The organism is Streptosporangium subroseum (assembly GCF_900188345.1).
Taxonomy (GTDB): Bacteria; Actinomycetota; Actinomycetes; order Streptosporangiales; family Streptosporangiaceae; genus Streptosporangium; species Streptosporangium subroseum.
In genome coordinates, this window is the sequence record NZ_FZOD01000022.1 from 1 (window position 1) to 56,403 (window position 56,403).

General features: G+C 69.3%; 49 protein-coding genes. 25 read left to right on the plus strand and 24 right to left on the minus strand.

Going from position 1 to position 56,403, the window contains the following annotated elements:
• Both CHC08_RS22210 and CHC08_RS50755 read left to right on the plus strand, forming a co-directional pair.
• Positions 1–2,155: DUF7927 domain-containing protein (locus CHC08_RS22210; RefSeq protein ID WP_143653307.1), on the plus strand; the 2,155-nt coding region annotated here is incomplete at its 5' end.
• A gap of 89 nt (positions 2,156–2,244) precedes the next feature.
• Complete coding sequence (locus CHC08_RS50755; protein WP_218825419.1) at positions 2,245–3,102, plus strand: DUF11 domain-containing protein; 858 nt, start codon at positions 2,245–2,247, stop codon at positions 3,100–3,102.
• Positions 3,103–3,239: 137 nt separating this feature from the next.
• Here the strand turns inward: CHC08_RS50755 and CHC08_RS22220 are convergent, their stop codons facing one another.
• The 7 genes from CHC08_RS22220 to coaA form a co-directional block, all read right to left on the minus strand.
• On the minus strand, positions 3,240–3,704 hold the full coding sequence (locus CHC08_RS22220) for a hypothetical protein (protein ID WP_089209274.1): 465 nt from the start codon (positions 3,702–3,704) through the stop codon (positions 3,240–3,242).
• Between the two features lie 2 nt (positions 3,705–3,706).
• Positions 3,707–5,062: an AAA family ATPase gene (locus tag CHC08_RS22225; protein WP_089209275.1), complete on the minus strand. Its 1,356-nt coding sequence runs from the start codon at positions 5,060–5,062 to the stop codon at positions 3,707–3,709.
• Positions 5,063–5,117: 55 nt separating this feature from the next.
• A complete protein-coding gene (locus CHC08_RS22230) occupies positions 5,118–5,834 on the minus strand; it encodes an ABC transporter permease subunit (protein WP_089209276.1) in 717 nt (238 codons plus the stop codon).
• A 2-nt stretch (positions 5,835–5,836) separates the two neighbouring features.
• Positions 5,837–6,751 (minus strand): ABC transporter ATP-binding protein, encoded by a 915-nt coding sequence (locus CHC08_RS22235; RefSeq protein WP_089209277.1) that lies wholly within the window; start codon positions 6,749–6,751, stop codon positions 5,837–5,839.
• Complete coding sequence (locus CHC08_RS22240) at positions 6,748–7,626, minus strand: ABC transporter permease (protein ID WP_089209278.1); 879 nt, start codon at positions 7,624–7,626, stop codon at positions 6,748–6,750. Before CHC08_RS22240 ends, CHC08_RS22235 begins: the two co-directional genes overlap by 4 nt.
• Positions 7,619–8,524 carry an ABC transporter ATP-binding protein gene (locus CHC08_RS22245; protein ID WP_089209279.1) on the minus strand — a complete coding sequence of 302 codons (906 nt, stop codon included), beginning with the start codon at positions 8,522–8,524 and terminating at the stop codon, positions 7,619–7,621. Before CHC08_RS22245 ends, CHC08_RS22240 begins: the two co-directional genes overlap by 8 nt.
• Positions 8,525–8,925: 401 nt before the next feature.
• Positions 8,926–9,861 (minus strand): type I pantothenate kinase, encoded by a 936-nt coding sequence (gene coaA / locus CHC08_RS22250; RefSeq protein WP_089209280.1) that lies wholly within the window; start codon positions 9,859–9,861, stop codon positions 8,926–8,928.
• Between the two features lie 138 nt (positions 9,862–9,999).
• Between coaA and glmS the strand changes: the two genes are divergently transcribed.
• Positions 10,000–11,844 carry a glutamine--fructose-6-phosphate transaminase (isomerizing) gene (gene glmS / locus CHC08_RS22255; RefSeq protein ID WP_089209281.1) on the plus strand — a complete coding sequence of 615 codons (1,845 nt, stop codon included), beginning with the start codon at positions 10,000–10,002 and terminating at the stop codon, positions 11,842–11,844.
• Here glmS and CHC08_RS22260 read toward each other — a convergent pair.
• A complete protein-coding gene (locus CHC08_RS22260) occupies positions 11,831–12,613 on the minus strand; it encodes a hypothetical protein (RefSeq protein ID WP_089209282.1) in 783 nt (260 codons plus the stop codon). The two genes, glmS and CHC08_RS22260, sit on opposite strands and share 14 nt — an antisense overlap.
• 562 nt (positions 12,614–13,175) lie before the next feature.
• Here CHC08_RS22260 and CHC08_RS22265 point away from each other — a divergent pair.
• From CHC08_RS22265 to tsaD, 9 genes are all read left to right on the plus strand, one after another.
• Positions 13,176–14,648 carry an NAD(P)H-hydrate dehydratase gene (locus tag CHC08_RS22265; protein ID WP_089209283.1) on the plus strand — a complete coding sequence of 491 codons (1,473 nt, stop codon included), beginning with the start codon at positions 13,176–13,178 and terminating at the stop codon, positions 14,646–14,648.
• Positions 14,649–14,665: 17 nt separating this feature from the next.
• Positions 14,666–15,793: an alanine racemase gene (gene alr, locus CHC08_RS22270; protein ID WP_420823581.1), complete on the plus strand. Its 1,128-nt coding sequence runs from the start codon at positions 14,666–14,668 to the stop codon at positions 15,791–15,793.
• Positions 15,794–15,813: 20 nt separating this feature from the next.
• Positions 15,814–16,983 (plus strand): alpha/beta fold hydrolase, encoded by a 1,170-nt coding sequence (locus CHC08_RS22275; protein WP_089209285.1) that lies wholly within the window; start codon positions 15,814–15,816, stop codon positions 16,981–16,983.
• Complete coding sequence (gene tsaE / locus CHC08_RS22280) at positions 16,952–17,443, plus strand: tRNA (adenosine(37)-N6)-threonylcarbamoyltransferase complex ATPase subunit type 1 TsaE (RefSeq protein ID WP_089209286.1); 492 nt, start codon at positions 16,952–16,954, stop codon at positions 17,441–17,443. The genes CHC08_RS22275 and tsaE overlap by 32 nt, the downstream gene beginning before the upstream one ends.
• A gap of 171 nt (positions 17,444–17,614) precedes the next feature.
• On the plus strand, positions 17,615–18,265 hold the full coding sequence (locus CHC08_RS22285; protein ID WP_089209287.1) for a hypothetical protein: 651 nt from the start codon (positions 17,615–17,617) through the stop codon (positions 18,263–18,265).
• A gap of 6 nt (positions 18,266–18,271) precedes the next feature.
• A complete protein-coding gene (locus CHC08_RS22290) occupies positions 18,272–18,826 on the plus strand; it encodes a class F sortase (protein WP_089209288.1) in 555 nt (184 codons plus the stop codon).
• 342 nt (positions 18,827–19,168) lie between these two features.
• Positions 19,169–19,852 carry a tRNA (adenosine(37)-N6)-threonylcarbamoyltransferase complex dimerization subunit type 1 TsaB gene (gene tsaB / locus CHC08_RS22295; protein ID WP_089209289.1) on the plus strand — a complete coding sequence of 228 codons (684 nt, stop codon included), beginning with the start codon at positions 19,169–19,171 and terminating at the stop codon, positions 19,850–19,852.
• 17 nt (positions 19,853–19,869) lie between these two features.
• Entirely contained in the window at positions 19,870–20,301 is a 432-nt protein-coding gene (gene rimI / locus CHC08_RS22300) for a ribosomal protein S18-alanine N-acetyltransferase (RefSeq protein ID WP_089209376.1), read from the plus strand.
• Entirely contained in the window at positions 20,294–21,325 is a 1,032-nt protein-coding gene (tsaD, locus tag CHC08_RS22305) for a tRNA (adenosine(37)-N6)-threonylcarbamoyltransferase complex transferase subunit TsaD (protein ID WP_089209290.1), read from the plus strand. The genes rimI and tsaD overlap by 8 nt, the downstream gene beginning before the upstream one ends.
• A 188-nt stretch (positions 21,326–21,513) precedes the next feature.
• Here tsaD and CHC08_RS22310 read toward each other — a convergent pair whose 3' ends face one another.
• On the minus strand, positions 21,514–22,578 hold the full coding sequence (locus CHC08_RS22310) for an alkene reductase (protein WP_089209291.1): 1,065 nt from the start codon (positions 22,576–22,578) through the stop codon (positions 21,514–21,516).
• A 102-nt stretch (positions 22,579–22,680) separates the two neighbouring features.
• Between CHC08_RS22310 and CHC08_RS22315 the strand changes: the two genes are divergently transcribed.
• The gene (locus tag CHC08_RS22315; protein WP_089209292.1) at positions 22,681–23,214 is read left to right on the plus strand and encodes a MarR family winged helix-turn-helix transcriptional regulator; all 534 of its coding nucleotides are present in this window, start codon (positions 22,681–22,683) and stop codon (positions 23,212–23,214) included.
• Positions 23,215–23,463: 249 nt separating this feature from the next.
• Here CHC08_RS22315 and CHC08_RS22320 read toward each other — a convergent pair whose 3' ends face one another.
• Both CHC08_RS22320 and CHC08_RS22325 read right to left on the minus strand, forming a co-directional pair.
• Positions 23,464–24,720, minus strand: a complete 1,257-nt coding sequence (locus CHC08_RS22320) for a hypothetical protein (protein ID WP_143653308.1) — start codon at positions 24,718–24,720, stop codon at positions 23,464–23,466.
• A gap of 193 nt (positions 24,721–24,913) precedes the next feature.
• Entirely contained in the window at positions 24,914–26,080 is a 1,167-nt protein-coding gene (locus CHC08_RS22325; RefSeq protein ID WP_089209294.1) for a class I SAM-dependent methyltransferase, read from the minus strand.
• Between the two features lie 452 nt (positions 26,081–26,532).
• Between CHC08_RS22325 and groES the strand changes: the two genes are divergently transcribed.
• The 4 genes from groES to CHC08_RS22345 all read left to right on the plus strand — a co-directional run bounded on the left by groES (position 26,533) and on the right by CHC08_RS22345 (position 29,795).
• Positions 26,533–26,844, plus strand: coding sequence for a co-chaperone GroES (groES, locus tag CHC08_RS22330; RefSeq protein ID WP_089209295.1), 312 nt, complete (start codon positions 26,533–26,535; stop codon positions 26,842–26,844).
• 90 nt (positions 26,845–26,934) lie between these two features.
• Positions 26,935–28,557, plus strand: coding sequence for a chaperonin GroEL (groL, locus tag CHC08_RS22335; protein ID WP_089209296.1), 1,623 nt, complete (start codon positions 26,935–26,937; stop codon positions 28,555–28,557).
• A 274-nt stretch (positions 28,558–28,831) separates the two neighbouring features.
• Complete coding sequence (locus CHC08_RS22340; RefSeq protein ID WP_089209297.1) at positions 28,832–29,470, plus strand: sigma-70 family RNA polymerase sigma factor; 639 nt, start codon at positions 28,832–28,834, stop codon at positions 29,468–29,470.
• A gap of 142 nt (positions 29,471–29,612) precedes the next feature.
• Entirely contained in the window at positions 29,613–29,795 is a 183-nt protein-coding gene (locus tag CHC08_RS22345) for a hypothetical protein (RefSeq protein WP_089209298.1), read from the plus strand.
• Here CHC08_RS22345 and CHC08_RS22350 read toward each other — a convergent pair.
• Positions 29,756–30,133: a DUF5319 family protein gene (locus tag CHC08_RS22350; protein WP_089209299.1), complete on the minus strand. Its 378-nt coding sequence runs from the start codon at positions 30,131–30,133 to the stop codon at positions 29,756–29,758. The genes CHC08_RS22345 and CHC08_RS22350 overlap by 40 nt on opposite strands.
• A gap of 304 nt (positions 30,134–30,437) precedes the next feature.
• Complete coding sequence (locus CHC08_RS22355) at positions 30,438–31,448, minus strand: helix-turn-helix transcriptional regulator (RefSeq protein ID WP_089209300.1); 1,011 nt, start codon at positions 31,446–31,448, stop codon at positions 30,438–30,440.
• A gap of 460 nt (positions 31,449–31,908) precedes the next feature.
• On the opposite strand from CHC08_RS22355, the gene guaB reads away from it, so the two are divergent.
• The 3 genes from guaB (at position 31,909) to CHC08_RS22370 (ending at position 35,866) form a co-directional block, all read left to right on the plus strand.
• On the plus strand, positions 31,909–33,390 hold the full coding sequence (gene guaB, locus CHC08_RS22360; RefSeq protein ID WP_089209301.1) for an IMP dehydrogenase: 1,482 nt from the start codon (positions 31,909–31,911) through the stop codon (positions 33,388–33,390).
• Positions 33,391–33,505: 115 nt separating this feature from the next.
• Positions 33,506–34,624: a GuaB3 family IMP dehydrogenase-related protein gene (locus CHC08_RS22365; RefSeq protein WP_179282157.1), complete on the plus strand. Its 1,119-nt coding sequence runs from the start codon at positions 33,506–33,508 to the stop codon at positions 34,622–34,624.
• 312 nt (positions 34,625–34,936) lie between these two features.
• On the plus strand, positions 34,937–35,866 hold the full coding sequence (locus CHC08_RS22370; RefSeq protein ID WP_218825421.1) for a hypothetical protein: 930 nt from the start codon (positions 34,937–34,939) through the stop codon (positions 35,864–35,866).
• Between the two features lie 133 nt (positions 35,867–35,999).
• Here CHC08_RS22370 and nagA read toward each other — a convergent pair whose 3' ends face one another.
• From nagA to CHC08_RS22405, 7 genes are all read right to left on the minus strand, one after another.
• Positions 36,000–37,136, minus strand: a complete 1,137-nt coding sequence (nagA, locus tag CHC08_RS22375; RefSeq protein WP_089209303.1) for an N-acetylglucosamine-6-phosphate deacetylase — start codon at positions 37,134–37,136, stop codon at positions 36,000–36,002.
• 83 nt (positions 37,137–37,219) lie between these two features.
• The gene (locus tag CHC08_RS22380) at positions 37,220–38,110 is read right to left on the minus strand and encodes an SIS domain-containing protein (RefSeq protein WP_218825422.1); all 891 of its coding nucleotides are present in this window, start codon (positions 38,108–38,110) and stop codon (positions 37,220–37,222) included.
• A gap of 86 nt (positions 38,111–38,196) precedes the next feature.
• A complete protein-coding gene (locus CHC08_RS22385; RefSeq protein ID WP_089209304.1) occupies positions 38,197–39,063 on the minus strand; it encodes an ABC transporter ATP-binding protein in 867 nt (288 codons plus the stop codon).
• 1 nt (position 39,064) lies between these two features.
• On the minus strand, positions 39,065–39,886 hold the full coding sequence (locus CHC08_RS22390; protein ID WP_143653309.1) for a hypothetical protein: 822 nt from the start codon (positions 39,884–39,886) through the stop codon (positions 39,065–39,067).
• Positions 39,887–39,894: 8 nt separating this feature from the next.
• The gene (locus CHC08_RS22395) at positions 39,895–40,599 is read right to left on the minus strand and encodes a hypothetical protein (RefSeq protein WP_089209306.1); all 705 of its coding nucleotides are present in this window, start codon (positions 40,597–40,599) and stop codon (positions 39,895–39,897) included.
• Positions 40,596–41,351, minus strand: coding sequence for a hypothetical protein (locus tag CHC08_RS22400; RefSeq protein ID WP_089209307.1), 756 nt, complete (start codon positions 41,349–41,351; stop codon positions 40,596–40,598). The genes CHC08_RS22395 and CHC08_RS22400 overlap by 4 nt, the downstream gene beginning before the upstream one ends.
• Positions 41,335–41,934 (minus strand): RNA polymerase sigma factor, encoded by a 600-nt coding sequence (locus CHC08_RS22405; RefSeq protein WP_245878472.1) that lies wholly within the window; start codon positions 41,932–41,934, stop codon positions 41,335–41,337. The genes CHC08_RS22400 and CHC08_RS22405 overlap by 17 nt, the downstream gene beginning before the upstream one ends.
• Positions 41,935–42,232: 298 nt before the next feature.
• Here CHC08_RS22405 and glpD point away from each other — a divergent pair, with 298 nt between their 5' ends.
• On the plus strand, positions 42,233–43,975 hold the full coding sequence (glpD, locus tag CHC08_RS22410; protein ID WP_089209308.1) for a glycerol-3-phosphate dehydrogenase: 1,743 nt from the start codon (positions 42,233–42,235) through the stop codon (positions 43,973–43,975).
• Positions 43,976–44,162: 187 nt separating this feature from the next.
• Here the strand turns inward: glpD and CHC08_RS22415 are convergent, their stop codons facing one another.
• Together CHC08_RS22415 and CHC08_RS22420 are read right to left on the minus strand one after the other, a co-directional pair.
• Positions 44,163–47,099: a M36 family metallopeptidase gene (locus CHC08_RS22415; RefSeq protein WP_245878473.1), complete on the minus strand. Its 2,937-nt coding sequence runs from the start codon at positions 47,097–47,099 to the stop codon at positions 44,163–44,165.
• A gap of 257 nt (positions 47,100–47,356) precedes the next feature.
• On the minus strand, positions 47,357–48,562 hold the full coding sequence (locus tag CHC08_RS22420) for an MFS transporter (RefSeq protein WP_089209310.1): 1,206 nt from the start codon (positions 48,560–48,562) through the stop codon (positions 47,357–47,359).
• Between the two features lie 72 nt (positions 48,563–48,634).
• Here CHC08_RS22420 and CHC08_RS22425 point away from each other — a divergent pair, with 72 nt between their 5' ends.
• Positions 48,635–49,606, plus strand: coding sequence for a GlxA family transcriptional regulator (locus CHC08_RS22425; RefSeq protein ID WP_089209311.1), 972 nt, complete (start codon positions 48,635–48,637; stop codon positions 49,604–49,606).
• A gap of 159 nt (positions 49,607–49,765) precedes the next feature.
• Here the strand turns inward: CHC08_RS22425 and CHC08_RS22430 are convergent, their stop codons facing one another.
• On the minus strand, positions 49,766–51,961 hold the full coding sequence (locus CHC08_RS22430) for a beta-propeller domain-containing protein (RefSeq protein WP_089209312.1): 2,196 nt from the start codon (positions 51,959–51,961) through the stop codon (positions 49,766–49,768).
• 286 nt (positions 51,962–52,247) lie between these two features.
• Between CHC08_RS22430 and CHC08_RS22435 the strand changes: the two genes are divergently transcribed.
• Entirely contained in the window at positions 52,248–53,813 is a 1,566-nt protein-coding gene (locus CHC08_RS22435) for a succinic semialdehyde dehydrogenase (RefSeq protein WP_089209313.1), read from the plus strand.
• Here the strand turns inward: CHC08_RS22435 and CHC08_RS22440 are convergent.
• The gene (locus CHC08_RS22440) at positions 53,747–54,148 is read right to left on the minus strand and encodes a hypothetical protein (protein WP_143653310.1); all 402 of its coding nucleotides are present in this window, start codon (positions 54,146–54,148) and stop codon (positions 53,747–53,749) included. The genes CHC08_RS22435 and CHC08_RS22440 overlap by 67 nt on opposite strands.
• Before the next feature lie 155 nt (positions 54,149–54,303).
• On the opposite strand from CHC08_RS22440, the gene CHC08_RS22445 reads away from it, so the two are divergent.
• The gene (locus CHC08_RS22445) at positions 54,304–55,692 is read left to right on the plus strand and encodes a pyridoxal phosphate-dependent decarboxylase family protein (protein ID WP_089209315.1); all 1,389 of its coding nucleotides are present in this window, start codon (positions 54,304–54,306) and stop codon (positions 55,690–55,692) included.
• Between the two features lie 220 nt (positions 55,693–55,912).
• Positions 55,913–56,403: hypothetical protein (locus tag CHC08_RS22450; RefSeq protein WP_179282158.1), on the plus strand; the 491-nt coding region annotated here is incomplete at its 3' end.

Below are 56,403 nucleotides of genomic sequence, written 5' to 3' on the forward strand. Positions count from 1 at the left end.
CGTGTTCGCCGGTTCGGATCTGACCTGGACCGGTGACCTGGCGGTCGGTGAGATCGCCACGGTCACGTACTCGGTCACGGTTCGCGCCCCCGATCCCGGGGACAGGGCCATGACCAACAGCGTCGCCTCGTCCGTGCCGGGCAGCACCTGCCCTGTGGGCGGCGGTGGTCCCGCCTGCACCGCCACCGTTACCGTCCTGATCCCCGGACTGGCGGTCTCCACCACGGCGAACAAGGCGACCACGACCCCCGGCGACAGCGTACGGTTCACGATCACGATCGCGAACACCGGCCAGACCCTGTACACCGGGGCGGCCGTCACCGACGCGCTCGCGGGTGTGCTGGACGACGCGATCTACAACGGGGACGCGACGGCCACGACCGGCGGTGTCGTGTTCGCCGGTTCGGATCTGACCTGGACCGGTGACCTGGCGGTCGGCGCGACCGCGACCGTCACCTACACGGTGACGGTCAACGACCCCAGCACCGGGGACAAGGTCATGAGCAGTGTCGTCGCCTCGTCCGTGCCGGGCAGCACCTGCCCGGTGGGCGGCGGTGGTCCCGCCTGCACCGCCACCGTCACCGTCCTGATCCCGGCGCTGAGCATCACCCAGACAGCCGACGCGGCGACCACGACCCCCGGAGGCACGGTCGTCTACACGATCGCGCTCACCAACACCGGGCAGACGGACTACGCCGCGGCCACCGTCGTCTCCGCGCTCGACGGGCTGTTCCCGGACACGATCTACAACGGTGACGCGACCGCCACCACCGGCACCCTCGACTACACGGCGCCGAAGCTGACCTGGACCGGTGCTCTCGCCGTCGGCGCCAGCGCCACGATCACCTACTCCGTCACGGTGAAGGACCCCGACCCCGGTGACAAGGCCCTGACCAGCAACGTGACCTCGCCGACCCCGGGCAGCACCTGCCCGGTGGGCGGCACCGACCCCGCCTGCACGACGTTCGTGCGGGTCCTCGTGCCGGCACTGACGATCACTAAGGCCGCCGACACCGCCGTCGTCGTCGCCGGCAGCGCCGTGCACTACACGGTGACGATCGCCAACACCGGAGAGACTCCCTACGCCGGTGCCACGGTCACCGACGCGCTGGCCGGCGTGCTCGACGACGCCGTCTACCAGAACGACGCGACCGCCTCCGCCGGTACGGTCACCTACGCCGCGCCGGTGCTGACCTGGAACGGTGATCTCGCGGTCGGTGAGATCGCCACAGTCACCTACTCGGTGGCCGTCACCTATCCCGCCTCCGGCGACCGCGTCCTGAACAACGCCGTCGCCTCCGCCGAACCCGGTTCCACCTGTCCCGACGCAGGGACCGATCCCGGCTGCGCCGCGACCGTCACCATCCTCGTCCCGGCGCTGACCATCACCATGACGTCGGACACCAACGGTGACATCGTGGCGAGCGGCACCGTCCACTACACGATCGTGGCCGCCAACACCGGTGAGGCCCCCTACGCCGCCGCGACGCTCAGTGCCCTGCTGGCGGGAGTGCTCGACGACGCGACGTACAACGGGGACGCGGCCGCCTCCGGCGGCGTCCTCTCCTTCGCCGGCACCACCCTGGACTGGACGGGTGCGCTGCCCGTGAACGCGACCGCGGTCATCACCTTCAGCGTCACCGTCAACGCCCTGGTCACCGGTGACGGGGTCCTCGACGCCCAGGTCACCTCGGCGGTGACCGGTAGCACCTGCCCCGTGGGCGGCACCGATCCCGGGTGCTTCAGCTCGATCACCGTGACACCCACGAGCATCGCCATGACGGATCTGATCAACGAGTTCACGCTGACAGGCATGCCGAACACGACCGTGCGTGGCACGGAGGTGGTGACGATGACCGTCACCACGAACAGCGTCAACGGCTACACCGTCACCGCGCGGGCGAACTCTTCCGAGCTCGTCCCCGCGACGCCCGGCGTGACCGACCGCATCCCGGTCGCGAACCTGCGCGTCCGCGAGAGCGGCACCTCGGCCTTCTCGCCGCTCTCGGCGACGACCCCGGTCGTCGTCCACCAGCAGTCCGGTCCTTCGGCACCCGGTGGGGACGCCATCGGCAACGACTACGAGGTGGACATTCCCTTCGTCGCGGCCGATCGCTACTCCACAACGATCGACTACGTCGCGATAACCCCGTGACCTGCCGTCTCCCTCCGCACCACCACAGATCATCCACCTCTGTACATGACCGAATCATTCATTTCTATGTGAAACGCGAAGGAGAAGCCATGACAGGCACCTCTCACACCGGCGCCGCGCGGCGTGCCGCCGTCGCCTGCGGACTCGGCGTGATTCTGGCCGCCGTCCTCGCAGGCCCCTCCTCGGCGGCGCCCTCGCCGGATCCGTCGCCGGGGGGCGGTGACCAGAAGACGGCGACCAGAGAGGGGACCGGTGGGAAGGCAACCGCCGGAGAGAAGGCAGGCGGGAGGGCAGCCGCCGGAGATAAGGCGGATGCAGGAAGAGCGGCCGGTGGAAAAGAGGCCGCTGGAGAGAAAACCGGTGGAAGGGCGGCCGATGGAAAGGCGTCCGCCGCGAAGGCCGCCGCTGGGAATGCGTCCGCCGGGAACGTCCCGAGGCTGAGCATCAGCGTCGACAACGGCCGGACCGCCGCCCAGGAGGGGGACCGGCTCACCTACACCGTCACCGTCCGCAACATCGGCACGGCGGGCGCCCGAAACCTCCACCTCACCCAGAGCCTGCCGCCCGGCCTCAAGTTCGTCTCCGCCGACGGGCACGGTGCGGTGCGGCATGGACAGATCGTCTGGTCGGCGGACGTGAGGGCGGGCAAGGACGTCACCTTCCACACCACCGCCAAGGTGCAGGACACACCGGATCAGCTACTGCGCCTGGCCACCGTCGCCTGCGCGAGCACCGGAGCGGACGCCAAACCGATCGTCTGCGCCACCCACTCCGACGAGCTGCCGGCCGGCGCCGCCGCGGCCGAGGCCGCCCGCCTGGCGGCCCACCCGGCAACGGGCACCCTGCGCTACGTCCTGATGGGAATCGGGCTTCTGATCGTGGCGGTGGCCGGAACGCTGGTCGCCCGCCGCACGAGACGCCAAGCCCGCCTGCGGCTACCGTCCTGACCACGCCGGCCTGGAGTGTCACGATCTTTCTACGGCGGTCTCGGCAGACGGGATTGTGAGGTCGCAGTCCGTACGGCCTACTTTTGAACCATCTGAGCACGACCCGCGCATTCGATGCGCGGGTCGTGCTCTTTCATTCAGGAGTGGGAGCTGAGTTGGCCGTCCAGTGTCCAGATGCCGACCTCCACGCCGGTCACCCTGCTCCGGTACAGCTCACGTTCGGCCAGGATGCAGAGGTCGCCCAAGCCGAGCTTGGCCATCACGTGATCGGAGAAGGGCGTCCCGGTTCCCGCTCCCGAAAGGAGCGACCGAAGGAAGCTCTCTCCCCACTCGACGGTGCGGAGCACCCACGGTGCCTCCCCGAGGATCACGAGTTCGAGGAGCTTGCTCAGTTTGTCGGCGTACTGCCTACGGAGCCGACAGTCCGAGAGCTGGGCGATGTGATTTCCCGTCTCGATCGCAGCGGTGACGGGCAGGACGAGATCACACGCTCGTTTCTCCTCCAGCGCTCGCAGCACGTTCTTTCGGTCCTGGTTCTTCCCCGGGACGTCGAGGAGGTTGCAGAGCACCGAGGTATCGACGAACTCAACCCTGCGACCCACCGTTAGCCGATTCCCATGAGCCGGTCGAACTCGGTGAAGTCACGAGCCGGAGCAGAACGGGGCTGCTCCAGAAGTCCGGATGTGACGACCGTGCCGAGATCGCCTTGAGCCATCAGGCTGGGATACCCGTCCACCTCGGGAAGCTTCCGAAGGTGGGAAAGGCCGGTGTCACGGTCGCGAGAGCAGACGATGACATGTTGGTGGTCTTCTGGTCCCAGAGCCGAAAGCAGCGCGGGGCTGTGCGTTGTGAAGATCACTCGGGAGGCGTCTTCCTGTGTGGCCTGCCTGACCAGGTCAAGTATCTGGGTTGCCTGGGAGGGGTGCAGGCCGTTCTCCAACTCTTCGATCACCAGAGTCGGGGATCTTCCATCACCTTCCGTGCCGCGCACGCCGAGATCGAGATCCTGTCCTTGGCGGAGCAGGCTCGTGGCGATGGCAGCGAATCTTAGCAGGCCATCACTCATCTCCCGGGCCGGGGTGATCGCCCCGTCCTCCCTGAGAGCCAGCATCACGTCATTGAGCTCCGAACGGATCACCTCGATCCCCGTCACCTCGTGTTCGACGAGGTTCTGCACGCGGGTGACGAGCTGATGGAACCGCCGGGGATCATGCTCTGCCATGTGGCCGATCACAGCCGGGAGGTTCTCGGCGGTCCTGCGGAGCTTGGTGTCGCGGCTGGGAACGTACTGCCGCATGAGGTGAGGAACGGGGTCCAGATGGAAGACTCCTCGAAGCGTCTCCAGGACGTCCTCCGCGGCGGCGCGGACATGGCGCTCGGTCTCCGTCTCGCCTGTCAATCGGAGAGGGAGCTGGCTGGTGAGTAGCCGGGTGGAGCGGAAAGACGCTCTGGGGTCTCGCCCTCGGCGGCCGTTGTACCAGGTGGCGTCGATGCTGCCGGATCCGGGCTGTGCGTCTGCCGTCCGGAGAAGATCATGCGTGTCCTGGCGTGACGGATTACGTGTCAAACGAGCCTTTCCCGACATGCCGGTAAGAGTTTCGCTGATGATTTCCGGCTCTGGACGGACCTGGATCGTGACATCGAGATTTACATAGGAGTAGCTATTGCCCACCCGATGAGCGGCAATGACAGCGCACCCCAACCGGAACCGGTCCGTTCCATGGGGAGGGCACCCCTCTATGCCTCCGCGTAGCGGCCCCTCGTCGCCTCGCCGGCTGTCGAGCGCATCCACGAGGTCCGCCCCGGTGGCCAGGCGGGAGAGCACCTCAAGCCCGTCGAGCGCGTTCGACTTTCCGCTGCTGTTGCGGCCGATGAGTGCCGTCATGCCGCCCAGGGGCAGAGTCGCCTCACGAAAGGTCTTGAACTCGGTGAGGCGTAACTCGGTCAGGAACGGCTTCATATCCGAACGCTACATGTGCGCCCCCGGCTGAGGGGGCGCACATGGCGGGAGGGATCTACTCGTCGCCGGTGAGGGAGAAGCTGCGCAGGCGCTGGCCCGCCCAGAAGACCGCACCGATGGTCACGATGAGGAGGGCCGGTATGGCGAAGCTGAGCTTTATCTCGGTGGTGAAGAACGCCGAGGACGACAGTTGGTCGGCGATCGACTGGGCCCACTGCTGGATGGAGAACTTCCGGGCGCCGGGGACAAAATTGCCCACCACGCCCTCCCAGACGAGCGCGTAGATGATGCCGATCGTGACCGCGTGCCGGGTCAGCACGCCCAGCAGCATGAACACCGCCGCGTAGGCGATGCCGCCGATGAAGGAGCCCAGGGCGAAGCCGTACGCGATCCCGGATTCGAGGTTGACCAGCAGATAAGCCGCGATGAAGGTCGGCACGGCGGCGAACAGCGCGAGCATCGAGGCGGCGACCAGGAACTTGGTCTGGGCGATGACCGGCCGGGAGATCGGCTTGGCCAGCAGGTGGATGATCGTTCCGTCGTCGATCTCGGGGGCGATCACCCCGGTTCCCGCGATCAGGCCCAGCAGCGGCAGCATGGTGCCGATGGCGAAGGTCTGCATGAGCGTGACCGTGGTCCGCTCGTCGGTGACGCCGAGCAACCGCAGCAGGAGGGACAGGCCGATCAGCACCAGGGGCAGCAGGATCAGCAGCCAGATCCGCCGGCGGCCGAGGAGCGCCCGGTAGGAGATTCCAGCGATGACACCGTTCATGGTCAGCCGCTCCTGTTGATCAGATAGGAGAAGACGCTCTCCAGGTCTTCGTCGGCCGGGGAGATCCGCCAGATCCGCACGTCCGCTTCCTTGGCGACCTTGGGCAGCAGCCGGGTGAAACGCCGGAAGTCCACGGCCTGCACCTCCAGGCCCGCCTCGGTCAGGGAGACCGCGCCCGAGGAGACGTCGGCGATCAGGGCGGCCGCCAGGCGGCGGTCGTCGCTGGAGCTGACCCGGAACAGGTGCGGCCGGTCGGTCATCCGGCGGCGGATCTCGCGGAAGTCGCCCGAGGCGGCGTGGCGGCCGGCGACCAGGACCTCGATGTGCTGGGCGACCCGTTCCACCTCCTCCAGGATGTGCGAGCTGAACAGGATGGTCTTGCCCGCCGTGCCCATGTCGCGGACGAGGTCCATCAGGTGCATGCGCTGGCGCGGATCCATGCCGTTGAACGGCTCGTCGAGCAACAGGACCTGCGGGTCGTGCACGAGCGCCGCCGCCACCTTGACACGCTGGCGCATGCCCTTGGAGTAGGTCTCGATCCTGCGGTCCTTGGCGCTCTCCATCTCCACCAGGGCGAGGGCCTTGCGGGCGGCGTCGTCGGGGTTGGGGAGGCGGTGGAGCCTGGCGCTGGACAGCACGAACTGCCAGCCGGTGAGGAAGCCGTAGACGGCCTCGCGCTCGGGGACCAGGCCGATCGAGCGGTAGATCTCGTGGTTGTGCCAGATCCGGTTGCCGTCGAGGGTCACGGTGCCGCCGGAGGGGGCCAGGAAACCGGCCATCATGTGCAGCAGGGTGGACTTGCCCGCGCCGTTGGGGCCGAGCAGGCCGGTGACGCCGGGGCCGACGGTCATCGTGATGTCGTTGACGGCGACCACGTTGCCGTACCAGCGGGAGACCTGAGCCAGTTCGATGTTCATCGCGAGGCCGCCTTCCGGTATCGCATGATCAGGGCTGTCACGGACAGGGCGATCAGCGCGAGCATGATCACTATCGCGACCGCGGTCCCGGCGCCCGACGGGTAGATGCTGCTCTGTGCGGGCTTCGCCCCGAAGATCCCGACCTGTACGGCCGCGTCCACCAGGAAGAACGGGTTGATCAGCCAGGCCCATGCGGCGGCGGTGTCGTTGCCCATCGACTCCAACGTCGCGAACAGCACGGTGGAGACGGCGGAGGTGAGCAGGTAGAAGGCGATGACCGAGGCCACGCCCAGCCCGCGCCGGGGGGTGAAGGAGGCGATCGCCACGCCGATGCAGGCCAGCAGCACCGCGTAGCAGACCGCTCCGGCCATGCTGGTCAGGTAGGCGGCGGTGGGCGTGTCTCCGGGCAGGTCGATGAGCATCTCGCCGATGAAGAGCACGGTGAGCGGTACGGCCAGGAGCAGGAACATCGCCGTCGTCATCGCCGCGAGTTTCGCACCGACGTAGTCCACCAGCGTCACCGGGCGCGACAGGTAGAGCGGCAGCACCCGGAAGCGCAGGTCGGGCGCCACCGTGTACGGCGCCTGCGAGGCCAGGAAGATCGCGAGTACGGCCTGCATGATGGCCGCGTACTCGGTGTAGCCCAGTCCCTTCTGCTTGACCACCGCCATGATCGCGATGGAGACGACCGCGGGCAGCATCATCACGCCCACGAGCAGGAAGGGGATGATCTTCGCGCGGGCCGTGCGGCCGAGCCCGAACACCCCGCGCAGGCTGTGCACGGTCAGTGCCAGGACGGCGTGGCCGCGGCCGAGCCGTGCCCCGTCGTAGTGGCGATATCCGATGTCGTGAATGACACCCGTGGACTCAGACATTGACGGGCTCCCGGAAGACGTCCTCGATGCGCTGGCGGCCCTGTTCCATGCGGATGAGAGAGAGATCGAGCTCGCAGACCGCGTCGCGGAGCGTGTCGAAGGTCTCCGGCGCGCGGACGTGGACCAGGAGCATCCGGCCGTGGAAGGTGACGGTCTCGCCCAGCTCGGTGAGGCGGGCCGCCAGGGCGTCCTGGCCCTCCTCCACCTCGACCGTGACGGTCTGAGTGCTCTGGGTGAACTCACCGATGGCCGAGGAGCGCAGCAGCTTGCCGCCGTCGATCACGATGACGTGGTCGCAGACCCGCTCCAGCTCGCCCAGCAGGTGGGAGGTGACCAGCACGCTGATGCCGAACTCGGAGCCGATCCTGCGGATCAGCGCGAGCATCTCGTCGCGCCCCTGCGGGTCGAGGCCGTTGGTGGGCTCGTCCAGCAGGACCAGGCGCGGGTCGTGCACCAGGGCCTGGGCCAGCTTGACCCGCTGTTTCATGCCGGTGGAGTAGCCGCCCATCGCGCGGTAGCGCTCTTCGTAGAGTCCCACGTGGCGCAGCACGTCGGCAGCGCGCTCCCGGGCGGCGGTGCGTGTCAGGCCCGACATCTGGGCCATGTGTACGGTGAACTCGGTGGCGGACAGGTCGGGCGGCAGGCAGTCGTGCTCGGGCATGTAACCCACGACCCGGCGGATCTCCGCACCCCGGGTCGTCACGTCCATGCCGAGTACCTGAGCGGTTCCGCCGGAAGGTTCGAGCAGCCCCAGCAGGATCTTGATCAGCGTCGATTTGCCCGCGCCGTTGGCGCCGACCAGGCCCGTCACGCCGGGACCGACGGTGACGGTGAGCTGGTCGAGCGCCGTTACCCGGGGGAAACGTCTGGTTAGTCCCTCGGTGGCGAGGATAGTCATGCTCGGACACTATCTACCGCGTGTCGTAAATTCCTCCGCCACACGAAGGAGTTTTCCCTCCTCCATAAGGGCAGGAACGCGTCTTATACGGGTGAGGATTCCTGCACTGATCACCCTGAAAGTCGCATATCAGGCCAAGGGCGGTAGACCTTTCGGACGAGTGACCGCGGTCCTCGCCACCCGGCTGATCACGCGCGGATGCGGCACGGACCCCGCCCCCCAACCCGCGTCGCGGCTCGCCGGACGAGCTGCGGAGCCCACCTCGAACCCGCATCGCGGCTTGCCGGACGGACCGCGGAGGCCACCCCGAACCCGCGTCGCGGCTCGCGGGGCGGGACTCGGAGCCCGCTCCGAACTCGCGTCGTGGCTTGCCGGACCGGGCCTCGGAGCCCGTCCGGGAATCAGATGCGGCGGAGCCGTACGCGCTGGATCGAGTGGTTCGGGCCCTTGTACAGCACCAGGCCGGCCCGTCCCCGGGTGGGGGCGATGTTCTCCACGAGGTTGCGCTCGTTGATGTCGCGCCACACGTTCTCGGCGAACGTGGTCGCCTCCTCGGCCGACAGCTCGGCGAGATACTTGAAGTAGGACTTGGGATCCTCGAAAGCCGTCCGCCGGAGCTTGTGGAAGCGGTCCACGTACCAGTTGCGGATGTGCTCGACCTTGGCGTCCACGTAGATCGAGAAGTCGAAGTAGTCGTTGACCGCGAGCGCGGTGGGCGGGGCGGGCTGCAGGACGTTGAGGCCCTCGACGATGAGGATGTCGGGCCTGTGCACGGTCTGGGTCGCGCCGGGCACGATGTCGTACTCCAGGTGGCTGTAGACCGGAGCCGTGACCTCGGGCAGCCCCGCCTTGACGTCGGCGACGAACCTGACGAGGGCCCGCCGGTCGTAGCTCTCCGGGAAGCCCTTCCTGTGCGTGATGTTCTTCTCGGTGAGGACCTGGTTCGGGTAGAGGAAGCTGTCGGTGGTGATCAGCTCCACCCGGGGATGTTCCGGCCAGCGGGCCAGCAGGGTGTGGAGCAGCCGGGCCGTGGTGGACTTGCCGACCGCGACGCTGCCCGCGATGCCCAGGATGTACGGCGCGGGCCGCTGGCTGGCCCCGAGGAAGGTGTTGAGCGCGGTGCTGCGCTGCCTGGCCCCGGTGAAGTGCAGGTTCAGCAGCCGGGTGAGCGGCAGGTAGATGTCGGTGACCTCGGCCAGGTCGATCGGATCGTCGACGCCGCGCAGCTCCTCGAGTTCGTCCGCAGTGAGCGTCAGCGGCGTGTTCTTGCGGAGCTCGCTCCACTGCGCCCGGCTCAGTTGCACGTATGGTGACGCCGTGTCTAACCCGTTGGCCATGGTTCCGAAGCCTACTGATCGGCCGGCGGCGCCCTCAGGGGGGTACGGCGTTGCCCGATGCCGGGCAGGAATCTTGGGTTCCCACGGGGGTTCTCCATAGGCTCAGCGGCCGATCTCTCAAGGTGAAGGGGGTTGGCCATGTGCGGAATAGTGGGATACACCGGTCACCGGCAGGCGGTCGAGGTTGTGGTCGAGGGGCTCGGGCGGCTGGAGTACCGCGGGTACGACTCGGCGGGGATCGCCCTGGTCGGTGACGACGGCGACCTGATCGTGGAGAAAAGGGCGGGAAAGCTGGCCAATCTGCGGTCCATCCTGGTCTCCCGGCCCCCGGCGACGGCGACGGCCGGGATCGGGCACACCCGGTGGGCCACCCATGGCGCGCCGACCGACCGCAACGCTCACCCGCACACCGACTGTGACGAGCGGATAGCGGTCATCCACAACGGGATCATCGAGAACTTCGCCGCGCTCAGGACGGAACTGGAGAGCGAGGGGCACAAGCTCGTCTCCGAGACCGACACCGAGGTGGTGGCGCACATGCTGGAGGAGTTCGCCGTCGACGGCCTGGCGGAGGCGATGCGCCGGGTGTGCCTGCGCCTGGAGGGGGCGTTCACGCTGCTCGCGGTCTCGCTGGACGAGCCGGGCGTGGTGGTGGGGGCGCGAAGGAACTCGCCGCTGGTGGTCGGGCGGGGGGAGGGGGAGAACTTCCTCGGGTCGGACGTCGCGGCGTTCATCGCCTACACGCGCGAGGCGATCGAACTGGGGCAGGACCAGGTGGTCGAGCTGCGGATGTCGGGGATCACGATCACCGACTTCCACGGCCGTCCCGCCGAGACGAGGGATTATCACGTCAACTGGGACGCCTCGGCCGCCGAGAAGGGCGGTTACGACTACTTCATGCTCAAGGAGATCGCCGAGCAGCCTCAGGCCGTGGCGGACACGCTGCTGGGCAGGGTCGACTCGGAGGGCCTGCTGGTGCTGGACGAGATGCGGCTGTCGGACCAGGAGCTGCGGGACATCAACAAAATCATCGTTGTCGCGTGCGGGACCTCCTATCACGCCGGACTTATCGCGAAATATGCCATCGAGCACTGGGCTGGCGTGCCGTGCGAGGTCGAACTGGCCAGCGAGTTCCGCTACCGGGACCCGATCCTCAACCGCGACACGCTGGTCATGGTGATCACCCAGTCCGGCGAGACCATGGACACGCTCATGGCCGTACGGCACGCACGCGACCAGCGGTCACGGGTGCTGGCCGTCTGCAACGTGAACGGCTCCACGATCTCGCGCGAGTCCGACGCCGTCCTCTACACCCACGCGGGCCCGGAGATCGCGGTCGCCTCCACCAAGGCCTTCCTCACCCAGCTCGTCGCCTGCTATCTCGTGGCGCTCTATCTCGCCCAGGTCCGGGGAACCAGGTTCGGCGACGAGATCTCCCAGATCATGGACCGGCTGGCCGAGATGCCGTCCAAGGTGAACGAGGTGCTCGAAACCGTGGAGCCGGTCCGCGAGCTGGCCAGATCGCTGGCCGCCGAGCGGTGCGTGCTCTTCCTCGGCCGGCACGTGGGGTTCCCCGTGGCGCTGGAGGGAGCCTTGAAGCTCAAGGAACTGGCCTACATGCACGCCGAGGGCTTCGCGGCGGGTGAGCTCAAGCACGGCCCGATCGCGTTGATCGACGAGGGGCTCCCGGTCGTGGTCGTCGTCCCGTCCCCGATCGGCCAGCGCGTGATCCACGACAAGATCGTGTCCAACATCCAGGAGATCCGGGCCAGGGGCGCCAGAACCATCGTCCTCGCCGAGGAGGGCGACACGGCGGTCGAGCCCTACGCCGACATGCTGATCCGTATCCCGGCCGTCCCGACCCTGCTCCAGCCGCTGGTCGCCACGGTGCCGCTCCAGGTCTTCGCCTGCGAGCTGGCCGCCGCCAAGGGCCACGACGTCGACCAGCCCCGCAACCTGGCCAAGTCGGTCACGGTGGAGTAGGGGCGGGGGCCGTCACGGTGATCGCCCACGGGTGCGTGCCCACGATCAGGGCGGCGATCGCCGCCGCCGACAGGAGGAGGTCGGCCGGCAGGGAGCCGCTCGGCGGCGGGAAGGAGTCCGGCCAGAGAATGTCGAGCGCGAAGACCGCGCCGCCGGTGGCCAGCACGTGAGTGGAACGGGACCGGGTGGCGAGCACGGCCGCGACCACCTCGGCGGAGGCGACCGGGATCGGCCGCCTCCGCAGGGAACGGACCAGGAGCAGCGCGCAGACCGGGACCAGGCCGCCGAAGCCCAGCCACAGCTGGCCCGGCCGGGGGCCGCCGAGGGCGAGGTCGACGGCGCCGAGGAGCAGGATCATCCCGCCGAGCGTCACCCCGGCGTACAGGAACCAGGAGGCGGGCGGAGAGAGGAGCGCGGGCAGGCGGTCGGTCGTCGCGCCGGGACCGGAGCCGTGGCGGCGGGCGAGCACCAGCTCCGCTCCGATCACGCCCAGAAACCAGCCGGTGAAGGCGTCGAGCGGGGTGGACGCGAGAAAGAGATAGGAGTTGAATCCCAAGGTCGTGAAGGCGAGCCCCGCCACCAGCCCCGCCGACCGCACCATGCGGGTGATCCGCAGATAGTCGTGGACGATCGGCTCCGTGGCGGGGGTGACGGCCAGCTCCTGCCGCCGGGCGAACAGGGCGACCCTGTGCGGGTGGACCTTGCCGGACCACCGAAGGGCCCCGATCACCGTCAGCGCGACGGCCGTGAAGATGCTGAGGGTGACCAAGCTCACATCCCGGGAAAGAAAGATCCAAAAGGCCACTTTAGCCGGGTCCACCTGGGGTTCGGGTCACAATCCACAGCCTGTGGATAACTTCTATGGATTGCAGATGCCCATAAGTGGGAAAAGAACTGAGGTGCTCTTTCGTCCGGTTAATTAGCGATTAATGCTATATGGCGGATTTGACGGTAGCGGGTTAACGCGGCGCGAATCCGTCGAACAGGACGGACGGGACGCATCTCCTCCCCTGTGCGCCCTCACGGAACGTCGAACCGCGCCCCTGGACGCCCTCACGGAACGTCGGACCGCAACTCTGGACGCCCTCACGGAATGTCGAACCGCACCCCCGATCGATCGTGATGCGCACCCGAGCGCCGGCCCCTGGGAACCTTCACGGAACGTCGAACCGCCTCCCTCGCCTCGGAGGCGGCCGGCCGGAGCCCGCGGGTGACGGGCCGGACGGCGGATACCGCTCAGGCCCCGGGAGCCGCCCGCCGGCAGATTTCCCTGACCCGTGACGGGGGCGTCGCCATCGCCTATGTGATCGCCGGAGGTTAGATTCGGTGGAATGCGGACCGCGTACACCTCCGACCAGATCAGGGCGGCCGAGGCGGCACTGATGGCCACCGTGCCCGAGGGCACCCTCATGGAGCGGGCGGCCACCGGGCTCGCCGTGATCTGCGCCAGGATGCTCGGCGCGGTGTACGGCTCCCGCGTCGTGCTGCTCGTCGGCAGCGGCGACAACGGTGGCGACGCCCTCTACGCCGGGGCGCGCCTGGCGTCCAGGGGAGCCAGGGTGGACGCGATCCTCGCCGGGTCGCGGGTCCACGCCGGGGGGCTTGCGGCCCTGCGCCGGGCGGGGGGCCGCGCGTCGGACGCTCGCGACGACGCCGCGGTCCGAGGGCTCATCGGGGCGGCGGTCCTGGTCGTGGACGGGCTGGTCGGGATCGGCGGGACCGGGCCGTTGCGCGAGCCGTACGCGACCCTCGCCGGGCTCGCGAACGACGCGCCCGGCGAGGTGATCGCGGTGGACGTGCCGAGTGGAGTGGACGCGGCCGACGGACGGGTCGACGGGACCGCGATCACGGCGGACGCCACCGTCACGTTCGGGGCCTGGAAGACGGGACTGCTCGTCGATCCGGGCTCGCGGCACGCGGGGCGGGCGGAGCTCGTCGACATCGGGCTCGGCCCCTACCTGCCGGACCCCGACGCGTCCGCGCTGACCGACGCGGACGTGGCGCTGCGGCTGCCCAGGCCCGACGCCACCTCCGACAAATACCGCCGGGGCGTCATCGGGATCGCGGCCGGGAGCGAGCATTACACCGGGGCCGCGGTGCTGGCCGTGGGCGGGGCGATCCGGGCCGGGGCGGGCATGGTCCGCTACGCGGGCGTCGCCGAGCCGGTGGCGCAGGTGCGGGCCCGCTGGCCCGAGACGGTGATCACGACGCTCGCACCGGGGGAGGGGATCGAGGAGGTGGGCCGCGTGCAGGCGTGGGTGCTCGGACCCGGGCTCGGCACCGATGAGGACGCGCTCGCCATCGCCCGTTCGGTGCTGGCGAGCGACGTCCCGGTGCTCGTGGACGCCGACGCGCTGACGCTGGTCGCCAAGGACAGGACGCTGCTCCGCCGTACCGCACCCGTGCTGATCACTCCGCACGCGGGCGAGCTGTCGCGGCTGCTGGACGTGCCACGGGCGCGGATCGAGGCGCGAGGGCTGGAGCACGTACGGCGGGCGGCGGCGGATCTGGGTGTGACCGTGCTGCTCAAGGGCTCGACCACGCTGGTCGCCGAGGAGGGGCGGCCGGTCAGGATCAACCCCACCGGCAGCCCGTGGCTGGCCACCGGCGGCACCGGTGACGTGCTCGCCGGACTCACCGGAACGCTGCTGGCCGCGGGCCTCAGCGGGTACGACGCGGCCTCCTGCGCCGCCTACCTCCACGGAATCGCCGGTCAACGCGGACCGCTCGCCGCCGGGGACGTCGTCGAGGCGATCCCGGACGTGGTGAGATCGATCATGAATCGGCTCCGGGAAGACGGCTGACCTGCCAGACTGGAAAGATGAGCTCTCCGATGACTCCTGCCGAAGCGCGGGTGAACCTCTCAGCGATCAGGGACAATCTCGCGCTGCTCAGGAGTCACGCTCCGGGCGCCGAGACCATGGTCGCGGTCAAGGCCGACGCCTACGGGCACGGGCTGATCCCCGGCGCGCGGGCCTGTCTCGCGGGCGGGGCCGACCGCCTGGGCACCGCCTACGTCCGTGAGGCCCTGGAGCTGAGGGCCGCGGGGATCACCGCGCCCATCCTGTCGTGGATCATCCCGCCGAACGAGCCGCTGGACGAGGCGGTCCAGCAGGACATCGAGCTGTCCGCGGCCTCTCCCGGGCTGGTGGACGCGATCGCCGGGGCCGCGGGCCGCGCGGGCAGGGCCGCCAGGGTGCATCTGAAGGTCGACACCGGCATGTCGCGCGGCGGCGCGGCGCTCGCGGAATGGCCCGCGCTGCTGGAGCGGGCGCTGAGCAGGCAGGCCGAGGGCACGATCGAGATCGTCGGGCTCTGGTCGCACTTCGCCTGCGCCGACATGCCGGGAGACCCCTCCATAGCGCTCCAGCTCGCCGCCTTCGACGAGGCCCTGGCCGTCGCCGACAAGACGGGCGTCAGGGGCTCCCACATCATCAGGCACATCGCCAACTCGGCGGCGATCCTGACGCTGCCGCAGGCGCGCTACGACATGGTGCGGCCGGGCATCGCGACCTTCGGCCTGAGCCCCGTGCCCGAGCTCGGAGATTTCGGGCTGCGTCCCGCGATGACCCTGGTGGCACGGATAGCCCTGGTCAAGCGGGTGCCCGCGGATTCCGGTGTGTCCTATGGGCACCTGTATGTCACAGATCGGGAAACCACGCTTGGGCTGGTCCCCCTCGGGTATGCGGACGGGATCCTGAGGCACGCCACCAACCGGGCGGAGGTGCTGGCGGGGGGCCGGCGGCGGCGGATCGCCGGGCGGGTCTGCATGGACCAGTTCATGATCGACGTGGGAGACGACCCGTTGGCGGAAGGTGACGAGGTGGTCCTGTTCGGTGACGGTTCGCAGGGCGAGCCGACCGCACAGGAGTGGGCGGATTCCCTTGGCACGATCACGCATGAGATCGTGACCAGGATCGGTTCGCGGGTTCCACGCGTTTACCGGTGAGAGGCGTTTCAGGGGGTCGCATGAGTGTCATCACACGGCGCAAGGTCGGCATCGCGGGCGCGGTCGTCGGTGTCGCGTCCGCCGGCGTGGCCGCCGTGGCCTTCGCCAAGCGGTATGCCGTCGGCCGCATCAGGCTCCGTCCCGATCTGGAGTCAAGCGAGCCGCTGGGCGAGTTGCGCGGGCGCCCCGTCACGGTCGCCACCTCCGACGGCGTGAAGCTCTACGCGGAGGTGGACGGCCAGGAGGACGCCCCGCTGACCGTGGTGTTCTGCCACGGTTACACGCTCAATCTCGACTCCTGGCACTACCAGCGGCGCGACCTGTGTGACTCCTACCGCCTGGTCCTGTGGGACCAGCGCTCCCACGGGCGTTCGCCGCGCACCATGGACGGAAACTGCACGATCGACCGGCTCGGCGACGACCTCGCCGAGGTGATCGAGGCGCTGGTTCCCGGTCCGTGCGTGCTGGTCGGGCACTCCATGGGCGGCATGACGATCATGGCGCTGGCCGATCGGCACCCCGAGCTGTTCCGCGACAAGATCAAGGGGGTCGCGCTGATCTCCACCTCCTCCGGCAAGCTGGCCGAGATCTCCCTGGGCCTGCCCGCGATGCTGTCCAAGGCCGTGCACAAGGTCACGCCCGGCACGGTGTCGATACTGAGCAGGGGCGGCACGCTGGTGGACAGGAGCCGTCAGGTGGGAAACGACGTGGCCTTCCTGGCCCTGCGTCACCTGGGCTTCGGAGACTCCAAGAGCGTCAGCCCCACGGTGGTGGACTTCGCGGAGTCGATGATCCGTTCGACCCCGTTCGAGGTGATCGCCGAGTTCTATCCGGCGCTGATGTCGCACGACAAACTGAGCGCGCTGAGTGTCCTGAACGACGTGCCGACCTCCATCATGGTCGGTGACAAGGACTGGCTGACGCCCGTCGACCACAGCAAGGCGATGGCGGCGGCGCTGCCCCGGGCCCAGTTCACCGAGGTGCCCAACAGCTCGCACCTGGTCCAGCTGGAGCGGCCGACCGTCGTCAACGACGCGCTGCGTGACCTGCTCAAGCGGGCGGCCGCGAACGAAACGGACGACACGGACGACGCGGACGACACGAACGGCGCGGACGGCGCGAACGACGCAGACGGCACGGACGGCACGGACGGCACTGATGACACAGACGGATCGGATCGACGGGAGTGACAGAGAAGTGAGAGTCGTGGCGACCGCGGAGGAGATGCGGGAGATGGGAGCCGAGCTCGCCGGCCTCCTGCGCCCGGGGGACCTGGCGATCCTGTCGGGGCCGCTCGGCGCCGGCAAGACGACCCTGGTTCAGGGCATCGCCGACGGGCTCAAGGTGCGCGGCCCGATCACCTCGCCGACCTTTGTCATCGCCCGGGTGCACCCCTCACTGTCGGACGGCCCGGCGCTGGTGCACGCGGACGCCTACCGGCTCGGCGGCGACCTGGAGGTCGACGACCTGGACCTGGACGCCTCACTGGAGGACTCGGTGACGGTCGTGGAATGGGGCGAGGGGTTGGTGGAGGGGCTCGCCGACGACCGGCTGGAGATCTTCATCGACCGCGGCGAGTCGGACGAGGCCGGCGAGGCCCGGACCGTACGGCTTCGCGGGATAGGCGCGCGCTGGGAGGGCGTCGTCTGATTCGCCCCCGTAGGCAGGGGAATCCTGGCACCCTGGCACTACTTCCCATCTTGATATAGATCATCCGGGTCGAAGATCGACTATGGCGGGTTTGCCCATGTTTAATGGGGAAGAGGTGGGAAATCGTGCCGGGCGAGGGTCGTCGGCCGGAGTGCGAAGTGGAGTTCGACGGTGCCAGAGGTCAAGCATGTCGCGGTTCTAGGGGCCATCGCCTTTTTCGGGATGGTCGGATGCACGGCCGAGGCAAACTCGGGGAGCCCCACGGGGACGGCTACCTCGCCGGATCCGGCGATCAGCCGACAGGACATCGAGGTTCAACTGCAACCGGCCCGCGCCAAGGCCGGAGACAAGGTGTGGGTGCTGGCGAACTGCCCCATCCCTCAGGGGGGACCCGAGCATCGGGGCACCGCCTCCTCCAAGATCTTCCGTGTCCCGGTCACCCTCGATCCGATCCTGACGACGCCCACCCCCGACCCCTCGGCCACCGCCACGCCCACGGCCCGACCGTGGGTCCGCGGCCAGGCCACGGTCGCGGCGGGCACCGCGGTGGGCGTCTATGAGATCAACGCCAGGTGCGACGGGACCAACGACACCGGCAAGGCCAACCTCAGGATCGTGGCGTCCACCACGCCGAGTGCCACCCCCAAGCCCAGCACCACCAGGACCGTCATCAGCACCAGGGCGCCGGAGACGGGCGGCGGCGGCACCGCGGCCGGCGGCCCCGAGGACTCGAGCATGCCGCTCGGCATGACCGGCCTCCTGCTCGGTGCGGCGCTCGCGGGCGGCATCGGCTTCGCGGTCGTGCGTCGCCGCCGTTCGTAGATCTCGATGGCCGAACCAACTCGCTGGTCACGGATCATCCTGGCCGGAGTCATCACCGGTGCCGTGCTTGTCGCGTTCAACAGGGTCGGCGGCGAGGAGGAGAAGCCGCCGGCCCGCGCCGCGGTCGTGCCCAGCCGCATCGACATCCCGTCGCTGGGTATCAAGGCGCCCCTGATGAAGCTGGGCGTGAAGGACGGCGCGGTCGAGCTTCCGCCGTACGAGAAGCCGCAGACCGCGGGCTGGGTCAAGGACAGCGCGGTCCCCGGCGACCAGGGTCCCGCAGTGATCCTCGGGCATGTGGACACCAAGACCGCCCCGGCGGTCTTCTACAAGCTCAAGGACATGCGGGAGGGACAGGCCATCAAGATCGTACGGAGTGACGGCAAGGTCGCCCAGTATCGGGTGGACTCCATCGAGCGGGTGAGCAAGAACGAGTTCCCCGCCGACAAGGTCTACCTTGAGGACGGCCTCCGGCTGATCACCTGCGGGGGCAACTTCGACTGGGACAAGCACGAATATCGCGACAACCTCATCGTCTACGCCACTCTCGTCAAGACCTGAGACGGCTCGTTCCGGCGCTTCCCGCGCCTCACAACGGTGCGTTCTGACGCTTCCCGCATCTCACAACGGCCTGTTCTGATGCTTCCCGCGTCTCACAACGGCATGTTTGGCGCTTCCCGTGCCTTAAAACGGTGCGTTCTGACGCTTCCCGCGTCTCACAACGGCCTGCTCCGGCGTTTCCTTGTCTCACAACGGTGTGCTCCGGTCCCGCCGGTTTCAGCCGGTCGGAGCGTTGTCGCATCCGGTGGGACGCGTCCCCGGCCTCTCCCACCGGGGCCGTCCCGGCCCTTGTGGGGCAGGACGGATCCATGCCCGTCGCAGAACGAGCTAGGCTAACTGTTCGTGCTGGTCCTGGCTTTTGATACCGCGACCCCCGCCGTCACCGCAGCGCTGCACGACGGCGAGAGGGTTCTCGCCGAGTCGACGACGATTGACGCGCGTCGCCACGGCGAGTTGCTCGTGCCCACGATCGAGACGGTCCTGCGGGAGGCCGGAGCCTCGCTCCGCGACGTCACCGTCCTCGTCGCCGGCTCCGGGCCCGGTCCCTACACCGGGCTGAGGGTCGGCCTGATGACCGCTCAGGCCCTCGCGACGTCCCTGGGCGTCCCGGCGTACGGCGTGTGCACGCTTGACGCCGTCGCCTACGGCAGCGGGCTGACCGAGCCGTTCCTGGTGGCCACCGACGCCCGGCGCAAGGAGGTGTTCTGGGGCCACTACCAGGACCTCCGGACCCGATTGTCCGGACCCGCGGTGGACAGGCCCCAGGAGCTTCCCGGGGAGATCCCGCTGGTCGGCGCCGGTGGACGAATGTACGCCGAGACGGTCGGCGCCTCCCGCCTGCTGGACGCGCCCGACTATCCCTTCGCGGGAGCTCTGGCGGCGCTGGCCGCCGAGCAGCTCGGCGAGCGGGATGTCCGGGAGGTGGTCGAGAGCGGCACGCATCCCGTGCTGAGCCTGCCCCTCCCGATCTACCTGCGCCGCCCCGACGCCCGGGTGCCCTCGGCGCCCAAGAAGGTCTCTTCGTGACCGCGGTGCTGCGCCAGATGACCGTGGACGACCTGCCCTCGGTCATGAAGATCGAGCGGGAGACCTTTCCCGCGGACGCGTGGAGCGAGGGCATGCTCCGCGGCGAGCTGGGCGACCAGCCCAGGACGCGCCACTACGTGGTGGCCCTGGTGGACGACGAGATCGTCGGCTACGCCGGGCTCTTCGCCGCGGGGGACCAGGCGGACGTGCAGACCATCGCCGTCCTGGCCGAGAAGCAGCGGACCGGGATCGGCAGCGCCATGCTGACCGAGTTGCTGGCCGAGGCCGTACGGCGGGGCGCACAGTCGATCTTCCTGGAGGTGCGCGCCGACAACCCGGGCGCGCAGGCGGTGTACGGCGGTTTCGGATTCGAGCGGATCGGCGTGCGCCGCGGCTACTACGAGGACGGCACCGACGCGATCATGATGAAGAAGGACCTCAATGCGTGACGAACCTCTGGTCCTGGGCATCGAGACCTCCTGTGACGAGACAGGGGTGGGCATCGTCCAGGGGCACACCCTGCTGGCCAACACGATCGCCTCCAGCGTCGAGCAGCACGCCCGCTTCGGCGGGGTGGTGCCCGAGGTCGCCTCCAGGGCGCACCTTGAGGCGATGACCCCCACCGTCGAGCGGGCACTGGAGCGCGCGGGCCTGCGTTTCACCGACATCGACGCGATCGCGGTGACCGCGGGACCCGGTCTGTCCGGCGCACTGCTCGTCGGCGTCGCCGCCGCCAAGGCGTACTCGCTGGGCCTGGGTGTGCCGCTGTACGGCGTCAACCACCTGGCCGCCCACGTGGCCGTCGACCAGCTCGAACACGGCGCCCTGCCCAAGCCGTGCATCGCCCTGCTGGTCTCGGGTGGGCACTCGTCCCTGCTGCTGGTGCCCGACGTGGCCAAGGACGTCGTCTCGCTGGGATCCACGGTGGACGACGCCGCGGGCGAGGCGTTCGACAAGGTGGCCCGCGTGCTCGGCCTGCCGTTCCCCGGCGGCCCCTACATCGACCGGGCGGCCCGCGAGGGTTCCGGCACGGCCATCGCCTTCCCCCGCGGCAAACGCGACGACGGGACGCTCGACTTCTCGTTCTCCGGTCTGAAGACCGCCGTGGCACGGTGGGTCGAGGCCCGGGAGCGGTCCGGCGAGTCGATCCACGTGCCCGACGTGGCGGCGTCGTTCCAGGAGGCGGTCGTCGACGTGCTGACCCGCAAGGCACTCCAGGCGTGCGCGAAGTACGACGTCCAGGACCTGCTGATCGGCGGCGGCGTGGCGGCCAACTCCCGCCTGCGGGCCCTCGCCCAAGAACGCTGTGACGCGGCCGGCGTACGGCTCCGCGTCCCCAGCCCGGGACTGTGCACGGACAACGGGGCCATGGTGGCCGCGCTGGGCTCCGACCTCGTGGCCGCCGGCACCGCGCCGTCCCGGCTGGACATCCCGGCGGACTCCTCCCTGCCGATCACCACCGTCCACGTGTGATCCCGGGGTCGCCAAGACGTGACCACCGCCCACGGGTGATCCCGGGGTCGCTCCGCAGGTGATCCCGGGGTCACCGAGGCGTGGCCATCGTTCACGTATGACCCTGGCGCCGCCGAGGCGTGACCACCGTTCACGGGTGATCTCGGCGTCGTCGAGTCATGATCGCCTTCCACGTGCGCTCCCCGCTCTTACACGGAGTGGAGGGTGAGCGTCGGGTAGTCGGTGTAACCGCGGTGGTCGCCGCCGAAGGCCGTGGTGAAGTCGGCCTCGTTGAGCGCCGCGCCCAGGCGCAGGCGGATCGGCAGGTCGGGGTTGGCCAGGAACGACTTGCCCAGCGAGACCAGGTCGGCGCCCCGGCTCAGCCAGTGGGCGCTGGCCTCGGCGGGATCGGCGAACGACGAGTCGTTGGCGATGAGCGTGTTCGGCCAGAGCGCGCGGATCCGCCCGTTGAGCTCCTCCGAGGGACTCACCACGAGGTGCAGGTAGGCCAGGTCGAGCTCGGAGAGCGCGGTGACCAGTGCCGGGTAGACCTCGTGCATGTCGTCCTCGACCAGGTCGCCGGCACCGTTTCCGGGGGAGATCCTGATGCCGACCCGGGATGCGCCGATCGCGTTCACGACCGCCTTGGCGGTCTCCACGGCGAACCGGATCCTGCCGTCCACGGACCCGCCGAAGCCGTCCTCGCGCAGGTTGGCGTTCTGCGACAGGAACTGGTGGATGAGATAGCCGTTCGCGCCGTGTAGCTCGACCCCGTCGAAGCCCGCCTCGATGGCGCGGACGGCGGCGGCGGCGAAGTCCTGAACGGCCTCCTCGATCTCGGAGGCGGACAGCTCCACGGGGACCGGGATGTCCTGCATGCCGTTCGGCGTGAACATCTGCGTCGCGGGCTGTACGGCGGACGGCCCGACCGGCAGTCCGCCGGTGTTGTCGGGGTGGCCGATCCGGCCGGCGTGCATGAGCTGGGCGAAGATCCGGCCGCCCGCCGCGTGGACGGCGTCCGTGACCTCTCGCCAGCCGGTCACCTGCTCGTCGGTGTGCAGGCCCGGAGTGTTCATGTAGCCCTTACCCGCCTGGCTCGGCTGGATTCCCTCGCTGATGATCAAGCCGGCGGAGGCCCGCTGGGCGTAGTAGAGGGCGGTCAGAGAGGAGGGAATCCCGTCGACATAGGCCCGGGAGCGCGTCATGGGGGCCATCACGAGGCGATTGGGCAGCTGGAGTCCGCCGAGCGTGAACGGTGAGAAGGACATGACCATTCCTTTCATGGCCGACCAACTTGGCTGGCCAATGAGCATTTATACAACTTGGTCGACCAACTTGCAAGCGGTAAGCTCAAGGGGAACCAGGAGGAACCTGACATGGCTGAGCCGCTGCTCACTGAGGGTGTCGACGAGATCGAGACGCGCGAGGGCGATGAGAACGACCTGAGCTGTCTGATGGCTCAGGCGGCGCGTGGACATCGAGTGCTGCTCGCCGGTCTTCTCGCGGAGGTAGACCTCTATCCGGGCCAGGAACGTGTGATGGCAGCCCTCTGGGACAACGGTCCGCAGTCACAGAACGCCCTGGCGAAGATCGTCGGCATTGACGTGTCGACGATGACCAAGAGCCTGCAGCGTCTTGAGCGCAGTGGGTTCGTCAGCCGCAGCCCCTGTCCGACCAACCGGCGTATCAGTGTCGTGGACACCACACCCGCGGGGGACGCTTTGCGGCCGGAGCTCCGCAGGGTGCTGGCCGAGGCCAACCGGCGGATGACCCAGGGACTGACGCCCGAGCAGGCCGGCGTGCTGTCGTCCCTGCTCGCCTTGGTCCGGGACAACCTGTGCCCCGAGGCGATGGCGGCTGCGGCCGCACGCCCGGCCGGAGGGAATCTCAAGGCGCGGCACATCTCCTGACGGCCGGAACCGGCGCGGGGAACACCGCGTGACAGCTGTAGTTCGACGCGGGCACATCCCCTGACGATCGAAGCCGACATGGGGAACGCCACGTGACAGCAGGAGTGTGCTGCGGGCACGCTTCGTGATCACCGAAGTTTGCTGCGGGCGCACTTCGTGACCGCCGGAGCTTGATACGGGTACATCGCATGACCGTCGGAGCTTGCTGCGGGCGCATCGCGTGACCGCAGGGGGGACGCGCGCCGGTGGTCAGTCCTTGTCGGCGCGGGCGGGACGGAGAAGTGCTTCGGCGAGGGCCAGCATGGTCTCCTCAAGAGCGCCGAGACGGCGGGTGAGGTCGGTGCGGACGGGCTCCACGATCGCCCCGAGGGCCTCGGCCAGCTGTGCGCGGTCGGGCTGGGCGCGGAGCATGTCGGCCAGCGGGACGAGGGCGGCCTCGGTCTGGGCGACGTGCTGCTCCAGGGAGTCGAAGCGCCTGCCCTGACCGTCGGTCTGGACGTCAATGAGCGCGCCGACGTTCTTGTGCACGTCGCCGATGTTGAGGGTGACGGGCAGCCTGTCGACGCGCTCGTCCACGGACTCCAGGCGCTCGGCGGTCTTCTCCGCGCGGCCGTCCAGTGCGCACAGGCGGGAGTCGATCACTTCGATCCGGCTGGTGACGCGGCCCTCGATGTCGTCGAGGCGCTCGTCGATCGTGTCGAAGCGGCCGTCGACGATGATCTGACGGCCGTCCAGCCGGTCGATGCGGCTCTCGACGCCGTCGGCCCGGTCGTCGATCCGGGGCACGAGCAGGTCGATCTTGCCGTTCGTCCGTTCGACGGCGGCGAGCAGGCGGTCGGTCGCGCCGTCGACGGCCTCCCGCACGCTCGCGGGCAGGTCGAGCATCCCGGCCTCCAGGCGCCCGATGCGCTGGACGAGATCGGCCAGCGACCTGTCCAGGCGGGTGAACCGGTGGGCCGCGACCTCCATCTGGGAGTGGAGCCGGCCGAAATGCTCGACCAGTTCCTTCAGCCGGCCGTCGACGCCCTGGGTGCCGTCCATGACGGTCTGGAGGCGGGTGAGCGCCTCGTCCACGCTCTCGCCGACGGTGCCGAGGTCGGCCCAGAGGCTCGGCAGCTCGCCGAGAGGGGTGACCCGGTCGCGGACGGTGTCGACCCGCTGGCCCAGGGCGCCGACGCGTTCGCCCACGGTGTCCACGTGGTCGCGGACCGCCTCGACGTGCTGGGCCAAGCCCTCCGCCCAGGCCGGAGGGCGGACGGAGATGTCGTCCAGGCGGCCGTGGACGGACTCCAGCGTGCCGCTCAGCCCGCCGAGCTCGCGCTCCCTGACCTCTCGCAGCAACCACTCCATGCCTTCGAGGCGCTGACGGATCTCGTCCAGCACCGCGCCCTGGGTCCGCTGCTCGTAGACGTGATCCTGTGCCGCACGGGCGAGGAGCTCGCGCATCCGGTCGGAGATAGCAGTCTGACTGCCTGCCTGGAGCAGGGTGTGGTCGGAGTGATCCACCGAAAGCTCCTTCACTCGCCGACGGTCAGCCGCGCGGTGGGATTGGTTCATTTCGCTGTTGAACGCGGTCAAACCGCACGCGAGGGAGTGAACTCTCGCCCGGCAATTCTAGCCTTCTGATCAAGGTTCAACGAGGTCGAATTTGAAAGATCGTAATTGTCAATGAATTGTCCGAGTTTGCCGTTTCGGCTGGTCAGCAAGGATCGCATATGAAGGCGAACGGCCTGTCGATGATTCGGGTAAGAATGACAACCGCTGATTTGTCTCCGGAAAGTCGTAGGTCTTTCCGCAATTTGTCGACATCGACCGCCGAGCCGCGTTTCTTGATCGTCGCGTTGCCGACTCCGCGCTCGCGGAGCGCGGCCCGCAGCCGCTTGAGCGAGAACGGCAGCGTCTCGTGGACCTCGTACCGGGACGCCCACGGTGTCCGTACCGCGACGTCCCCGGTGATGTAGGCGATGTGCGGATCGAGCAGGTGACCCTCGACCGTCGCGGCGATCTCCGCGACCAGATGGGCCCGGATCGCCGCGCCGTCCGGCTCGTAGATGTAACGGCCGACGGGACCGTGTCCGGCCTGGCCCAGGTCGGGGTCGGGCGTCATCGTGTCGCCCGACGGCAGGATCGTGGCCCTGCGATCGGTCTCGCCCGCCAGGGCGCCGCACCAGATCACGGCCTCCTTGACGTCGCCCTTGTAGGAGACCCACTCGGCCTCCGCTCCGGCGGGGATGAACTCGTAGGGGATCCCGGGGGCGACCTTGAGGCAGGCCGACCTCGCCTTCGCCACCATCTCCAGCACGTCGGGCCAGGGGGGCGAGTAGCCCATGGGGTCGAAGGTCCTGCCCCGGGCGGTACGGCGGGCGGGATCGGCGAACAGGACGTCGAACGCCGCCGGGTCGATCGTTCCGGCGTCCGCCGTACGGACGGAGACCCGATCGCCGAATCCCAGGGCCTCGGCGTTGGCCTGGGCGATCGCCGCGGTGAGCGGGTCGGCGTCCACGGCCTCGACGGTGCATCCGGCCCTGGCCAGCGCGAGGAGGTCGCCGCCGATGCCGCAGCAGACGTCGGCGACCCGGGAGCCGGGGGCGACGCGACGCGTCCTGTGGTCGGCGACCTCACGGCGGGTGGCCTGTTCCAGGCCGGCCTGCGTGAAGTACATGAGATCGGCGTCGGCGCCGAACTTCTCCCTCGCCCTCCGTCTGAGCCCGGCCTGGGTGAGCGCCGCGGAGGTCAGGCCGGCGTCGTAGGTCTTCCTGAGCCGGGTCACCGCCGCCACCGGGTCGTCGCCGACGGTCTCGGCCGCGGCCGTCAGGGCCTCCTGGCCGCGGGGTGTCCGCAGCTCCCGGAATGCGTCAAGGTCCACGTCGTCTGACGTTACCGCCTGGCGGGGACGCGGCCTCCGCCTCGCTCCGGCACCCCGGCGGAACACGCGCGCCGGTCCCGCCGGGCTCCCCGGCGTACCTCGGCGCCCCTCGACGTCCTCCGGCGTTGCCCGGTATATCCCTCGATGTTCCTCGGTGTTCCCTGATGTTCCCCGGCGTTCCTCGATGTTCCTTGATGGTTCATCGCCTACCTGGGCAGGTGCTGCCAGGTGGGAGCGGTAGTTTTGAGAGGGGTTGCGCATAGCTTGACGTTCGCGTGAAGCGCAGAAGGGCCATCCCGTGTTGACTGTCAAGCCCTCCTTGCATACTGTTCCGTATTGGCACTCTCCCGGTGAGAGTGCCAGATACATGCGACGAGGCAGGTCTGACACCCGCGACGGCAGACCGCTGGTCGCCTCTTCTAGATCATTCAAATCTGAAGGGGAGGTCCGACGTGACGACCGCCACCAAGGTTCCCGTTAAGCCGCTCGGCGACCGCATTGTGGTCCAGCCGCTTGAGGCAGAGCAGACCACCGCTTCCGGTCTGGTTATCCCAGACACCGCCAAGGAGAAGCCGCAAGAGGGCAAAGTCCTCGCGGCCGGTCCCGGCAACTGGGACGACAAGGGCGAGAAGCGGATTCCGCTCGATGTCGAAGTGGGTGACGTGGTCCTCTACAGCAAGTACGGCGGCACCGAGGTGAAGTACAGCGGCGAGGAGTACCTGGTGCTCTCCGCCCGCGACGTGCTCGCCGTCATCGAGAAGTAGTTCCAGCTTCATAAAGGTGACGTATCGAGCCCCGGGTCGCGTGAGCGCCCGGGGCTTTGATGCGCCGACGTACTTATAGAGGGGATTGTTATGCCGAAGACCCTGTCGTTCGAGGAGGACGCACGCCGCGCTCTTGAGCGTGGTGTGAACGCCCTTGCGGACGCCGTGAAGGTGACCCTCGGCCCGCGTGGCCGTAACGTCGTCATCGACAAGAAGTTCGGTGCGCCGACCATCACCAACGACGGTGTCACCATCGCTCGTGAGGTCGAGCTGGAGAAGCCGTACGAGAACCTCGGCGCCCAGCTGGCCAAGGAAGTCGCCACCAAGACCAACGACGTCGCGGGTGACGGCACCACCACCGCGACCGTTCTGGCCCAGGCGATGGTCCGCGAGGGTCTGCGCAACGTCGCCGCCGGCGCCCAGCCGCTCTCGCTCAAGCGTGGCATCGACCTCGCGGCCAAGGCTGTCAGCGACAAGCTGATCGAGTCCGCCCGCCCGGTCGAGGACAAGAAGGAGATCGCGCACGTCGCGACGATCTCCGCGCAGGACGTCAAGATCGGCGAGCTGATCGCCGAGGCGTTCGACAAGGTGGGCAAGGACGGTGTCATCACCGTCGAAGAGTCCAACAGCATGGGCCTGGAGCTGGAGTTCACCGAAGGTCTCCAGTTCGACAAGGGCTACCTGTCGCCCTACATGGTGACCGACCAGGAGCGCATGGAAGCGGTCCTGGAGGACCCCTACATCCTGATCACCCAGAGCAAGATCGGCTCTGTCTCGGAGTTCCTGCCGCTGCTGGAGAAGATCGCTCAGTCCAAGAAGGCGCTGCTCGTCATCGCCGAGGACGTCGAGGGTGAGGCCCTCGCCGTCCTGGTCACGAACAAGATTCGTGGCACCTTCACCTCCGTCGCCGTCAAGGCTCCGGGCTTCGGTGACCGCCGCAAGGCCATGCTGCAGGACATCGCCGTCCTCACCGGTGGCCAGGTCGTCAGCGAGGAGATCGGCCTGAAGCTGGAGTACGTCGGTCTCGAGGTGCTCGGCACCGCCCGCCGCGTCGTGATCACCAAGGACTCCACCACCGTCGTGGACGGCGCCGGTGACGCGCAGGCGATCGCCGACCGCGTCAAGGAGATCAAGCTCGCCATCGAGCAGTCCGACTCCGACTGGGACCGCGAGAAGCTCCAGGAGCGCCTCGCCAAGCTCTCCGGCGGCGTCTGCGTGCTCAAGGTCGGCGCGGCCACCGAGGTGGAGCTCAAGGAGAAGAAGCACCGTCTCGAGGACGCCATCTCCGCGACCCGTGCGGCGATCGAGGAGGGCATCGTCTCCGGCGGTGGCTCCGCGCTCATCCACGTCTCCAAGATCCTGGACGACCTGGGCCTGACGGGTGACGAGGCGACCGGTGTCTCCATCGTCCGCAAGGCGCTCATCGAGCCGGCTCGCTGGATCGCTGAGAACGCCGGCCTCGAGGGTTACGTCGTGACGACCAAGGTGGCCGAACTGTCCACCGGTCAGGGCTTCAACGCGGCCACCGGCGAGTACGGCGACCTGATCGCTCAGGGCGTCATCGACCCGGTCAAGGTCACCCGCTCGGCCGTCCAGAACGCCGCCTCCATCGCCGGCATGCTGCTGACGACCGAGGTTCTCGTGGTGGACAAGCCCGAGGAAGAGGCTCCGGACGCCGGTGCCAACGGCCATGGTCACGGCCACGGTCACTGATCTTCGTCGCTCCGTACGGCTCGCGTCCCCCCGAGGGGTGCGAGCCGTTCGCGTTTTGCGGTAAACCAAAAGGCCCTGCGGAGCGTCATGGCATGATGCGCGGAAGACCAAACGTCGTTCTAACAAATAGTCGGCTTATTTGGTAATCCAATGAAATATTGGTACAAATTCGAGTCGTTGCTGTCATCACTCGATTACTCCCCGTTATCGCCGCTTCAATGTGACCAATCCGTAGCCGTTTGCGATGACGACAGGTCATACCTGGGCGGGCATCATGCCTAACGTGACCGAGGGATGCGTCGCCGACGCCAAAAATGGGGTAAGGCTTGCGACGAGATCTGAAGGGACCGCCCATAGGGATGATCTCAAAGATCTGACGAGGCTCGCCGTTCAGGGAGATCGCACAGCGATCGAATCTCTGATCGCGCAGCTGAGGCCAATGGTTGTCCGTTATTGCCGTGGTCGTCTTGGCCGGGTTTCTGGCCAGTATCACATCGCGGACGATGTGGCCCAAGAAGTGTGTATCGCAGTGCTGTCCGCACTGCCCCGCTACCGGGACATGGGGCGCCCTTTCGCGTCCTTCGTCTTCGGCATCGCGTCTCACAAGGTGGCCGACGCGTTGCGTAGTTCCGTACGATCCGCCGTACCCACCCAGGATCTCCCTGACGGGCCCGACGAGGGGCCCGGGCCGGAGGAGACGGTGGTGCGCTACATCGAGGCCGAGCACGCGCGCCGGCTGCTGTCCAGGCTCCCCGACAACCAGCGCGAGCTGCTCATGCTCCGAGTGGTGTCAGGTCTTTCGGCCGAGGAGACCGGTAATGTACTGGGTATGTCACCAGGTGCGGTCCGCGTTGCCCAGCACCGGGCGCTGGCCCGGCTACGGGCGATGGCGGAGCTGGAGTCGATAGCTTGACCATGGAGCAGTCGAGCGGTGGTCAGAAGCGAGAACCTGGAGCGCAGGGCGGGACTGGCGAGGACCCGGAGCGAGCACGATCATGACAACGGTTCATCCGCGACGTCCGGCTCGGAAATACGGGCCGGACGAGGACCCGGCAGTGGCCGAGACCGACGCCGTCCTGGAGGCGCTCTCCCTCAGGAAGCCCGTCGCGAGCCTCGACGCCATGGTCGGCCTGCTGTCGGCGCTGATCGACGATGTCGATCAGCAAGGGCCTTCGGCGTCGATCACACCGCCCACCGATCAGCGGCGTTCTTCGGTGTCGATCACACCGTCCACGTAACCGCGGGCGTATTCCCAGCTCACGTAGTCGGTGGGATTGGGCTGGTAGGCGGGTTCGTGCACCTGCGGCTGGCCGTTCTCGATCATCTGGCGCAGGTTGCCGCGCAGCAGCTCCCAGTTGAAGTAGTGCTGCTCGCCGCACTCGGGACAGTCGAGGACCAGGCCGAGCACGCCCTGGGGCTCCAGCAGGGATCGGAAGACCTCCACGTCGGCGAGGTCGGTCATGGCCTCGTCGCGCTCGTCCGAGGTCAGCGGCTCGGGATCGTCAGGCTCACCCAGCGCCGCCGCCGGGTCGTCGGGGTCATCCGCGAACGGGTCGCGAGGGACATCGTCGAGCACGATCCCACCTTATGGTCTGGATGTGACAGACAGGTTCTGAACTATACGAGCCGGGTGCTCGCGGTCGGGCTCCGGGTCGCACGATTGAAGCGGCCCGTGCGGGCCGGGATCCGGAGAGCTCCAGGTCGCGCGATCGAAGTGGCCCGCGGGCCGGATGCCCCGTGGCCTCAGAAGCGTACGAGCCACGTGTTGCGAGAGCCGGTCCCTGAGGCGTACGAGCCACGTGTCGCACGAGCCGGCCGCGGCGCGAGGCCTCGGCGACGGGTTGTGCCGGCCCGCCGTGACGCGAGACCCCAGGGGTGTGTCACACGAGCCAGCCGCGACGCGAGGCCTCCACGCCCGCCTGGAACCGCGACTGCGCGCCCAGCTCGGCCATGGCGTCGGCGAACCGGGAGCGCACCGTCCTGACCGAGACCCCGAGCTGCCGGGCGATCATCTCGTCGGAGACCCCCTGGCCGGCCAGCCGCAGCACCTGTATAACGCCGTCGCCGCGGTGCGTCCACGGCAGCGGTGCCGCGCGGGTCCACAGCTCCTCGAAGAAGGAGCGCAGCGCTGCCACCACCACGGCGGCTCTGACCAGGTGGAAGTTGTAGGCGTTCTCCGCGAGGGTGCCGCCCCACTGGGCGGGCATGCCCGCGGCGTCGGCCCCCGCGACGAGGAACCAGCTCGGTACCACGTCGAGGGTGCGGACCTGGGCCCCCGCCCGCTCGAACCGGTCCAGCTTGTCGCGCAGGCCGGATATCCCCAGGGTGTGGACCGGGATGATGAACCGGGAGGAGAGCAGGTCGGTGCGCTGGGCCGCGATCCACTGGTCGGCGTAGCGGTGCGCGAAGTCGTTCACCGTCCGCTTGTCGGGAATGGCCGACAGCAACTCCATCGGCGGTGTCTGGATCGCCATGCCGATCACGCTCTCGTAGAGCTCGTCGGCCCCGCCGACCAGGGTCACGGGGAACTGACCGGCCTGGTAGTCGCGTCCGGCGTCGTACTGGTGGATGAAACCGCGGATCGACCCGAGTACGGTGTCGATCCTGCGGCTCTCCGCGGCCAGCCGGTCCAGTCGCTCGGCGACCAGGTGGCCGAGGGCCGTGGCGGGGTGCCGGGCGAGATACTCCCCGCCCTGCTCGTCGACCACGCCGAGCCTCACGAGGATGGCCAGCTCGCGGTCGAGCAGCTCCGGCGAGCCGTTGGTGGCCTCGGCGAGTTCGGCGCAGGTGGCGCGGTGCAGGCGCAGCACCGCGTTGTAGAGCGAGGTCTGGGCCGGAGTGAGGCCCAGGGTCTCCAGCGGATCGGGTGGTGCGGGTGTGTCAGTACGCATCGGCGAGGGGCTCCTGAAATGACACGGGTCTGGCGAGGATAACCCGGTGAATCATCCCTGTCCGGGCGTTGCTCCTAACTGATACGACAGTGTGTGCAACTTCGTGCAATTGCACGTTTGTACATTGCGGGTGAACCGATTGTGACGCAGGCTTGACGCAGCGTCGGCACCGGACACGAGTCACGTCGCCATCCGGACGCGGAGGGGGGTTCGGTGGCATGCCAGACGCCTCGTGCCGGTGCCGGTGACTCGGGAGGCCGAGCGGGTCACCGACCGCTCGGCCTCCCGCCTTTTCCCGGGGGGTGTTCCGCGAATTCGGGGGAGCCGAGCGGGTCATCGACCACTCGGTCCCTCGCCTTTTCCCGGGGGTGTCCCGCAGGTTTGGCCGCAGACTCTAAACTGTGATCCGGGGGTCGGCGCCTTTCCCCATCATGAGAGCGCCGTGGTAGGAGGTTTGCAGATGGCCAAGTTCACCGAACCGGGGCTCACGTTCGACGATGTGCTCCTGGTGCCCGCCTATTCGGATCTGCAGCCGGGTGAGGCGGATACCACCACGCGCCTGTCGCGCGGGATCACCCTCCGGATCCCGCTGGTCTCCGCTGCGATGGACACCGTGACCGAGGCCCGGATGGCGGTGGCGATGGCCCGTCAGGGCGGCATCGGCATCCTGCACCGCAACCTCTCCATCGAGGACCAGGCCCAGCAGGCCGACCTCGTCAAGCGCTCCGAGGCCGGGATGGTCACCAACCCGGTCACCTGCTCGCCGGACGACACCCTCGCCGACGTCGAGCGGCTCTGCGCGACCTACCGGATCTCCGGTGTCCCGGTGACCGACGCGAGCGGCGTGCTCGTCGGCATCGTCACCAACCGCGACATGCGCTTCGAGACCGACCAGGGCCGTTCCGTGCGCGAGGTCATGACCCCGATGCCGCTGGTCACCGCGCCGGTCGGCGTCTCCAGGGACGGCGCGTACGAGCTGCTCAGGCAGAACAAGATCGAAAAGCTTCCGCTGATCGACGCCGACGGGCGGCTCCGCGGGCTCATCACCGTCAAGGACTTCACCAAGAGCGAGCAGTATCCGCTCGCCACCAAGGACGCCGATGGCCGGCTCGTCGTGGGGGCGGCCATCGGCGTCGGGGACGACGCCGAGAAGCGGGCGATCGCCCTGATCGAGGCCGGCGTCGACGTGATCATCGTGGACGTCGCCCACGGTCACTCCAAGGGCTTGGCCGACATGATCGCCAAGATCAAGGCCAACAGCCGGGTCGAGGTGATCGGCGGCAACATCTCCACCCGCGCGGGCGCCCAGATGCTGGTCGACGCCGGGGCCGACGCGGTCAAGGTCGGTGTCGGGCCGGGCTCCATCTGCACCACCCGCGTGGTCGCCGGTGTCGGCGCCCCGCAGGTGACGGCGATCCACGAGGCCTCCCTGGCCGCCGGTCCCGCCGGGGTGCCGGTGATCGGCGACGGCGGCCTCCAATACTCGGGTGACATCGTCAAGGCCATCGCGGCCGGGGCCAACACGGTCATGCTGGGGTCGCTCCTCGCGGGCTGCGAGGAGTCTCCGGGCGAGCTGATCTTCATCAACGGCAAGCAGTTCAAGTCCTACCGGGGGATGGGCTCGCTCGGCGCGGTCCGCAACCGCGAGCGCGGCGGCACCTCCTTCAGCAAGGACCGCTACGCCCAGGCCGACGTCGGCACCGAGGACAAGTTCATCCCCGAGGGCATCGAGGGCCAGGTCCCCTACCGCGGCCCGGTCGCCGCGGTGGCCCACCAGCTCATCGGCGGCCTGCGCCAGGGCATGTGGTACTCCGGATGCCGCACGGTCGCGGAGATGCACAGCAAGTGCGAGCTCATGCCGATCACCTCGGCGGGCCTCAAGGAGAGCCACCCGCACGACATCCAGATGACGGTCGAGGCTCCGAACTACCACGGTCGCTAGTTCCCGGAGGACGGGGATCCGCCGAGCTCAGCGAGCAGGCGAGCCACATCGGCACTGTACGGTCCGCGCCCACCTGGCGTGAGTATCCATACACGCATGAAGGAAAGACATACATATGACTCAGGTGGAGATCGGGCGCGGCAAGAACGGCCGTCGTGCCTACGCGCTCGACGAGATCGGCATCGTCCCATCCCGTCGCACCCGCGATCCGGAGGAGGTCTCGATCTCCTGGCAGATCGACGCCTACCGGTTCGAACTGCCCGTCGTGGTGAGCCCCATGGACAGCGTGGTCTCGCCGAAGACCGCGATCGAGGTCGGGCGGCTCGGCGGTCTCGCCGTGCTGGACCTCGAAGGTCTCTGGACCCGCTACGAGGACCCGACGTCACTGCTGGCGGAGGTGGCGGAGCTCAAGGGTGAGGCCGCCACGAGGCGGTTGCAGGAGATCTACAACGCGCCGATCAAGGAAGAGCTGATCGGCCGGCGCATCGGGGAGATCCGCGCCGCCGGGGTGGCCACGGCCGTCCGGCTGTCCCCGCAGCGCACGGTCCAGTACCACAAGGCCGTCATCGACGCGGGCGTGGACATCTTCGTGATCCGCGGCACCACGGTCTCCGCCGAGCACGTCTCCGGCAGGGCCGAGCCGCTGAACCTCAAGCAGTTCATCTACGAACTCGACGTTCCGGTGATCGTCGGAGGTTGCGCCACCTACACCGCGGCGCTGCACCTGATGCGGACCGGCGCGGCGGGCGTTCTTGTCGGTTTCGGCGGCGGCGCCTCGCACACCACCCGCACGGTGCTGGGCGTGGTGGTGCCGATGGCCACCGCGATCTCCGACGTGGCCGCGGCTCGCCGCGACTACATGGACGAGTCCGGCGGCCGGTACGTCCACGTCATCGCCGACGGCGGCATGGGCACCTCCGGTGACATCGCCAAGGCGATCGCCGTGGGCGCCGACGCGGTCATGGTCGGCTCGCCGCTGGCGAGGGCCACCGAGGCTCCCGGCCACGGCTTCCACTGGGGGTCGGAGGCACAGCACCCCGAGCTTCCCCGGGGCAAGCGGGTCAAGTTCGACACGGTCGGCACGCTGGAGCAGATCCTGCACGGCCCCTCCTCCGTGGCCGACGGCTCGATGAACCTGATGGGCGCGCTCAAGCGCACGATGGCCACCGCCGGATACTCCGACCTCAAGGAGTTCCAGCGGGTCGAGGTCGTCGTGGCCCCGCACATCGGCTGACATCCCTTTCGAACGCCCGGTCTCCGCGGAGACCGGGCGTTCGGCGTTTCCCCACCCGTCCGTTGTCTCCCCGCCGATCCGGCGCTTCCCCGCGCATCCGGTGTTTCCCTGTGGGTTCGAAACTTTCATGTTCGTCCGGTGTTTCCTGTGGGTCCGGAGCTTCCTTGATCGCCCGTTGTCTTCCTGCGGGTATGGCGCCATCCGGCGGACCGATCGCTCTCCAGCCCGACCGCGGTCCTCGGCCGTGAGGTGCGCTGCGCGGGAGGCCCTGAAAGTGACGTATAGGGGAAAATCTGTGAATATTCACATGTGTTGGATGATCAAGAACTCCGGATCGCTCTCAGAGACGGCCCCTTCCACGCCGCGCTCCGTGCGGCGGTGGAGGCACGCGGCCTGACTCTGAGCAGGCTCCGCCAGAATCTGGAGGAACGCGGCCTGCGGGTCGGGATGACGAGCCTGAGCTACTGGCAGCAGGGGCTGCGCCGTCCTGAGCGGCCCGAGTCGCTGCGTGCCGTACGCGCGCTGGAGGAGATCCTCGTCCTGCCGCCCCGCTCGCTCATGGCTCTCCTCGGCCCGCCCCGCCCCCGGGGTCGCGGTCCCGGAGAGCCGCCGCAGAGCACCCTGCCGTACTCCGCGATCATGGAGTCCTCCCACACCCTGTCGGCCCTGCTGCAGGATCTGGACGGGGTGGCCGACGACCGGCGCCTGAACATCGCCACCATGTACGAGACGGTGCAGGTCGGGCTGGACCGCAGCATCGTCCGGCGCGAGACGCTCCAGGTGGTGCGGGCGCACGAGGACGCCGTCGATCGTTACATCATGATCTACTGGGGCGACCTGGGATGCGACGTGGAACGCGTGCGGATCCGCGCGCTCGAGGACTGCAGGGTCGGCCGGGTCCGCCGCGACGGGCCGACCGCCCTGGTGGTGGCGGAGCTATTGTTCGACCGGGTCCTCCAGACGGGGGACACCCAGGTGATCCGCTACGAGCTGGCCGACCCGAGCGGCGTGGAGACCACCAAGTACGAACGGGGTTTCCGCTTTCCCGCCGGCCAGTACGTGCTCCGGGTGAACTTCACGCCCGCCGCCCTTCCGGTCGGCGTCCGCCGTTTCACCCGCCCCGATCCCGGTGCCCACGAGCACGACCAGGGCGAGCTCGTCCTCAACGCCCACCACGCCGTCCACCTGGTGGCCGACACGCTCGAACCCGGCCTGATCGGCATCCGGTGGAACTGGCCGTGACCGGCCCGTGGATGTGGCGGGCGGCACCGCCGGTTGTGATCGGCCCGCCGGGATGTGGTGAACGGCCCGTGGAGAGGCCGTGAGCGGAGCCGTCAGTCGTGACCGGCTCGCCGGGACGGCCTGAGCGGTGACCTCACCGGGGCTCGGTGATCCAGGCCCCCTGCCGCATGACCCCGGCGACCTCCAGCTCGTCGGTGAGCACCACGAGGTCGGCCTGCTTGCCGACCGCGACCGAGCCCAGGCGGTCGGCGAGGCCGAGCACCCGGGCGGGGGTGAGCGAGGCGATCTCGGCCGCCTCGCTCAGGGACAGGCCGACCTCCCGGACGGCGCGCCGGAACGCGACGTCCATGGTCAGGGTGCTGCCCGCGATGGTGCCGCCCTCGGCCAGCCGTGCCACACCGTCGGTGACGTTGACCTTCATCGTGCCGAGCCCGTAGACGCCGTCGCCCGCCCCCGCGGCCGCCATCGCGTCGGTGATCAGCGCGGTGCGGCCGGGTCCCGCGACGTCGTAGGCCAGGCGCACCATCGCCGGGTGCGCGTGCACCCCGTCGTTGATCAGCTCGACCGTGACGCGCTCGTCCTCGAGGAGCGCGGCGATGGGTCCCGGGTCGCGGTGGTGCAGCGGCGGCATCGCGTTGTAGAGGTGGGTCGCGACGCTGCCGCCCGCCTCGATGCCCGCGATGGTCTGTTCGTAGGTGGCGTCGCTGTGCCCGAGAGCGGCGATCACGTTGTTCGCGACCGCCTCCCGGATGGTGTCCAGCGCGCCGGGCAGCTCGGCGGCGATGGTGAGCATCTTCACGTGGCCGCGCCCGGCCTTGAGCAGTCCGGTGAGCTCCTGCGCCGACGGCTCCCGCAGCAGGGCCGGGTTGTGCGCGCCGCAGCGGGCCCTGGAGATGTAGGGGCCCTCGAAGTGGATCCCGGCCAGCAGGCCCTCCTCGCACAGATCGGCCAGGGCGGAGGTGGTTCCGGCGAGGTCGTCCAGGGTCGCGGTGACCAGGCTGGCCATGAGCGTGGTGGTGCCGTGCAGGCCGTGCAGGGCGGCGATCCGGCTCGCCTGCTCCGGATCACCCGTCGGGAAGGAGCCACCGGCTCCGCCGTGACTGTGGATGTCGACGAAGCCCGGCACGACATACCGGCCGCCGAGACCGTGGCCCGGCCCGGGGGCGGCTCCCTGGCCGATGTGGGTGATCCGGCCGTCTTCGATGGTGAGCCAGCCTCCGTGGACACCTTGGGGGGTCACGATGCGGGCGTCGGTGAGTGTGATGCTCATGGAACCATCCTCTCCGGTTCTCGGGTGCCGGCCGTCATCGAATTTCCCCTGTGTGGAGACTCGGGGCTCCGGCCGCGGGGATCTCAGGGGGAGAGGATGACGGATCTGGTGAGGTGGAGCGGCTCGTCCGGGTTGAGCCCCCGGACGTGCGCCCGTGCCACGGCCACCCGCTGGATCTTGATGAGCTCGGCCATGGGGTCGAGGGCGCTCTCCAGGAACGATCCGCCGGTGGCCTCGACCTCGCCGCGCAGTCCCTCGGGGGCCTCGCCGAGCATCCAGGTGATCCTTCCCGGTCCGGCGATGCTGATCGGGCCGTGCCGGTACTCCATCGCCGGGTAGGCCTCGGTCCAGGCCCGGCAGGCCTCGCGCATCTTCAGCCCGGCCTCCAGGGCCAGGCCGTAGGCCCAGTCGCGGCCCAGGAACGTGAACTGCTCGGCGGTGATCAGCTCGTCGGGGAGCGGAGCGGAGAGAGCGCGCTCGGCGTCGGCGATCGCGTCGGTCAGGTCCTCGTCGAGGTGGGCGCGGAGCAGGGCGAGCTGGGCGGTGGCGAACCGGGTCTGCACGACCGATCTCTCGTCGGCGAAGTCGAGCACCACGACCTGGTGGGCGAGCCCCACGACCGGGGTGTCCGGGTCCGCGGTGATCGCGGTGATCCTGGTGCCCGGAGCCTTCGTGCCGATCTCCTCCAGCAGCTCCAGCACCTCGGTGGTGGTGCCCGACCGGGTCAGCGCGAGCACCCGGTCGTAGGAACGGCCGGGCAGCGGGGCCTCGGACGCGGCGAACGCGTCGGTCTCCCCGTGTCCCGCCCCCTCCCGCAGCGCCGCGTAGGCCTGCGCGATGAACCAGGAGGTGCCGCAACCGACCACGGCCACGCGCTCATCTCGCTGAGGCAGCGCGTCGGCCGGGACCATGCCGACGGCGCGACGCCAGCAGTCGGGCTGGGACGCGATCTCGGCTTCGGTGTGCGTGGTCACGCGTTACCTCCTGGAGCGGCCTGTCACTGATTGCTTTTCGCCAGTAGCGAGCATAGTTATGCGGGCGGAAACCCGGATGCGGGTGCTTACCGGCCGGCCTCCATGAGTGCGAGGTAGCCGTCTTCGAGGGTCGGCTCGGACGGCTGGGCCGAAGGATCGGGGGAGGTGGCCGCGAGGATCCTGTAGCGCGTCCCCCCGCCGTCGGGGCGGGAGCCCACGATCCTGCCCCGCGAGGGCGCGGGACCGGGAGTGGTCACCGTCCAGATCCGCCGGTCGGCGCGGGAGACCAACTCCTCGACGTCCCCCTGGAACACCAGGCGGCCCTTCACGAGCACGGCCAGGAACCGGCAGGTCTGCGCCACGTCCTCGACGATGTGCGTGCTGAGCAGGACCGTGCGATCTTCTGCGAACTCGGTCAGCAGGCCGCGCAACCGGATGCGCTCCTCGGGGTCCAGCCCGGTCGTCGGCTCGTCCACGATGAGCAGGCGGGGGTCGGCGAGCAGTGCCTGGGCGATGCCGACCCGCCGCAGCATCCCGCCGGAGAAGCCCTTGAGCTTGTGGTCGGCGTGCTCGGTGAGCGCGACCGTCTCCAGCAACTCGCCGATCCTGCGTCGCCGGAGGGAACGGGAGTCGAGTCCCTTGAGCAGGGCGATGTAGTCCAGAAACCGCCGCGCGGTCAGGTCGGGGTAGACCCCGAGCTCCTGGGGGAGGTATCCGAGCACCCGGTGCACGGCCAGGCGTCCGTCGGCGGTGGTGATGTCGTGCCCGCCGACGCGGACCGTCCCGGAGGTGGGCCTGAGCAGTCCCGCCAGGACGCGCATGAGCGTGGTCTTGCCCGCTCCGTTCGAGCCGAGCAGGCCGTACATGCCGGTCGGCACGTCGAGGTCGATCCCGTTGAGGGCGTGGACGCCGCCCCCGTAGGTCTTGGTCAGGCGGGAGATCTCGATGCGCATGTCAGGACTCCGTCCGGATGGTGTGGAGACGGGTAAGGAAGAGTACGGCCGCCGCGAGCGCGATCATCACGCCGATCCAGAGGAAGGCGACGGCCGGCGTGGCCTCGGGCCGCAGGAAGTTCAGGGAGGCGCCGGGTGACGGGCCGTAGACGATGCCCTCGGGGGGCAGGATGACGTTCGGGGGAATCGTCAGATTCGAGCCGTAGTCGAGGAGGCCGTAGGCCACATACTCGCTCTTGGCCGCGAAGATGCTGCGGGACAGGGTCGGCATCATGGTGGCGGGGATGAGGTTCCCCCAGAACCAGTAGACGACGAACAGCACGCGGAACAGCATGACCGGCATCAGCAGGGGCCCGGCCAGGGCGAGCGCCCCGAGGAAGAGCAGTCCGGGGACGACGGCCGTCACGAAGAGCGTCACCGCCCAGCCCAGCGCCGCGGGCTCCCCCTCGGTGATCGCGTAGGCCACGGCCCGGCCGAAGTAGGCGAGCATCAGCGGCACGGCGGTGGCCGTGCACGTGCCGAGATACTTGCCGATCAGACGGCCGGTACGACCGGCAGGGGTCGCGTCCAGGACCCCTGCGACGCCGAGCAGCCGGTCACGGATGAGCCGGTCGGCGATCAGGCATCCGTAGACGATGGGCAGCAGGGACATGAGCAGGGAGGCCGACGAGATCATGGCCGTCTTCGAGGCGAGCCCTTCGCCGAAGCCCAGGTCCAGCGTCACGTACGTCGAGCCGAAGGTGGCGACGGTCGCCGCGTAGGTCAGTCCGTAGACGATCCACAGGACGGGCCGGCGGATCTGCATGCGGAACTCGTACCGCATGGTCGCGATCATTCGGTCTCACCCCCGGTGAGGGTCCGCTCGGCGTTGCCGAGCAGGGGCCAGGCCGCCGCGACGAGCAGCAGCGCGGTCGACAGCAAGGTCAGCCGGTTGGGCAGCCATTCGGCGGCGGATCCCCAGCGCGTGGTGGGGAACAGGTAGAGCAGCCGGGGCACCGTGCTCTCCCGCAGGACGCCGGAGAACATCTGCTCGAACACCCAGACGGACGCGACGACGGAGGTGGCGGCCGCGGTGCTGCGGAGGGTGACAGCGGCGAGCAGTCCCAGGGCCGACAGCCAGAGCAGGGGGGACAGCCAGGTGAGCTGGCCGGTCAGGCCACCGGGTGCGCCGGGGATCAGCTCCCACCAGCCGGTGGCGACGAGCAGCACCGAGGCGGCCAGGGCGCAGAGGGCCGCCCAGCCGACCGTCACGACCAGGCGGCGCAGCAGGGTCGGGCGATATCCCCCGGGCAGGGTGAGCAGCAGTTCCACGGAGCGATCCCGGCCGATCAGCGAGGCGGCCGCGATGCCCGCCACGAGCGGGATTCCCGTTTCCAGAGCCCCCAGGAGGAACCACGCCGTGTTCCCCTCCCGGGAGCCGAGCCGCGTGCCGAACGCGGCGAGGGCCGCGATGAGGAGGACGAGGGCCGGGGGCGCCAGCAGGGTCGCGGGACCGGCTCTCCGTATCTCGTACGACCAGAGATCGAGGGATTTCATAACCGGTGAGTTGCGCGGGCACGCCGGATCGGTTCACCTTTGCCCACGGCTGTCACGGCGGCGAGTGTCAGGGCCGGGGCGAGGACGACCGTGACCGAGCCGGTCGTCCAGAGTCCCTGGAGGCCCTCCAGGACGGGGACGCCGGCGAAGGCCAGCGCGTGGACACTCCACAGCGCCAGCGCGACGCCTGTCGCGCCCTCCGGGTTCCAGCACACCGACAGCAGCAGGCTGAGCGCCGAGAGCGTCGCCATGGGTCCCAGCCACGTCGTGATCAGTGAGGTCAGTCCCAGGGGGGTCGCGTTCAGCAGGGCCAGCACCGCCGAGGAGAGCAGCGCCAGGATCAGGTCGTACCCGAAGACCAGGGTCACCCGGGCCAGGAGGATGACCCGTGGTGACGTCGGGGTGACGGCCACCAGTTCGAAGGCCCTGTCGTTCTCGGGGCCGTACGATCCGGCGACACCGGCGGCGGCGATCAGGGGGACGGCCAGGGCGAGCACGAACTCCGAGGCACCGCTTCTGGCCAGGGTGAAACCCACGCCGGCCACCATGATCAGAGCGGAGGCCAGCCAGATCGCCGGATGCAGGAGCCGGGCCTCCATCGTCAGCAGCACCCACGCCCTGTACGGCCTCGGCCGGGTGGGCGTCTCCACGCGGTCGTGCGCGGCCCTCGCCAGAACGGTTCGCACGATCTCCGGCCCGGGGGGAGGCGGAATGCCGTCGTGGATTCCCGACAGTTCAGGCCATTCGTTCATCGAGACACCCCCTCAGGGTCGTTCGGGCGTGATGCAGGCGGCTTTTCACCGTGCCGACCGGAATTCCCAGCACGTCGGCGATCTCCCGGTGACTCAGATCGTTGAGAAAGGCGAGCACGACGACCTCGCGTTGCGCCAGGGGCAGCCGTGCCAGCGCCGCCTGCACCCGGTCGCCGCCCACGGCCAGCTCCTCCGGCCCGGGCAGTCCATCGACCACCTCGGCGCCGTCGGGCGGTTCGGCCGGGAGGGGAGGCGGGAGGCCGCGAAGGCGGTTGTGCGCCTGCCTGCGTGCCACCCCGAACAGCCAGGTGCTCACGGTGGAGCGGCTCCGGTAGGTGCCCGCGGAGCGCCACACGGCCAGCAACGTGTCCTGAAGGATCTCCTCGGCCGTGCCCCGATCTCCGGCCAGCCGGTAGAGGAAGGCGAACAACGGACCGGCATATCGCTCGTACAGCTCGGTCAGCGCGCTCGCGTCACCGTCCGCCACCCGGGCCAGGACGAGCGCGTCTCTCTCCTGGGCGCGCGAACGACGGCCCGCGACGCCGAACCAGCGCAGCGCGATCGTCTGATTTCCCCCATCCACGACAGGTGTGTAGCGCGGGTACCGTCCCCCGGTTCATCAAAACGTTCAAGGATGTGTCCCGCGGCCTCGCCGTGGCCGATCCTCGGCGCTCGATCTTCGAGCGGTCGGCCCCGGTCCGGTGGGGTTTTTCCGCCGCGGGCGACAAGAATTGACGGAAAGGCCCTCCGCTGTCCACCGGCGTGTCGCCCGGATCCTGCCCGGCGTTCGCTACTGGTCAGTAGTGATGCTTATGGTTGGTGGGTAGATATATGGCGCAAGATGACGTAACACGACAAGCCGGACTCCAGGGGGATGCAGCATGACGGCGCGAATGGGCACCGCACGGCTCGGTCCTGCCGAACGGACCGCCGCACTGAACCAGATGGCCGCCGAAGAGCTGGACGTCGTGGTGATCGGCGGCGGGGTCGTCGGCGCGGGGGTCGCACTGGACGCGGCGACCCGCGGGTTAAGCGTCGGACTGCTGGAGGCACGCGACTTCGCCTCCGGCACCTCGTCCAGGTCCTCCAAACTCATCCACGGCGGGCTGCGTTACCTGGAGCAGCTCAACTTCGACCTGGTGAGAGAGGCGCTCCAGGAACGGGCACTGCTGCTCCAGCGCATCGCCCCGCACCTGGTCCGGCCGGTGCCGTTCCTGATGCCGCTCACGCACGTCGGCTGGGAACGGCCGTACATCGGGGCAGGCCTGGTGATGTACGACATGCTGGGCTTCTCCTTCGGGTTCACCCGGGGCGTTCCCGGGCACCGGCACCTGTCACGCAAGAGGGCGTTGCGGATCGCGCCCTCGCTGCGGCGGACGGCGTTCACCGGTGCGGTGCAGTACTGGGACGCCCAGGTCGACGACGCCCGCTACGTGGTGACCATGCTGCGGACCGCCGCGACCTACGGGGCCAACATCGCCTCGCGGGCGCAGGTGGTGGGCTTCCTGCGCGAGGGGGAGCGGGTCACCGGCGTCCGGGTGCGCGACCTGGAGGCCGGGCGTGAGCTGGACGTACGGGCCCGGCAGGTGGTCAACGCCACCGGGGTGTGGACCGACGACATCCAGGCGATGGTCGGCGGCCGGGGACAGATCCACGTACGCGCCTCCAAGGGCGTCCACCTGGTGGTGCCGCGCGACCGGATCCACTCGCTGACCGGGATCATCCTGCGCACCGAGAAGTCGGTGCTGTTCGTGATCCCCTGGGGCCGTCACTGGATCATCGGGACCACCGACACCGAGTGGGAGCTGGACCGGGCACACCCGGCGGCCTCCCGCTCCGACATCGACTACGTGCTCGACCACGTGAACGCGGTGCTCTCGGTGCCGCTGACCCGCGAGGACGTCGAGGGCGTCTACGCCGGGCTGCGCCCGCTGCTGTCCGGGGAGTCGGAGGAGACCTCCAAGCTCTCCCGCGAGCACGTGGTGGCCCATCCGGTGCCGGGGCTGGTCATGGTGGCCGGAGGGAAGTACACGACGTATCGGGTCATGGCCAAGGACGCCGTGGACGCGGTGGCGCACGGCCTGGACCAGCGGGTCCCGCCCTCGTGCACCGACCGGGTCCCGCTGTCCGGGGCGGAGGGGTATCAGGCGCTGTGGAACTCCCGGCAGCGGCTGGCCCAGTCCTCGGGGCTGCACGTGGCCAGGATCGAGCACCTGCTCCAGCGGTACGGGTCGATGATCGACGAGATCCTGGCGTTGATCGAGCAGGACCCGTCGCTCGGCAAGCCGCTGACCGGCGCGGACGACTACCTCAGGGCGGAGGTCGTCTACGCGGCCAGCAACGAGGGCGCCCGACACGTGAACGACGTGCTGACCCGGCGCACGCGCATCTCGATCGAGACCTTCCACCGGGGGCTGGACGTGGTCGAGGAGGTCGCCGAGCTGCTCGCCGGGCCGCTGGGATGGGACAACGAGCAGGTCAAGAGCGAGGTGAAGTACTACACGAAGCGCGTCGAGGCCGAGCGGCTCTCCCAGGAGCAGGACACCGACCAGGAGGCCGACGCGATCCGCCTCGGCGCCCCCGAGATCGTGCCGGTGGCGGGCCCCGACCCGAAACCCGTGTAGCCGGGCGCGGACCCCGTATGGGCCCCCGGGCCTTGAGCGGGGCCCGGGGCGGTCCCGGGTGATCCGGGCCCCGGCCCAGGTTCGGGCACCGGGCGGATACGGCTCCCGCCGTGAAGGCGGGAGCCGCAGGGGGAATCAGACGCCGTGGGCACGGCTCCCGCCATGTCGGCGGGAGCCGTACGAGGACCTAGCGGGTGAAGGCCTGGAACTCGGCGGCGCGCAGGTGGTCCCTGGCGGGGCTGGCGGTGGAGCAGTCGGTGGCGGAGTTGGGGTCGTTGTCCTGCTCACCGGCGTAGAGCGGGTTGCCGGTGCACTGGGTGGAGACGGCCCGCAGGGTCAGGTGGGTCGCCTTGGTGGTCGGGATCTTGAAGGAGTCGATGAGCAGGTCGGCGCCGCGAGGACGCGGCAGGCTGGTCTGGAAGGCGTCAGAGGGGCTGGTGTAGACCCGCTTGTAGGAGGCGGGGGACGCGCAGTCCTTCTTGGTGGCGTCGCAGGCCAGGACCTCGAAGGCGCGCAGGGCGCTGAAGCGGTTCTGCGTGCCGGGGTCGGCCGGATCGTTGATGCTGGGCCGGAGCATGGCGCTGACCTGGACCCTGCGGACCTCGACGGGCTTGGTCCCGGCCAGGTCGACGGTGACGGACTTGCCCTGGACCGGACCGGTGAGTGAGGCCCAGTTCGTCGCCTCGGTCTCGTCGATCAGCTGAGCCTGGTTGACGCCGTCACCCGTCGCCGTCGCACCCAGTGCGGCGGAGGCGTGGTTCTTCGCCAGGGGCAGGAGCAGCGGCAGCTTCAGGCCGGGCAGCACCACACCCTTTACCCGAGTGTGTCCGAACCCGTTGCCCACGACCACGAAGTCGTAGGAGCCGGGGGTCATCTCCACGGTGTCGTCGAGCTCGGTCGCCGGGTCGGTGTCGGCCACCGGCACGACGCGACCCTCGTAGTCGCCGACATAGAGCTTGAGCGCCGCGTCCTTGGCGTCCAGCAGCGGCTTGAGCTGCAGGCTGCCGTTCTTGCCCTTGGGGTCGACGAAGCTGGGGGTCGGGTCGGGGTCGTTGCCCCCCACGCTCGCCGCGCCCTCGCCGAGACCGTGCTCGGCGAACGCCCGCCACATGATCGCCTGGTTCGCGCCGCCGAAGCGGATGGCGTCCGCCGCGAGCAGCGCGTCGCGGTGGTCGACGTAGCTGACCGCGCCGGAGGCCATCAGCAGCAGGGCGTCGAAGGAGACCTGCGCCCAGCGGCGGTTTCCGGGGCACTGGGCCACCGGGGTCTGGCCGTCGGCGCACGCCTTCTGCTTGGCGGGGCTGCCCTCGCCGTACCGCTGGATGAAGGCCTTGCGCACGTCGAACTGGGTGGCGGACCAGATCTCGCCGTCCGCGTGCACCTGCGTGCCGACGATGTCGTAGGAGATGTCGCTGTAGTTCAGCGGGGACTTGGACATGTCGTAGTTGCGGATGCCCGCCTTCTTGTCGCCGGTGACGTAGCCGCCGGTGACGTAGGGGGTGTCGCCCGCGGGGCGGAAGCCGTACTCGTAGAGCTGTTCCATGGCGAACAGGTCGGAGGTGCTCTCGTTCATGGCACCGGCCTGGGCGCCGCTCCATCCGGCGTTCGGGCCGCCGATCATACGACCGGAGATCGCGTGGGTGTACTCATGCCCGATCACCGACATGTCGTAGTCGCCGTCCACGCACGGGGCGTAGAACGAACCCGCGATCGGCTGCCAGAGATACATGTTGGTGATCGGCGCGACCCCGTCGGGACCGGTGATCTGGTTGGCGTTGTCGCGCACGCTGAGCACCCGGGCGCCCGCCTGGGCGTTGCCGCGCTCGGGGTCGCCGCCGAGGCCGCCCCGGCCGCCGTTGTCGGTCTGCATGTTCCAGGCGGTCTCGGTGAAGCCGAGCCGGTAGGACCAGTCGTGCATCCGGTTGTGCATGGCGTGCAGGTTCGCCATCGCGGCTTCAAGATCGGCCTCACCCGGCTGGTCGAACGTGGCCGGGTCGCACTTGGCCGTGTACCACTTGTTGGTCCAGGGGTAGGCGTAGTTCCGGCTCGGCGTGATCACGTTGCTGCGGGTGCCGACGCTGTTGGAGCTGCCGCTGGCCCGGTTCTCGACGGTCCTGGTGGCGTTGCTGATGCTGGTGTTCGTCGGCTCGCCCGTGACGTGGTCCACGTCCCAGGCCTTGCCCGTGCCGGGGTCGCCGCCGACCACGTAGTCGCAGCGGGCGCCGGACGTGTAGCACCACGTCTGGCGGGTGTCCACGGAGGAGTAGTTGGCCGGCGGGTTGGCCGGGAAGGCCTCCCAGCTCGGGCCGACCGGGGCGTTGCCGTGGCCGTGATCACGGTCCTGGTCGTAATCGTGGTCCACGAGGTTCTCGCGGGTCATGATCTCGCCGCTGACCGCGTCCACGTGGGTGGTGTAGCCGGCTGCCTCGCTCTCCGCACCGCCGATCAGGACGACCTGGAAGGCGTTGTGGATCCCGTCCGGTGCGGGCACCGCGACGGGGGTGGCCTGCTTGGTGCGCGCCGTGGCCAGGTCGATCCCGCCGTCCCTGGCCGCGATCTCCAGCGCCTGCTGCTCGGTGATGCCCGCGGCGGGGGGCGCCTCGGTCGAACGCGACAGGGTCGAGGTGACGTGGACGATCGTGCCGTCCTTCACGCCGACCACGACCTGCCCGTCGATGCCGGCCGGCAGGCCGCCGAACTTCTGCCTGAGCAGTACGGCGTAACCGTCCCCGATGGGGTTGACCGCGATCTTCTCCAGCCCGTCCACGGCTTCGCCGGAGAGGCCGAAGAGAGTCTCGTTCGCCTTGATGTAGGCCCGCGCGGCCTGTTCGGGGTCGGCGCCCAGGCCCTCGGCGAGTGGCGCGGAGTCGGTGATGACGGCCGGGGTGCCGAGGGTGTTCCACCGGATCGTCGCGGTGCTCGCGGATCTGGACAGCGAGACCGGGGGTGCGACGCTGCCCTGCCGGTTGTCCAGGTCCGGCTTGGCGCTCTGCTCGGCCTGGAAATCGTGGATCTTGGGGGACTGCCCGCCGGGTTCACCGTTGGCGATACCCGGAAGGGGAAGGGCGAGCGCCGCGGTCGCGGCTGCGATGACGGTGATGCGTAACCAGGGTTTGGTCGACACCGATCCTCCTGCGTAGATCTGGCCGTCGTCGGCCATGCCACCTGTGGATCACAGGTGGTGCGCAAGAAGTAACATCGATCAAGAGTTCTGACAAGATCTTGTAAAGGATGATATGTCGGTGTAATAGGAGCTCCGATAGTGATCGCCGAAAATCCCATGAAGTTCGGGATCTTCGCTGGTGGAGGGTGATCCCGAGGTCGGGGAACAGTCGTGGCCGGGGAGTTCTCTGCCCGCGTCCGGTCGCAGACGATGACCGGCTACGTCGGCAAGCCGGCCGAGACCGGGATCGACCGGCCTCCGGTCTCCTGAGGGTCCCGGCCCAGCCGCCTGACCGGCTTGATCAACAGCAGTGCCGCCACCACGCCGACCGTCACCAGGGCCGACCCCAGCATGAAGGTGCGCGGTTCGACCAGCGCGGTGACCGGACCGGCCAGCGCCTGCCCGACCGCCATGCCCGCGACCGACCCGGCCACCTGGTAGGCGTTGACCCGGTTCACCACGTCCGGCGCGACCTGCGTCTGCACGCTGGTCGACCACATCACCGACCAGAACGCCAACGCGCACCCCCCGAGCAGGTGCCCGGCCATCAGCAGCGGCAGCGGCAGCCCGAGCGCGACCGTCAGCGGCACCGCCACGTACCCGCTCAGGGCCATCGCCCCGGCCGCCAGCGGCCTGCGCGGCCTGAGCCTGATCGCCACCAGCCCGCCCAGCACGGTGCCGAGGCCGAGCGCCGCCATCACCCAGCCGTAGTCGGCCCCGATGACCTGCGACGACAGCGGCACGTACGGCCCGATCACCAGAACGCCCCAGAACACCCAGACCAGGATGACCGACCACATCCAGCTCCTGGCCCTGAACTCCTCCCAGCCCCTGCGCAGGTCGCTCCACATGTCGGAGGGCTCCGGCCTGGGCACGGTGACCCGGACCAGCAGCAGGCACACTCCGCTGACCAGGAACGTCGCGGCGTCCACCGTGTAGACGACGACCGGCCCGGCGACGACGATGAGGACTCCGGCCAGCGCGGGACCCGCCAGATGGGTGACCGCCTCGGCGATCTTCAGCGTCGCGTTGGCCCGCTGCGGATCTTTGGCGACCAGGGAGACCATGCCGTTGACGCCCGGTTCGAACATCCCGGCGGCCGTGCCCGACAAGAACGCCGTCACCAGCAACAGGGCGTACGGCGGAGCACCGTCCAGGAAGGCGACGGCCACGACCCCCTGGGTGACGACCCTGACCACGTCCGCGCCGATCATCAAGCGCCGGGCGCCGATCCGGTCGGCGACGACCCCGCCGAACAACATGACCAGCACGGCCGACGCGGTCCAGAGCGCGAGCACGTAGCCGACGCCCGCGATCCCATAAACTTTCCCGATCGCCAGCGCCGAGGCGACGGGCATCATCGCGTCGCCGAGCAGCGAGATCGTGCGGGCCCCGAAGTAGAGGGTGAAGCTCCTTGTCCACATGAGCCTTAATTCTGGATTTTTCTAGATCAGGGCACCGGTGTCCCAAATGACATCATTGGGTACATTTGCGCCATGCCTCTGGATTGCCCGGAAAAGCCCCGGACGCCTCCGGGCCCGCATCGCGTGGTCGCCCTGGTCGCCCCGAACCAGGAGCTCTACCCGGTCACCTCCGCCTCGGCCGTCTTCGGCTACCACGGCCCCGACATCCCCCGGCACTACAGCTTCAGCCTGTGCGCCGAACACCCCGGCTCCCTCCCCACCACCGTCGGCGTCCCCATCCAGGTGGACAGCGGCCTCGAAGCCATCGACGACGCCGACACCGTGGTCATCGCGGGCTGGACCCTCGCCCCCTCGCCCGCCGTGCTCCACGCGGTGTCCCAAGCCCATGCCCGAGGCGCCCGCATCGTGGCCGTCTGCGCCGGAATCTTCATCCCCGCCGCCCTGGGCCTCCTGGACGGCCGCCGCGCCTCCGTCCACTGGGAACTCTCCGGCGAACTCGCCGCCCGCCATCCCCGCGTCATCCCCGACCACACCGTCATCTACGTCGATCACGGCGACGTCGCCACCGCCGGAGCCTCGGCCGCCACCCTCGACCTCTGCCTTCACCAGGTCCTCCAGGAGCATGGCGCGGCCCACGCCATGCGCATCGGCCGCCAGCTCGCCGCCGGTCCGCACCGCGAGGGCTGCCAGCGCCAGTACCCTCCCCTCCCCACCACCGGCCCCATGCCGGACTCCCTGGCCCCCCTGCTCGAATGGCTCCTCTCACGCCTACCCGACCCGATCACCGTCGAGGACATGGCCGCCCGCTCGGGCGTCTCCCCCCGCACCCTCACCCGCCAGTTCGCCGACCAGCTCGGCGTCCCACCCGCCCGCTGGCTGCTGGAACGCCGCCTGGCCGCCACCCGCGCCCTGCTGGAGGAGACCGACCTGCCCGTCGAGACCATCGCCACCCGCGTCGGCCTCTCCTCGGCGGTCAACCTCCGCCGCCGCTTCTACACCGCCCTGCGCACCACCCCGGCCGTTTACCGCCGTTCCTTCCGCTGAAGGTCTCGGGCGGTTCCGCCGCGATCACGACCAGGGGCAGCCGTATCCGATCGTGACCGGGCCGGGAACGGACCCTGTTCGATCAGGCCGGGACCGGCCGTACTCGATCGTGACCGGGCCGGCAGCGGACCCTGCCCGATCAGGCAGGAAGCGGGGCGGTCAGGAGAAGGGGATCCAGGCCTGGTCGGCGAGGCCGTTCATGTCGCTGACCTTCAGGCCCAGATCGGAGACCGTCCAGAGGCTGTCGCCGATGACGATCGAGCGGCGGATGCCCGGATCGTAGGTGACGAAGTCGGCGCCGGGCGCGGGCTTGGGCTTGGGGTGGACGACGGTGCCGGTCCTGGTGACGGCGGAGTCGTCGATCTTGAGGACCAGGGCCGCGCCGTTGGTCTGCTCGGCGCCGGTCCAGGTGCTCAACGGCAGGACGGCCATGCCCGTCTTGGCCCAGTAGAGGAAGGCGTGCGGATCCCACTCGGCCTCGGAGCCGGAGTCCTTCTGGAACATCTGCGACAGGCGGCGCGGGTTGGCCGGGTCGCTGACGTCGAACAGCGAGACCTGGGTGCCGAGGGTGCGGCCCTTCTCGCTCGCCTCTTGGCCGACGCCGATCAGCCGTCCCTCGCCCGCCGGGTGCAGGTACGCCGAGTAGCCGGTGATCTTCAGCTCGCCGGTCTTCCTCGGCGCGGCCGGGTCGCGCAGGTCGAGCGTGTAGAGCGGGTCGACCTGCCTGAACGTCACCACGTAGCCGACGGGGCCGATGAAGCGGACGGAGTAGATCCGCTCGCCGGCGCCCAGGCCGCCGACCTCGCCGACCTTGCCCAGGGTGTCGGCCTTGAGCACGTAGACGGCACTGGAACTGCTCTGCCCGGCGGTCGAGGTGGTGGCGACCCGCAGATACCCCTCGTGCTCCGACAGGGAGTACTGGTTGAGCAGGCGGCCCGGCACCTTGCCCGAGGCGACGTAGCGGGGCGCGCCGGGCGCGGTGATGTCGAACCGGTGAACCTCGGTCTCCTCCGGCGGCTCGACCGGCGTTTTCGGGGGCACGGGAGTCGGCGGGGCCTTCGTGAGGGTGGGGACGGACGGGGGAGTCGGCTCGGAGGCCGGGGGCACCGCCGGGGTTTGCGCGAGGGCGGGGGCGGGCGTGGGATTCACGGGGACCGGCGGCTCCGACGGCGTCGACTCGGACTGTGGCGCCGCCGGCGCGGCCGGGGTCGCCTTCGGGAGCTCCGTCGCGGTCGCCGTCTCGGTGGGCGCCGGTGGCGCGGAGTCGTCGATGATCGGTGGGTTGATCGGCCGGGGCCACCACCAGCGCGGGTTGCTGGTCACGTACAGGCTGCCGCCGGTGCCGTAGACCGTGTCACCGTCGGCCGCCACGCCGATCGGCGCGGTCTCGGCGATCTCGGTGACCCCCGGTGACAGGTCCAGGCTGTGCACGGTCAGCATCGACGTCCCGGTGTACTCGGCGGGATGGCTGATCTGCTCGCACCCGACCGATTTCTTCGAGGTCGTGCCGTCCGCGGCGGTCACCTCGAACGTCGGCAGCCACGCCTCGATCGGCGTCTTGGCCACGACGTCCATGTTGCGCCGGGTGCGCTCGTTCTCGGAGAGGTCGGGCCCGGCGTCGGGGAAGTTGATCTCGGGCTGGCTGCGGACCACGATCCGCACCGTCGAGCCGACCATCCTGGCGTCCACGTGGGCGCCGTTCGGGGTGAGCGAGCCGATCACCTTCGGCGCGCCGGACAGGTCGACGAGAACGTAACGGGGCCCGGAACTCGCGGGCCGCTTGGCCATCGCGCCGAACGGGATGATCCCGCCACCGGAGAACAGCACCAGCGCCCGGTCCCCGCTGATCAACAGGTCGGCCGGGGCCCAGGCCTGCTCGGTGTCCACAAGCCTGAGCGTGCCGGTGACCTTCCTGGTCGCGGCGTCCACCACCCGCAGCACGCCGCGGTTCACGGTGATCACCCGGTTGCCGTCGGTCTTCACCAGGTCCGGCTCGTCCACCCCGGCCTCGTGCACGTTCGTGGTCGAGTGCTCGGGCGCGCCCGACGCGCCCTTGGCCGCGGTGGCGTCCGAGCGCATGGCAGGACGCGCGTCCGCATACAACATGGTCATTGGGCCGCCGATGCCCCAGGGGCCGACGTTCTTCGCCGTCTCCGTCCGCAACCCGGCCAGCATGTCGTCACAACCGCTGTAGGAGACCAGTTTGATATTGCCCAGATCGACCGGCGTCGTACGGCTCGCGCCGGTCCTCGCCTCTGCCGACGGGCCGGTCCTCGGCTCTGTCGAACTGCACGCCGTGGCGAGCAGGGCGGCGGCGAGGGTGACGGCGCCGGCCGTACGGATCGATGTCCTCATGCCCCTACGACGGATCGAGCGGGCCCTCGGTTCAACCCGCCGAGGGACGCTTCCCCACCGGCCCTCGCCTTCGGTCCGCGGCGCCGAGGGGTGGTTTCACACCGGTTCTCGCCTCCAACCCGTAACTTCTCGCCTTCGGCCCGCGGCGCCGAGGGCCGGTCTTCCCCCTCGATTCGCAGCGCTGAGGGGGAGGCTTCACGTCGGCCCTCGCCTCCGGTCCGCCACCCGGAACACCGGTCGCCGTTCCGGGTAGCCAGAGATTGTCCCGCGCGATTACTCTGCGGTCATGGCTGTCACTCTTGGAGCAACGCGGACCCTCGACCCGAACATGATCGAGCGCATCGTCCGGCAGGTCGTCTCCAGCGAGAAGACCCAGGAGATCGTCGCGCCGTTCACCGGCGAGCCCCTCGCCGAGCTGCCCGTCTCCACGGCCAAGGACGTCCAGGCCGCCTACGCCGTGGCCCGGGAGGCGCGCAAGGCCTGGGCCGCGCTGCCCGTGCGCGAACGGATCAAGCCCTTCCTCCAGCTGCACGACGCCATCCTCGACCGCCGCGAGGAGATCCTCGACCTGGTCCAGTGGGAGACCGGAAAGGCCCGCAGGCACGCCTTCGAGGAGGTCCTCGACGTCGCGGGCTGCACGCTCTACTACGTACGGCGGGCACCCGGCCTCCTGGAGCCCAGGTCGCGCGCGGGCGTCTTCCCCATCGCGACAAAAACGGCCGAGGTGCGCCGGCCCAAGGGGACCGTGGCCCTGATCTCCCCGTGGAACTACCCACTGTCGCTCGGCGTCACCGACGTCGTCCCGGCCCTGATCGCGGGCAACGCCGTGGTCCACAAGCCCGACACCCAGACCGCCCTGTCCACGCTGTGGACGATCGACCTGCTGGTCTCCCTCGGGATGCCCCGCGAGATCTGGCAGGTCGTCCTCGGCGACCCCGCCGAGATCGGTGACGCGCTGATCGAGGACGCCGACTACGTGGCGTTCACCGGCTCCACCCGCGGCGGCCGGAAGATCGCCGAAGCGGCGGCCAAGCGGCTGATCGGCTGCTCGCTGGAGCTCGGCGGCAAGAACCCGATGATCGTCCTCGACGACGCGGACCTGGACGTGGCGGCCCAGGGCGCGCTGCGCGCCTGCTTCACCAACGCCGGGCAGCTGTGCCTGTCCATCGAGCGGCTCTACGTCCACGACGCCGTGTACGACGCGTTCGTGGAGAAGTTCGTCCGCCAGACACGGAACATGAAGCTCGGCTCCGGGCTCGACTGGAACGTGCAGATGGGCTCCCTGACCTCCCGGCGCCAGCTCGACGCGGTCAGCGCCCACGTGGACGACGCCGTCGCGAAGGGGGCCGAGGTCCTCACCGGCGGAAAGGCCCGCCCCGACATCGGCCCGCTGTTCTACGAGCCCACCATCCTGGCCGGCGTGGACGAGAGCATGGACCTGTGCCGCGCCGAGACCTTCGGCCCGGTCGTCGCGATCTATCGGTTCGCCGGTGAGGACGAGGCGGTCGAGAGGGCCAACGACACCGACTACGGCCTCAACGCCTCCATCTGGACCCGGGACCTGTCCCGCGGACGCGCGCTCGCCTCCCGGATCAACGCCGGAACCGTCAACGTCAACGAGGGGTACGGCTCGGCCTACGCCTCCTACGACGCGCCCATGGGCGGGATGAAATCCTCGGGGCTCGGCCGGCGCCACGGGACCGAGGGCCTGCTGAAGTACACCGAGGTGCAGACCATCTCCAGCCAGGCCTCCTGGCTGGGCTTCGAGCCGATCCTCGGCATGGGCTACGACAAGTACGCCGACACCCTCGCAGGCCTCCTCAAGATCATGAAACAGCTCCACCTGAAGTAAAGCCCTGGCAGAGCCTCGGGAGCCGGGGACGGTATGCGCGTCGGCGAGGTCTGGTCGTCGTCGGCATCACCCAGCCGATCACCGCTCCCGCCGAGCGTCACGAGATCCTCGCTCACTCCGGTGACCTCGACTCCCGCGGCCCGGCCCTGGGCGATCGCCGAGGCGATCGCCTCCACCGCAGTGGATGCCTCGCGGTCGAACGCGGCGACTCCGGGCCCGCCCGTGACGGGATCGAGCGACACCGTGGCATCGTCCCATCCCGCTTCGTACAGGGCGTCGATCGTCTCTTCGCCGCTCGGGGCTGTGAAGTGTAGTTCGAAGCTGTAGACGCTCATGAGGCCCACTCTCCCTCCGGTAGATCGTCTTCTGGCCTGTGCGGACGCTGGTCGGCGAGGCGAGTGGAGCTGACTTTACTTTGCGTAACTCGTTGACCAGAGGGCGTTCGCCGGCGTTGGCGGTTCGTCATGGGGGCGACCAGTATCTCCGTGTGATGTGGAACATTGAGGAGTTCGTACGCGCAGCCGGTGTGACCGTCGACGAGCTGGCCGCCTACGTGGACGAGAGCCAGCGGGGTCTGCCTCCCGTCATCGGTCGCAGGCCCCCGCGCGAGCTGGCCGAGCGGCTCGGGCTCGCGCGGTGGATGCGAGAGGGAGGGATGACCCCGGAGGGCTACGGGGAGTTCCTGCGCGCCTATCTCGCCGAGGGCACCAGGCTGCACCACCCGGCTTATCTGGCCCACCAGATCGCCTCGCCCGACTTTCCCGCCGCCCTCGCCGACTTCGTCCACGGCGCGGCCAACAACCCGATGGCGATCTACGAGATGGGCGCCTCGGCGGCGACGGTCGAGTTCGAGGTCCTGCGCTGGATGCTCGGCAAGGTCGGGTACGGCGAGGCGGGCGGCGGCGTGCTCACCCACGGGGGGTCGCTGGCCAACCTCACCGCCCTGCTGGCCGCGCGGGCGGCCGCCGCACCGGACGCGTGGACCGACGGGGTCCCCGGCGACCTCGCCCTGCTCGCGCCGGAGTCGGCGCACTACTCGCTCACCCGCGCCGCCGCGATCCTCGGCCTGGGGGAGCGCGCGGTCATGCCGCTGGACGTGGACGGGCTGGGCAGGATCGACGTCGCGAGGCTGCCCGACGCCCTGGACCGCGTGCGCCGGGCGGGACGGCGGCCGATGGCCCTGGTGGCGAACGCCGGCTCGACCGGGACCGGGCTCTACGACGACCTGCGCGGGATCGGCGGGTTCTGCGCGGACAACGGCGTCTGGTTCCACGTGGACGGCGCTCACGGAGCCTCGGCGCTGCTGTCGGAGGAGCATCGGCACCTGCTCGAAGGGATCGAGCTCGCCGACTCGCTGATCTGGGACGCGCACAAGATGCTGCGGACCTCCAGCCTGGTGGCGGCGGTCCTGACCAGGCGCGAGGGGGACCTGGACGCGGCCTTCCGGCAGCGGGCGAGCTACCTGTTCTACGGCGACCAGGGTTTCGACCTGATCGGCAGGACCGTGGAGTGCAGCAAGGCCGAACTGGGCCTGAAGATCTTCCTCAACCTGGCCTGGCGGGGCGAGCGGGGCCTGGGCGACCACGTCGCGCGGCAGTACGCCACCGCGCACCGCTTCTGGGAGCTGGCTCGCGAGCGACCCGGTTTCGAATGCCCGTACGAGCCGGAGAGCAACATCGTCTGCTTCCGGTACGGCACCGGCGACCAAGCCGGGATCCGCGAGCGCCTGATGGAGGACGGCGCGTTCCCACTGACCTCCACCGAGATCGGCGGCATCCGCCATCTGCGGGTCACCGTCATGGCTCCGGCCACGGACGACAAGACGCTGGAGGCCCTCCTCGACCGGATCGCGGACCGTGAACGCCCGGCCGGCGAGTGACGATCAACGGCCCTCCCATCGCCCGGACCAAGATTGTCTGGTTTATGCCTATATATGTTTTTTGATCCCTTTCTAGGGTATGTAGCCGCCGATTCAAGAGCGAGACATTCTCCGGCGTTTTCGGGCGTGGCGAATGCCGACGCTTCCGCCCCGCACGGCCGATCGGCCGTAGCCGGGTGGTCGGCCTCAGGGCTGGGTGCTCGGGTGAGGAGTGATGATCGTGAACAGCAAAGCGCAGCTAGCCCTGGCGGTCGCCGCGGGCTACGCCCTCGGCCGACGCCAGAAGCTGAAGTTGGCTCTCGCGCTGGCGATGGCCGGGGCGACGGGCCGGATGGGAACCAGCCAGCGCAAGCTGCTGCAGCAGGGAATCAAGACGCTCAGCTCTTCTCCGGAGTTGGAGAAGATCACTGCCGGCGTTCGCGACGGCCTGCTGGAGGCCGGGAAGGCCGCGGCCGTGGCGGCGGCGAGCAAGCAGATCAACTCGCTGAGCACCAGGCTCTCCGACCGGGCCGAGTCGCTGCGGAACCCCAGCCGGTCCGATGACGACGCCGACGACGCCGACGACGCCGAAGAGGCGGAAGGCGGGCGGGCGAACGGCAAGGCCAAGCCTCAGAAGGCGGCGAGCAAGTCTCGCAGCGCGGAACGGCCCAAGAGCACGAAGAAGTCCACCGCCTCCGATGACGACGAGGAGCCGTTGGACGACGAGGAGGA

Coding starts and splice junctions, on each gene's coding strand:
- CHC08_RS22365 (WP_179282157.1), top strand. CDS start 33,506: ATGACTCAGGTGGAGATCGGGCGCGGCAAGAACGGCCGTCGTGCCTAC.
- CHC08_RS22315 (WP_089209292.1), top strand. CDS start 22,681: ATGGCTGAGCCGCTGCTCACTGAGGGTGTCGACGAGATCGAGACGCGC.
- CHC08_RS22275 (WP_089209285.1), top strand. CDS start 15,814: ATGAGTGTCATCACACGGCGCAAGGTCGGCATCGCGGGCGCGGTCGTC.
- CHC08_RS22425 (WP_089209311.1), top strand. CDS start 48,635: ATGCCTCTGGATTGCCCGGAAAAGCCCCGGACGCCTCCGGGCCCGCAT.
- CHC08_RS22395 (WP_089209306.1), bottom strand. CDS start 40,599: ATGAAATCCCTCGATCTCTGGTCGTACGAGATACGGAGAGCCGGTCCC.
- CHC08_RS22445 (WP_089209315.1), top strand. CDS start 54,304: ATGTGGAACATTGAGGAGTTCGTACGCGCAGCCGGTGTGACCGTCGAC.
- nagA (WP_089209303.1), bottom strand. CDS start 37,136: ATGAGCATCACACTCACCGACGCCCGCATCGTGACCCCCCAAGGTGTC.
- CHC08_RS22385 (WP_089209304.1), bottom strand. CDS start 39,063: ATGCGCATCGAGATCTCCCGCCTGACCAAGACCTACGGGGGCGGCGTC.
- CHC08_RS22225 (WP_089209275.1), bottom strand. CDS start 5,062: ATGAAGCCGTTCCTGACCGAGTTACGCCTCACCGAGTTCAAGACCTTT.
- groL (WP_089209296.1), top strand. CDS start 26,935: ATGCCGAAGACCCTGTCGTTCGAGGAGGACGCACGCCGCGCTCTTGAG.
- CHC08_RS22310 (WP_089209291.1), bottom strand. CDS start 22,578: ATGGTCATGTCCTTCTCACCGTTCACGCTCGGCGGACTCCAGCTGCCC.
- CHC08_RS22290 (WP_089209288.1), top strand. CDS start 18,272: ATGGCCGAACCAACTCGCTGGTCACGGATCATCCTGGCCGGAGTCATC.
- rimI (WP_089209376.1), top strand. CDS start 19,870: ATGACCGTGGACGACCTGCCCTCGGTCATGAAGATCGAGCGGGAGACC.
- CHC08_RS22240 (WP_089209278.1), bottom strand. CDS start 7,626: ATGTCTGAGTCCACGGGTGTCATTCACGACATCGGATATCGCCACTAC.
- CHC08_RS22420 (WP_089209310.1), bottom strand. CDS start 48,562: ATGTGGACAAGGAGCTTCACCCTCTACTTCGGGGCCCGCACGATCTCG.
- alr (WP_420823581.1), top strand. CDS start 14,666: ATGAGCTCTCCGATGACTCCTGCCGAAGCGCGGGTGAACCTCTCAGCG.
- tsaE (WP_089209286.1), top strand. CDS start 16,952: ATGACACAGACGGATCGGATCGACGGGAGTGACAGAGAAGTGAGAGTC.
- CHC08_RS22265 (WP_089209283.1), top strand. CDS start 13,176: ATGCGGACCGCGTACACCTCCGACCAGATCAGGGCGGCCGAGGCGGCA.
- glpD (WP_089209308.1), top strand. CDS start 42,233: ATGACGGCGCGAATGGGCACCGCACGGCTCGGTCCTGCCGAACGGACC.
- CHC08_RS22235 (WP_089209277.1), bottom strand. CDS start 6,751: ATGAACATCGAACTGGCTCAGGTCTCCCGCTGGTACGGCAACGTGGTC.
- coaA (WP_089209280.1), bottom strand. CDS start 9,861: ATGGCCAACGGGTTAGACACGGCGTCACCATACGTGCAACTGAGCCGG.
- CHC08_RS22230 (WP_089209276.1), bottom strand. CDS start 5,834: ATGAACGGTGTCATCGCTGGAATCTCCTACCGGGCGCTCCTCGGCCGC.
- CHC08_RS22400 (WP_089209307.1), bottom strand. CDS start 41,351: ATGAACGAATGGCCTGAACTGTCGGGAATCCACGACGGCATTCCGCCT.
- CHC08_RS22390 (WP_143653309.1), bottom strand. CDS start 39,886: ATGCGGTACGAGTTCCGCATGCAGATCCGCCGGCCCGTCCTGTGGATC.
- glmS (WP_089209281.1), top strand. CDS start 10,000: ATGTGCGGAATAGTGGGATACACCGGTCACCGGCAGGCGGTCGAGGTT.
- guaB (WP_089209301.1), top strand. CDS start 31,909: ATGGCCAAGTTCACCGAACCGGGGCTCACGTTCGACGATGTGCTCCTG.
- tsaD (WP_089209290.1), top strand. CDS start 20,294: ATGCGTGACGAACCTCTGGTCCTGGGCATCGAGACCTCCTGTGACGAG.
- CHC08_RS22355 (WP_089209300.1), bottom strand. CDS start 31,448: ATGCGTACTGACACACCCGCACCACCCGATCCGCTGGAGACCCTGGGC.
- CHC08_RS22340 (WP_089209297.1), top strand. CDS start 28,832: ATGCCTAACGTGACCGAGGGATGCGTCGCCGACGCCAAAAATGGGGTA.
- CHC08_RS50755 (WP_218825419.1), top strand. CDS start 2,245: ATGACAGGCACCTCTCACACCGGCGCCGCGCGGCGTGCCGCCGTCGCC.
- CHC08_RS22435 (WP_089209313.1), top strand. CDS start 52,248: ATGGCTGTCACTCTTGGAGCAACGCGGACCCTCGACCCGAACATGATC.
- CHC08_RS22245 (WP_089209279.1), bottom strand. CDS start 8,524: ATGACTATCCTCGCCACCGAGGGACTAACCAGACGTTTCCCCCGGGTA.
- CHC08_RS22440 (WP_143653310.1), bottom strand. CDS start 54,148: ATGAGCGTCTACAGCTTCGAACTACACTTCACAGCCCCGAGCGGCGAA.
- CHC08_RS22430 (WP_089209312.1), bottom strand. CDS start 51,961: ATGAGGACATCGATCCGTACGGCCGGCGCCGTCACCCTCGCCGCCGCC.